55 protein-coding genes and 3 tRNA genes (1 of these 58 only partly in view) are annotated in these 55,791 nt (G+C 68.7%); 34 read left to right on the top strand and 24 right to left on the bottom strand.

Annotated elements, in window-relative coordinates:
- On the top strand, positions 1-630 hold the 3' portion of the coding sequence (locus E3T54_RS03455; RefSeq protein WP_134474582.1) for an aminodeoxychorismate lyase. Its footprint begins 258 nt before the window's first position; only the last 630 of its 888 coding nucleotides appear in the window; its start codon lies off the left edge, out of view; it ends in the stop codon at positions 628-630.
- A 9-nt stretch (positions 631-639) separates the two neighbouring features.
- Here the strand turns inward: E3T54_RS03455 and pstB are convergent, their stop codons facing one another.
- From pstB to E3T54_RS03415, 8 genes are all read right to left on the bottom strand, one after another.
- Entirely contained in the window at positions 640-1,419 is a 780-nt protein-coding gene (gene pstB, locus E3T54_RS03450; RefSeq protein WP_092322229.1) for a phosphate ABC transporter ATP-binding protein PstB, read from the bottom strand.
- Between the two features lie 20 nt (positions 1,420-1,439).
- On the bottom strand, positions 1,440-2,528 hold the full coding sequence (pstA, locus tag E3T54_RS03445) for a phosphate ABC transporter permease PstA (protein ID WP_092322227.1): 1,089 nt from the start codon (positions 2,526-2,528) through the stop codon (positions 1,440-1,442).
- Entirely contained in the window at positions 2,528-3,472 is a 945-nt protein-coding gene (pstC, locus tag E3T54_RS03440; protein WP_134474581.1) for a phosphate ABC transporter permease subunit PstC, read from the bottom strand. Before pstC ends, pstA begins: the two co-directional genes overlap by 1 nt.
- A 137-nt stretch (positions 3,473-3,609) precedes the next feature.
- Positions 3,610-4,695 carry a phosphate ABC transporter substrate-binding protein PstS gene (pstS, locus tag E3T54_RS03435; protein WP_134474580.1) on the bottom strand — a complete coding sequence of 362 codons (1,086 nt, stop codon included), beginning with the start codon at positions 4,693-4,695 and terminating at the stop codon, positions 3,610-3,612.
- Between the two features lie 152 nt (positions 4,696-4,847).
- Positions 4,848-5,786, bottom strand: coding sequence for an NUDIX domain-containing protein (locus E3T54_RS03430; protein ID WP_134474579.1), 939 nt, complete (start codon positions 5,784-5,786; stop codon positions 4,848-4,850).
- Entirely contained in the window at positions 5,783-7,957 is a 2,175-nt protein-coding gene (locus E3T54_RS03425) for an RNA degradosome polyphosphate kinase (protein WP_134474578.1), read from the bottom strand. Before E3T54_RS03425 ends, E3T54_RS03430 begins: the two co-directional genes overlap by 4 nt.
- A 57-nt stretch (positions 7,958-8,014) precedes the next feature.
- Positions 8,015-8,899, bottom strand: coding sequence for a mycothiol synthase (gene mshD / locus E3T54_RS03420; RefSeq protein WP_241977030.1), 885 nt, complete (start codon positions 8,897-8,899; stop codon positions 8,015-8,017).
- Positions 8,874-9,566 carry a response regulator transcription factor gene (locus tag E3T54_RS03415; RefSeq protein WP_174775319.1) on the bottom strand — a complete coding sequence of 231 codons (693 nt, stop codon included), beginning with the start codon at positions 9,564-9,566 and terminating at the stop codon, positions 8,874-8,876. Before E3T54_RS03415 ends, mshD begins: the two co-directional genes overlap by 26 nt.
- A 73-nt stretch (positions 9,567-9,639) precedes the next feature.
- Between E3T54_RS03415 and E3T54_RS03410 the strand changes: the two genes are divergently transcribed.
- From E3T54_RS03410 to E3T54_RS03395, 4 genes are all read left to right on the top strand, one after another.
- On the top strand, positions 9,640-9,903 hold the full coding sequence (locus tag E3T54_RS03410) for a hypothetical protein (RefSeq protein ID WP_134474576.1): 264 nt from the start codon (positions 9,640-9,642) through the stop codon (positions 9,901-9,903).
- A 153-nt stretch (positions 9,904-10,056) separates the two neighbouring features.
- Entirely contained in the window at positions 10,057-10,668 is a 612-nt protein-coding gene (locus tag E3T54_RS03405) for an FABP family protein (RefSeq protein ID WP_092322216.1), read from the top strand.
- A 4-nt stretch (positions 10,669-10,672) separates the two neighbouring features.
- Positions 10,673-11,836, top strand: a complete 1,164-nt coding sequence (locus tag E3T54_RS03400; protein ID WP_134474575.1) for a folate-binding protein YgfZ — start codon at positions 10,673-10,675, stop codon at positions 11,834-11,836.
- A gap of 126 nt (positions 11,837-11,962) precedes the next feature.
- Positions 11,963-12,712: a phosphoglyceromutase gene (locus E3T54_RS03395; protein WP_134474574.1), complete on the top strand. Its 750-nt coding sequence runs from the start codon at positions 11,963-11,965 to the stop codon at positions 12,710-12,712.
- A gap of 79 nt (positions 12,713-12,791) precedes the next feature.
- Here E3T54_RS03395 and phoU read toward each other — a convergent pair whose 3' ends face one another.
- On the bottom strand, positions 12,792-13,448 hold the full coding sequence (gene phoU / locus E3T54_RS03390; protein ID WP_092322210.1) for a phosphate signaling complex protein PhoU: 657 nt from the start codon (positions 13,446-13,448) through the stop codon (positions 12,792-12,794).
- 187 nt (positions 13,449-13,635) lie between these two features.
- Here phoU and E3T54_RS03385 point away from each other — a divergent pair, with 187 nt between their 5' ends.
- Positions 13,636-14,790: a cell wall metabolism sensor histidine kinase WalK gene (locus tag E3T54_RS03385; RefSeq protein ID WP_134474573.1), complete on the top strand. Its 1,155-nt coding sequence runs from the start codon at positions 13,636-13,638 to the stop codon at positions 14,788-14,790.
- Positions 14,787-15,476 (top strand): response regulator transcription factor, encoded by a 690-nt coding sequence (locus E3T54_RS03380; protein ID WP_134474572.1) that lies wholly within the window; start codon positions 14,787-14,789, stop codon positions 15,474-15,476. Before E3T54_RS03385 ends, E3T54_RS03380 begins: the two co-directional genes overlap by 4 nt.
- A gap of 53 nt (positions 15,477-15,529) precedes the next feature.
- Here E3T54_RS03380 and E3T54_RS03375 read toward each other — a convergent pair whose 3' ends face one another.
- Positions 15,530-16,012 (bottom strand): hypothetical protein, encoded by a 483-nt coding sequence (locus tag E3T54_RS03375; RefSeq protein ID WP_174844382.1) that lies wholly within the window; start codon positions 16,010-16,012, stop codon positions 15,530-15,532.
- A gap of 277 nt (positions 16,013-16,289) precedes the next feature.
- Between E3T54_RS03375 and E3T54_RS03370 the strand changes: the two genes are divergently transcribed.
- From E3T54_RS03370 to rlmB, 4 genes are all read left to right on the top strand, one after another.
- Positions 16,290-16,772: a CarD family transcriptional regulator gene (locus E3T54_RS03370; RefSeq protein WP_092322204.1), complete on the top strand. Its 483-nt coding sequence runs from the start codon at positions 16,290-16,292 to the stop codon at positions 16,770-16,772.
- Between the two features lie 113 nt (positions 16,773-16,885).
- Positions 16,886-18,100, top strand: a complete 1,215-nt coding sequence (ispD, locus tag E3T54_RS03365) for a 2-C-methyl-D-erythritol 4-phosphate cytidylyltransferase (protein WP_134474571.1) — start codon at positions 16,886-16,888, stop codon at positions 18,098-18,100.
- A complete protein-coding gene (gene cysS / locus E3T54_RS03360) occupies positions 18,097-19,512 on the top strand; it encodes a cysteine--tRNA ligase (RefSeq protein ID WP_092322201.1) in 1,416 nt (471 codons plus the stop codon). Before ispD ends, cysS begins: the two co-directional genes overlap by 4 nt.
- On the top strand, positions 19,512-20,597 hold the full coding sequence (gene rlmB, locus E3T54_RS03355; protein WP_134474570.1) for a 23S rRNA (guanosine(2251)-2'-O)-methyltransferase RlmB: 1,086 nt from the start codon (positions 19,512-19,514) through the stop codon (positions 20,595-20,597). Before cysS ends, rlmB begins: the two co-directional genes overlap by 1 nt.
- A 90-nt stretch (positions 20,598-20,687) precedes the next feature.
- Here rlmB and E3T54_RS03350 read toward each other — a convergent pair whose 3' ends face one another.
- Both E3T54_RS03350 and E3T54_RS03345 read right to left on the bottom strand, forming a co-directional pair.
- On the bottom strand, positions 20,688-21,980 hold the full coding sequence (locus E3T54_RS03350; protein ID WP_134474569.1) for a DUF4032 domain-containing protein: 1,293 nt from the start codon (positions 21,978-21,980) through the stop codon (positions 20,688-20,690).
- A 124-nt stretch (positions 21,981-22,104) separates the two neighbouring features.
- A complete protein-coding gene (locus E3T54_RS03345) occupies positions 22,105-23,202 on the bottom strand; it encodes an ABC transporter ATP-binding protein (protein WP_134474629.1) in 1,098 nt (365 codons plus the stop codon).
- 230 nt (positions 23,203-23,432) lie between these two features.
- Between E3T54_RS03345 and E3T54_RS03340 the strand changes: the two genes are divergently transcribed.
- The gene (locus tag E3T54_RS03340; protein ID WP_134474568.1) at positions 23,433-24,353 is read left to right on the top strand and encodes a thioredoxin domain-containing protein; all 921 of its coding nucleotides are present in this window, start codon (positions 23,433-23,435) and stop codon (positions 24,351-24,353) included.
- Between the two features lie 61 nt (positions 24,354-24,414).
- Positions 24,415-24,487 (top strand) — tRNA-Thr (locus E3T54_RS03335).
- Between the two features lie 45 nt (positions 24,488-24,532).
- Here E3T54_RS03335 and E3T54_RS03330 read toward each other — a convergent pair.
- A complete protein-coding gene (locus tag E3T54_RS03330; protein WP_134474567.1) occupies positions 24,533-25,081 on the bottom strand; it encodes a nitroreductase family protein in 549 nt (182 codons plus the stop codon).
- Between the two features lie 6 nt (positions 25,082-25,087).
- On the bottom strand, positions 25,088-25,489 hold the full coding sequence (gene msrB / locus E3T54_RS03325) for a peptide-methionine (R)-S-oxide reductase MsrB (protein ID WP_092322194.1): 402 nt from the start codon (positions 25,487-25,489) through the stop codon (positions 25,088-25,090).
- A gap of 228 nt (positions 25,490-25,717) precedes the next feature.
- On the opposite strand from msrB, the gene E3T54_RS03320 reads away from it, so the two are divergent.
- From E3T54_RS03320 to groL, 5 genes are all read left to right on the top strand, one after another.
- Positions 25,718-26,014 carry a DUF3263 domain-containing protein gene (locus E3T54_RS03320; protein WP_092322454.1) on the top strand — a complete coding sequence of 99 codons (297 nt, stop codon included), beginning with the start codon at positions 25,718-25,720 and terminating at the stop codon, positions 26,012-26,014.
- A 22-nt stretch (positions 26,015-26,036) separates the two neighbouring features.
- On the top strand, positions 26,037-26,624 hold the full coding sequence (locus tag E3T54_RS03315; protein WP_134474566.1) for a LytR C-terminal domain-containing protein: 588 nt from the start codon (positions 26,037-26,039) through the stop codon (positions 26,622-26,624).
- A gap of 242 nt (positions 26,625-26,866) precedes the next feature.
- Positions 26,867-27,070 (top strand): cold-shock protein, encoded by a 204-nt coding sequence (locus E3T54_RS03310; RefSeq protein ID WP_092322190.1) that lies wholly within the window; start codon positions 26,867-26,869, stop codon positions 27,068-27,070.
- 90 nt (positions 27,071-27,160) lie between these two features.
- On the top strand, positions 27,161-28,210 hold the full coding sequence (locus tag E3T54_RS03305; protein WP_134474565.1) for a DUF3048 domain-containing protein: 1,050 nt from the start codon (positions 27,161-27,163) through the stop codon (positions 28,208-28,210).
- 120 nt (positions 28,211-28,330) lie between these two features.
- The gene (gene groL / locus E3T54_RS03300) at positions 28,331-29,950 is read left to right on the top strand and encodes a chaperonin GroEL (RefSeq protein ID WP_092322187.1); all 1,620 of its coding nucleotides are present in this window, start codon (positions 28,331-28,333) and stop codon (positions 29,948-29,950) included.
- A 121-nt stretch (positions 29,951-30,071) separates the two neighbouring features.
- On the opposite strand, the gene E3T54_RS03295 is transcribed toward groL, so the two are convergent.
- Entirely contained in the window at positions 30,072-30,362 is a 291-nt protein-coding gene (locus E3T54_RS03295; RefSeq protein ID WP_134474564.1) for a WXG100 family type VII secretion target, read from the bottom strand.
- Between the two features lie 215 nt (positions 30,363-30,577).
- Here E3T54_RS03295 and E3T54_RS03290 point away from each other — a divergent pair, with 215 nt between their 5' ends.
- Positions 30,578-31,501, top strand: a complete 924-nt coding sequence (locus E3T54_RS03290) for a glycerophosphodiester phosphodiesterase family protein (protein WP_134474563.1) — start codon at positions 30,578-30,580, stop codon at positions 31,499-31,501.
- Here E3T54_RS03290 and E3T54_RS03285 read toward each other — a convergent pair.
- From E3T54_RS03285 to E3T54_RS03265, 5 genes are all read right to left on the bottom strand, one after another.
- The gene (locus E3T54_RS03285; protein WP_134474562.1) at positions 31,498-33,219 is read right to left on the bottom strand and encodes a cell wall metabolism sensor histidine kinase WalK; all 1,722 of its coding nucleotides are present in this window, start codon (positions 33,217-33,219) and stop codon (positions 31,498-31,500) included. The two genes, E3T54_RS03290 and E3T54_RS03285, sit on opposite strands and share 4 nt — an antisense overlap.
- Positions 33,220-33,251: 32 nt before the next feature.
- The gene (locus E3T54_RS03280; protein ID WP_092322181.1) at positions 33,252-33,944 is read right to left on the bottom strand and encodes a response regulator transcription factor; all 693 of its coding nucleotides are present in this window, start codon (positions 33,942-33,944) and stop codon (positions 33,252-33,254) included.
- A gap of 114 nt (positions 33,945-34,058) precedes the next feature.
- Positions 34,059-35,699: a DNA repair helicase XPB gene (locus E3T54_RS03275; protein ID WP_134474561.1), complete on the bottom strand. Its 1,641-nt coding sequence runs from the start codon at positions 35,697-35,699 to the stop codon at positions 34,059-34,061.
- Between the two features lie 45 nt (positions 35,700-35,744).
- Positions 35,745-37,625, bottom strand: a complete 1,881-nt coding sequence (locus E3T54_RS03270; RefSeq protein WP_134474560.1) for a helicase-associated domain-containing protein — start codon at positions 37,623-37,625, stop codon at positions 35,745-35,747.
- A 4-nt stretch (positions 37,626-37,629) separates the two neighbouring features.
- Positions 37,630-37,905 carry a multidrug ABC transporter ATPase gene (locus E3T54_RS03265; protein WP_134474559.1) on the bottom strand — a complete coding sequence of 92 codons (276 nt, stop codon included), beginning with the start codon at positions 37,903-37,905 and terminating at the stop codon, positions 37,630-37,632.
- 113 nt (positions 37,906-38,018) lie between these two features.
- Between E3T54_RS03265 and E3T54_RS03260 the strand changes: the two genes are divergently transcribed.
- Both E3T54_RS03260 and E3T54_RS03255 read left to right on the top strand, forming a co-directional pair.
- On the top strand, positions 38,019-38,399 hold the full coding sequence (locus tag E3T54_RS03260) for a cold-shock protein (protein ID WP_092322175.1): 381 nt from the start codon (positions 38,019-38,021) through the stop codon (positions 38,397-38,399).
- Complete coding sequence (locus E3T54_RS03255; protein WP_134474558.1) at positions 38,392-39,000, top strand: DUF3027 domain-containing protein; 609 nt, start codon at positions 38,392-38,394, stop codon at positions 38,998-39,000. Before E3T54_RS03260 ends, E3T54_RS03255 begins: the two co-directional genes overlap by 8 nt.
- 101 nt (positions 39,001-39,101) lie before the next feature.
- Here the strand turns inward: E3T54_RS03255 and serC are convergent, their stop codons facing one another.
- Positions 39,102-40,220: a phosphoserine transaminase gene (gene serC / locus E3T54_RS03245; RefSeq protein WP_134474556.1), complete on the bottom strand. Its 1,119-nt coding sequence runs from the start codon at positions 40,218-40,220 to the stop codon at positions 39,102-39,104.
- Between the two features lie 73 nt (positions 40,221-40,293).
- On the opposite strand from serC, the gene E3T54_RS03240 reads away from it, so the two are divergent.
- From E3T54_RS03240 to E3T54_RS03200, 9 genes are all read left to right on the top strand, one after another.
- Entirely contained in the window at positions 40,294-41,001 is a 708-nt protein-coding gene (locus tag E3T54_RS03240) for a metal-dependent transcriptional regulator (RefSeq protein WP_134474555.1), read from the top strand.
- A 391-nt stretch (positions 41,002-41,392) separates the two neighbouring features.
- Positions 41,393-42,082 (top strand): C40 family peptidase, encoded by a 690-nt coding sequence (locus tag E3T54_RS17040; RefSeq protein WP_198414426.1) that lies wholly within the window; start codon positions 41,393-41,395, stop codon positions 42,080-42,082.
- 337 nt (positions 42,083-42,419) lie between these two features.
- Positions 42,420-42,917, top strand: a complete 498-nt coding sequence (locus tag E3T54_RS03230; protein WP_134474554.1) for an HNH endonuclease — start codon at positions 42,420-42,422, stop codon at positions 42,915-42,917.
- 109 nt (positions 42,918-43,026) lie between these two features.
- Positions 43,027-43,974 carry a CHAP domain-containing protein gene (locus E3T54_RS03225; protein ID WP_134474553.1) on the top strand — a complete coding sequence of 316 codons (948 nt, stop codon included), beginning with the start codon at positions 43,027-43,029 and terminating at the stop codon, positions 43,972-43,974.
- Positions 43,975-44,020: 46 nt separating this feature from the next.
- Positions 44,021-44,092, top strand: a tRNA-Arg gene (locus E3T54_RS03220).
- 75 nt (positions 44,093-44,167) lie between these two features.
- Positions 44,168-45,958 carry an acyl-CoA dehydrogenase gene (locus E3T54_RS03215; protein WP_134474552.1) on the top strand — a complete coding sequence of 597 codons (1,791 nt, stop codon included), beginning with the start codon at positions 44,168-44,170 and terminating at the stop codon, positions 45,956-45,958.
- Between the two features lie 246 nt (positions 45,959-46,204).
- A complete protein-coding gene (locus E3T54_RS03210) occupies positions 46,205-47,221 on the top strand; it encodes a magnesium and cobalt transport protein CorA (RefSeq protein WP_134474551.1) in 1,017 nt (338 codons plus the stop codon).
- A 70-nt stretch (positions 47,222-47,291) separates the two neighbouring features.
- A complete protein-coding gene (locus E3T54_RS03205; protein WP_370254740.1) occupies positions 47,292-51,056 on the top strand; it encodes an AAA family ATPase in 3,765 nt (1,254 codons plus the stop codon).
- A 17-nt stretch (positions 51,057-51,073) separates the two neighbouring features.
- Positions 51,074-51,313 carry a hypothetical protein gene (locus E3T54_RS03200; RefSeq protein ID WP_092322161.1) on the top strand — a complete coding sequence of 80 codons (240 nt, stop codon included), beginning with the start codon at positions 51,074-51,076 and terminating at the stop codon, positions 51,311-51,313.
- Positions 51,314-51,335: 22 nt separating this feature from the next.
- On the opposite strand, the gene mscL is transcribed toward E3T54_RS03200, so the two are convergent.
- The 3 genes from mscL to E3T54_RS03185 are packed head-to-tail and all read right to left on the bottom strand — an operon-like array spanning position 51,336 to position 52,816.
- Complete coding sequence (mscL, locus tag E3T54_RS03195; RefSeq protein ID WP_134474549.1) at positions 51,336-51,788, bottom strand: large conductance mechanosensitive channel protein MscL; 453 nt, start codon at positions 51,786-51,788, stop codon at positions 51,336-51,338.
- Between the two features lie 26 nt (positions 51,789-51,814).
- Positions 51,815-52,189: an FmdB family zinc ribbon protein gene (locus E3T54_RS03190; protein WP_134474548.1), complete on the bottom strand. Its 375-nt coding sequence runs from the start codon at positions 52,187-52,189 to the stop codon at positions 51,815-51,817.
- Positions 52,190-52,237: 48 nt separating this feature from the next.
- A complete protein-coding gene (locus E3T54_RS03185; protein ID WP_134474547.1) occupies positions 52,238-52,816 on the bottom strand; it encodes a 5-formyltetrahydrofolate cyclo-ligase in 579 nt (192 codons plus the stop codon).
- Positions 52,817-52,849: 33 nt separating this feature from the next.
- Here E3T54_RS03185 and galU point away from each other — a divergent pair, with 33 nt between their 5' ends.
- From galU to E3T54_RS03165, 4 genes are all read left to right on the top strand, one after another.
- Positions 52,850-53,743, top strand: a complete 894-nt coding sequence (gene galU, locus E3T54_RS03180; protein ID WP_134474546.1) for a UTP--glucose-1-phosphate uridylyltransferase GalU — start codon at positions 52,850-52,852, stop codon at positions 53,741-53,743.
- Between the two features lie 61 nt (positions 53,744-53,804).
- The gene (locus E3T54_RS03175; RefSeq protein WP_134474545.1) at positions 53,805-54,464 is read left to right on the top strand and encodes a GNAT family N-acetyltransferase; all 660 of its coding nucleotides are present in this window, start codon (positions 53,805-53,807) and stop codon (positions 54,462-54,464) included.
- A 53-nt stretch (positions 54,465-54,517) separates the two neighbouring features.
- Complete coding sequence (locus E3T54_RS03170; protein ID WP_134474544.1) at positions 54,518-55,468, top strand: hypothetical protein; 951 nt, start codon at positions 54,518-54,520, stop codon at positions 55,466-55,468.
- A 72-nt stretch (positions 55,469-55,540) separates the two neighbouring features.
- Positions 55,541-55,613: transfer RNA gene (locus tag E3T54_RS03165), tRNA-Ala, on the top strand.
- Positions 55,614-55,791 lie beyond the last annotated feature (178 nt).

Genomic DNA, 55,791 nt, shown 5'->3' with positions numbered 1-55,791 from the left:
CGCGCGGCCATCGCCCACGCGGTGGACCGTCTTCCCCGCGACGGCGAACTCGCCCTCAAGTTCGTGCTGAGCCGCGGCGTCGAGTCGGGGCCGGCGCCGACGGCCTGGCTGCATGCGACCAGGGCGCCCGACTACCGCGCCGTTCGCGACCAGGGTGTGCGCGTGATCACGCTCGACCGCGGCTACCCGCGGGGGGTCGCCGAGGTCGCGCCCTGGCTGCTCATGGGCGCCAAGACGCTCAGCTACGCGATCAACATGGCCGCGCTGCGCGAGGCCAAACGCCGCGGCGCGGACGACACCATCTTCGTCACCCACGACGGCTACGTGATGGAGGGACCCACCTCGAGCGTGGTCATCCGCTCGGGCGGCAGGTACGTCACCCCGGCGCCGAGCGGCGCCATCCTGCACGGCACCACCCAGCAGAGCCTGTTCGAGTACCTGGAGGCGGCGGGGGAGAGCGTCGAATACCGCGACATCCCGGTCGACGAGCTGCGGGCAGCGGATGCCGCCTGGCTGGTCTCCAGCGTGCGCCTCGCCGTCGCCGTGACCGAGCTCGACGGCGCACCGTTCCCGGTCGACGCCGAGCGCACCAGCGCCTTCAACGCCTACCTGCTCGGCCGCACCGCCTGACGGGTGGGTTCAGCCGAAGCGGCCGGAGACGTAGTCCTCGGTGGACTGCACGCTCGGGTTGGAGAAGATCGTGGTCGTGTCGTCGTACTCGATCAGCTTGCCCGGCTTTCCGGTGCCGGCGATGTTGAAGAAGGCCGTGCGGTCGGAGACGCGGGATGCCTGCTGCATGTTGTGTGTCACGATCACGATCGTGTAGTCGGCCTTCATCTCCTCGATGAGGTCCTCGATCGCGAGCGTGGAGATGGGGTCGAGCGCCGAGCACGGCTCGTCCATCAGGATGACGTCGGGCTCGACCGCGATCGCGCGGGCGATGCAGAGGCGCTGCTGCTGGCCGCCGGAGAGGCCCGAACCCGGCCCGTTCAGGCGGTCCTTGACCTCGTTCCACAGGTTCGCGCCGCGGAGGGACTTCTCGGTGAGGTCATCCGCGTCGCCCTTGGACATCCGTCGGTTGTTGAGCTTCACGCCGGCCAGCACGTTGTCCTGGATCGACATGGTGGGGAACGGGTTCGGGCGCTGGAACACCATGCCCACCTGGCGGCGAACGAGCACCGGGTCCACGCCGGGACCGTACAGGTTGTTGCCGTCGATGAGCACCTCGCCCTCGACGTAGGCGCCCGGGATGACCTCGTGCATGCGGTTGAGGGTGCGCAGCAGGGTGGACTTGCCGCAGCCGCTGGGCCCGATGAAGGCCGTCACGCTGCGGGGCTCGATCGTCAGGGAGACCCCTTCGACGGCGAGGAACTTGCCGTAGAAGGCGTTGAGGTCGGTGACTTCGATGCGCTTGGACATGTAATCCTTCGAGTTGACGGCTAGCGGCCGAGCTTGGGGGAGAAGATCTTGGCGATGAGCCGGGCGAGGCCGTTGAGCACCATGACGATCAGGATGAGCGTCAGCGCGCCGGCCCAGGCCCGGTCGATGTAGGCCTGCGCGTCGGTGCCCTGGTTGGCGTACTGGTTGTACACGAACACCGGCAGCGTCATCATCCGCTCGCTGAACAGGTTGTAGTTCATGCTCGCCGTGAAGCCGGAGATGATCAGCAGCGGCGCGGTCTCGCCGATCACGCGGGAGATCGAGATCATGACGCCGGTGATGATTCCGGCGATGGATGTCGGCAGCACGACCTTGACGATCGTGAGCCACTTCGGAACCCCGAGCGCGTACGCGGCCTCACGCAGTTCGTTGGGCACGAGCTTGAGCATTTCCTCGCTCGAGCGCACGACCACCGGAATCATCAGCACGCACAACGCGATCGCCCCACCGAACCCGAAGCGGATCCCGGGGTCGTCGAACAGGAGCGAGAAGAGGGCGAAGGCGAACAGCCCGGCGACGATCGAGGGGATCCCGGTCATCACGTCGACGAAGAAAGTGATGCCGCGCGCGAGGCGGCCGCGCCCGTACTCGGTGAGGTAGATCGCGGCGAGCAGCCCGATCGGAACCGAAATGATCCCGGCCAGTCCGGTGATGAGCAGTGTGCCCACGACCGCGTGCAGGGCGCCGCCGCCGGCGCCGACCACGTTGCGCTGCGACGACGTGAAGAACGTCGGCGTGAGGAACGCGGGCAGGCCGTTGGTGACGGTCGTCACGACCAGTGACACGAGCGGCAGGAGCGCGACCACGAACGCTGCCGTCACGAGGGCGGTGACCAGGCGGTCCTTGGCCTTGCGCACTCCCTCGACGAAGTAGGAGAGCAGGTAGATGGCGATGCCGTAGAGCACGGTGCCGAAGACGAGCGTGCCGGCGATGTTGAAATCCTCGCTGGCTCCCGACAGCTGCAGCATCAGGAACACGGCACCGGCCACCAGCCAGCTCGCCGCCAGGACGGCCAGGGACGTGTGCTTGGGGAGTTTGCCGGCGGTGAGCGAGTTGGTGAGCGGCGCGCCGACGGTGGTGGTGCTCATCAGTTCGCTCCCGAGAATGCCTTGCGGCGGTTGATGATGTAGCGGGCGAGCATATTCACGGCGAGGGTGATGACGAACAGGATCAGCCCGGTCGCGAGCAGGATGTTCACGCCGACGCCGTGCGCCTCAGGGAAGTTCAGCGCGATGTTCGCCGCGATGGTGGTCGGGTTCTGCGAGGTCAGCAGCTGGAAGATGACCTGGGGGCTCGGGGAGAGCACCATGGCGACGGCCATGGTCTCGCCGAGGGCGCGGCCGAGGCCGAGCATGGCGGCCGAGATGATGCCCGCGCGTCCGAAGGGGAGCACGGCCATGGTGATCATTTCCCAGCGGGTGGCGCCGAGGGCAAGGGCGGCTTCCTCGTGCAGGACCGGCGTCTGCAGGAAGACCTCCCGCGAGATCGCGGTGATGATCGGCAGGACCATGACGGCGAGGACGATCGCGACGGTGAAAATCGTGCGGCCGGTACCGGAGACCGGCCCAGCGAAGAGCGGGAACCAGCCGAACCATTCGACCAGGGTGCTGTAGAACGGCTGAAGCATGGGCGCCAGCACGCCGATGCCCCACAGGCCGAAGACCACGGACGGCACCGCGGCGAGCAGGTCGATGATGTAGCCCAGGCCCTGCGACACCTTGCGCGGAGCGTAGTGCGAGATGAACAGCGCGATTCCGATGGCCACGGGGATGGCCATGATCAGCGCGAGCAAGGCCGACCAGAGGGTGCCGAACGCGAGCGGCCAGACGTAGGCCCAGAAGTTGGACACGCCCGGGTCGAAGTCCTCCGGGACGGCCAGGAATGCCGGGATGCTCTGCCCGAACAGGAAGATGGCGACGGCGGCGAGCACCGCGAGGATGAGACTGCCGGCCACGATCGTGGCGGTGAAAAAGACCCGGTCGCCGACCCGCTGGGTGGTCCGGAGTGCATCGCGGTCAACTGCGGTGGTCATTGCCGGTGTCTCCCTGGAGCGCTTGGGTGAAGTCGTTGTAACGGGGGAATGGAGCCGACGGCCACAAACCCCAGTCTGCCCGACCCGTCAGCCGCATGCAATGCGACGTTCCGGGCCGGGCAGGTTTGACTGGTGTGTTACTTGACGGTTTCCAGTACCGCCGCGACCTTGTCCTGCAGGTCGGTCGACATCGGGGCGGCGCCGGCGGACTTCTCAGCCTCGGCCTGGCCCTCGGCGCTGGCCATGTAACCGACGTACGCCTTGACGAGCTCGGCCTTGTCGGCGTCGGCGTACTCGGTGCAGACGACCGCGTAGCTCACCAGAACGAGCGGGTATTCCGCGGGGTTGGTGGTCTTGCGGTTGAGTTCGAAGGCCAGGTCGTTGGCTTCGCGGCCCTCGACGAGGGGCGAACCGGTCACAACCGCGGCAGCCGCCTCGGCCGAGTAGTCGACGAACTTGTCGCCGACCTTGAGCTTGGCGACACCGAGGTCACCGGCGCGCGAAGCGTCGGCGTAGCCGATGGTGCCCACGCCGTTCGTGACGGCGTCGACGACGCCCGACGTGCCCTGTGCGCCCTCACCGGTCTTGTACGGGAAGGGGTCTTCGGCCTTTTCGGTCCACACGTCGGGCGCGTTCTGGCCCAGGTAGTCGGCGAAGTTCTTCGTGGTGCCCGAGTCATCCGAGCGGTGCACTGCCGTGATGGCCGTGTCCGGGAGGGTCGTTCCCTCGTTCAGGGCGACGATGGCCGGGTCGTTCCACTTCGTGATGTCGCCCTTGAAGATCTTGGCGAGCGTCGTGGCGTCGACGTTGAGGTCGGTGACGCCCTCGATGTTGAAGATGACGGCGATCGGCGAGATGTACACGGGCAGGTCGACTGCCTTGGCGTCCGGGGCGCAGGTGGCGAACTCGCCGGCCAGCTCTTCGTCCTTCAGGAACGAGTCCGAGCCGGCGAAGTCGGAGCCGCCGGAGATGAAGGCTTCGCGGCCCGCTCCGGAGCCGGAGGGGTCGTAGTTGATCGTGACGTCGGGGTTCGTCGTCTGGAAGGCGGCGGTCCACGCTTCCTGTGCTGCCTGCTGCGAGGAGGCGCCGCCGGCGTTGATCGTGCCGGACAGGTCGCTCGCGGCCTTGTCGGGGGCTGCGCCCTCGTTGGCGGCGCAGGAGGAGAGTGCGAGGGCGGCTGCGATAGCGATGACCGCGGGTCGGCCATACTGCTTGAAATTCACGAGGATCCCTTTCGAGGGTTGAATGCAAGTGACTAACTGCTGGGCAGGGCCGGTGCTGGCCCGCGAGCTACGCTACCCGGGCGGGTTAACGGACCTCCCCCCGGTTGGTGAACGGGAGGTGAACGGCTGCGGGCAACCTGCCACCGACCGGGTCACACCCGGGGCGAATGAGTTTCTATTGTGATGATGCCCGAACTCGGGTTATCCGTCGACAGGTGAACGACCGAGAATCCGCCGGGTTCGAGGTCGGCGGCATCCGCAATGTACGCGCCGATCGTGGTTCCGGTGGCCAACGCGATTTCGCGCAGGATCTCCGGGAGCACCGGGCCGTGGCTGCAGAGCACGGCCGTCTTGCGGGCCCGAACCCGTTTGCCGATTGCCGCGCGCACATCGCCGGTGCCCTCCTCGAAGGCCTCCTGGCTGAGTCGCTCGGTGCGCTTGATCTTCATGCCGGTGGCTGCGGCCAGGGGAGCGACGGTCGTCACGCACCGCGTCGCGGTGCTCGTGAAGATCCGACGGGGCCGCCACGCGGTGATCGCCTCCACGATTCCGGCCGCCTGCTGCACGCCGTGTTCGGTGAGCGGTCTCGTGCTGTCCGGTCCGTCCCAGCTGCGCGGCGGCGCGGCCTTCGCATGGCGCAGGGCGATGAGGGCGAACGTGCTCGTGACCCCGTTGTCGACCAGCCGGGCGAACGACTCGAGAATTTCGACGTCGGCGCCGTAGCTCAGGTAGGTCCTGGCCTTCTTGATCGTGACCCACTCGATCGCGGCGACCTCACCGTTGGGCACGAACGTCGAACGCCGGATCGCCTCCGGGGTCACCTCGGCGGCCCAGTAGTGCACGATCTTCTCCCGCCCGCCCGGCAGGTCGTAGTGCGATACGCCCAGCGGCACGCCGAGTGCGACGGCCAGGCCGGTCTCCTCCTCGATTTCCCGCACGGCGGTGCGGGGGAGGGACTCGCCGGGGTCGACCTTCCCCTTGGGGATGGTCACGTCGCCGTGCACGGTCCGGTGGATCAGGAGCACGTGCGGCTTGCCCTCGACGAGTCGCCAGCACACGGCGCCCGCCGCGTATACCGCGGTCTCGGTCATCGGCGGCCCACCGGGCGCTTGCGGTGAATCGTCTGTTGCATGAGCCGGTTCTGCATGTCGTCGAGCGGGTGGCCGGCGTCGTCCTGGTGATGGCGCGTCCACTCCCCGGTCGCGTCGAGCCACCACGAGGACGTGCGGTCGTCCATTGCCCGGGTGAACAGCGCGTCGATCTCGGCGAGATGCTCGGAGTCGACCAGGCGCACCAGCGCCTCCACCCGACGGTCGAGGTTTCGGTGCATCATGTCGGCGCTGCCAATGTAAACCTGCGGGTCGCCTCCGGTGTGGAAGGAGAAAATCCGTGAATGCTCGAGGTAACGGCCCAGGATCGACCGCACCCGGATGTTCTCGCTCATCCCGGGCACGCCGGGTTTCAGGCTGCAGATGCCGCGCACCCAGACGTCGACCCGCACCCCGGCCTGGCTGGCCCGGTACAGGGCGTCGATGATTGCCTCGTCGACCATGGAGTTCACCTTGATCCGGATGCCCGACGGCTTGCCGGCGACGGCGCTGGCCGTTTCGTCCGCGATCCGCTTGAGCAGCGCCCTGCGGAGGTGCAGCGGGGCGACGAGGAGACGCTTGAACTTCTTCTCGATCGCGTAGCCGGAGAGCTCGTTGAAGAGTCGGGTGAGGTCCTTGCCGACCTGGGGGTCCGCGGTCAGGAGCCCGAGGTCTTCGTAGAGGCGGCTGGTCTTCGGGTTGTAGTTGCCCGTGCCGATGTGGCTGTAGTGGCGCAGCACGCCCTGCTCGTTGCGCACGACCAGGGCCAGCTTGCAGTGCGTCTTCAGGCCCACGAGCCCGTAGACGACATGCACCCCGGCCTTCTCCAGCTTCCGCGCCCAGGAGATGTTGGCCTGCTCGTCGAACCGGGCCTTGATCTCGACCAGCGCGAGCACCTGCTTGCCCGATTCCGCCGCGTCGATGAGCGCGGACACGATGGGGCTGTCGCCGGAGGTGCGGTACAGCGTCTGCTTGATGGCGAGCACGTTCGGGTCGGCGGCGGCCTGTTCGAGGAAGGCCTGCACGCTCGTCGCGAACGATTCGTAGGGGTGGTGCAGCAGGATGTCCTGGCGGCCGATGGCGCTGAAGATGTCCGGTTCGGCATTGGGCTCGGCCGGCATGAGTTGCACGGCCGTCGTGGGCACATGCCTCGGGAAGTGCAGGTCCGGCCGGTCGATCCGCAGGTCGAACAGGCCGCCGAGGTCGAGCGGCGCGGGCAGCCGGTAGACCTCGTGCTCGGTGACATCCAGCTCCCGCACCAGCAGGCCCAGGGTGACGTCGTCCATGCTCTCGGTGATTTCGAGCCGGATGGGCGGGCCGAACCGGCGGCGGAGCAGTTCCTTCTCCAGCGCCTTGATCAGGTTCTCGGTCTCGTCCTCGTCGATTTCGACGTCCTCGTTGCGGGTGACGCGGAAGACGTGGTGCTCGAGGATCTCCATCCCGGGGAAGAGGTCGCCGAGGTGGTTCGCGATGAGGTCTTCGAGGGTGATGAAGCGGAGGTTCTCGACGCCCTCGGCGGGGTCGACCCGCACGAAGCGGGGCAGCATGGTCGGAACCTTGAGCCGGGCGAACTCCTGCTTGCCGGTCTTCGGGTTGCGCACCCGCACGGCGAGGTTGAGGGAGAGTCCGGAGATGTAGGGGAACGGATGCACCGGGTCGACCGCGAGGGGCATCAGGACCGGGAAGACCTGGTTGCCGAAGTAGTTGCGCAGCGACGCGCGCTCGGCTTCGCCGAGGCTCGCCCAGTGGACGATGTGCACTCCGGCGTCGGCCAGGGCGGGGCGCACCAGCACCTCGAACGCCCTGGCGTGGCGATCCTGCAGCACGTGCGCGGCGCGGGAGATGTCGGAGAGGGCTTCCTGCGGCGCCCGGCCGATGTTCGTGGGCACGGCCAGCCCGGTCAGGATGCGGCGCTTGAGCCCGGCCACGCGCACCATGAAGAACTCGTCCAGGTTGCTCGCGAAGATGGCGAGGAAGTTCGCCCGCTCGAGCACGGGGAGGTCCGGGTCCTCGGCCAGCTCCAGCACGCGCTGGTTGAATGCGAGCCAGCTGAGCTCGCGGTCGAGATACCTGTCACTGGGCAGCGCGGGGTCGTTCTCGCTGACCAGCGGGTCGAAATCGTCATCAAAGTCGCTGCCGAGGCCGGAGTCCGCCTGGATGTTATCGCCGTCCATCTGTCCATCCTTACACCGCAGCCCGCGCGCAGGTGACGAAGGCTCGTCGACGGCCGCTTAACTCGGCAGCCGGCGGTACTGGACGTCGACCGTGTGATCGGTGAAGCCGAGCGAGCGATACAGGTTCACGGCCGGGGTATTGTGCGCCTCGACGTAGAGCGTCACCGACGTGCAGCCGCGGTCCCGGAGGCGCTCCATCCCGGCGAGCAGCAGCGCGCGGCCGAGGCCGCGGCCGGCGGCATCCGGGTGGACGCCGACCACATAGATCTCGCCGCTCGGCGACCCCGGCTCGATCTTGAGCCAGGTGTAGCCGATCAGCGCCCCGGTGGCTTCGTCGCGGGCGAGCAGGAAATCGCCAGGGTCGAACCACGGCTCCGTCTGCCGGGCCGCGAGGTCGGCCCGGGTGAGCGAGCCCTGTTCCGGGTGGCTCGCGAAGACGAGTGCGTTGAGGGCGACCCATTCCTCGTCGTCCACGCCGGGGCGGAACGCGCTGGTCCGGGCGCCGGAGTGTGCGGCCGGCGCGGCCTCGGCCGGGATCTCACGGGTCAGCGAGGCGCCCAGCTGGAGCAGGGTGCGAGCGGCGGCCAGGCGGTAACGATTGGCCAGGACGCGCGCGGCCGGATGGTCCCCGTGCGACCAGGCGGTGAGCTGGTCGGGTGCGTCGGCCAGGATCTGCCGGAGGGCTTCGCCGCCGTGGCCGTGGCCTCGATGGGCGGGCGCGATGACGAAGTCGAGTTCGCCCTGCCCGAGGATCGCGGCCCCGACAGGCTCGTCGCCCACGGAGATCAGCAGCGGGGTTCGGCGGCCCGACGCGAGGTCGAGCATCGCCTGTTCGTTGAACGGCGGGTGGCCGTCGACCGCGGTCGCAGCCGCGGCGACGGACTCGAAGCGCGCCCGGGTGGCGGCATCCGACAGGTCAGGAACCGTGAGTGTGAGGGACACGTTCGTCCTCCTCCTCGCTGACATTGAAGCGGTACCCGACGTTTCGCACGGTGCCGATGACCGACTCGTGGTCGCCCAGCTTCGCACGCAGGCGCCGGACGTGCACGTCGACCGTGCGCGTGCCGCCGAAGTAGTCGTAGCCCCAGACCTCGCTGAGCAGTTGTTCCCTGGTGAAGACGCGCGAGGGGTGGGCGGCCAGGAAGCGCAGGAGCTCGAATTCCTTGTAGGTCAGGTCGAGCGGCTTGCCGTGCACCTTGGCCGAGTAGCTGGCCTCGTCGATGACGATGCCGGCCGCCCGGATCATCGGCGACGTCGCGGTGACCTGCGCGCGTCCGACGGCCAGACGGATGCGCGCGTCGACCTCGGCCGGGCCCGCGGTGTCGAGGATCACATCGTCGACGCCCCAGTCCGGGCTGACCGCGGTGAGGCCGCCCTCGGTGATCACGACCAGGAGGGGGACCGAAATCCCGGTGGTCCGGAGGATCTGGCAGAGCGACCGGGAAGCCATCAGGTTGTCCCGCGCGTCGACCAGGATCAGGTCGGATTCGGGCGCCGAGATCAGGTGGTGCGGTTGCGCAGGGATGAGCCGCATGCCGTGCGACAGTAACTGCAGGGCGGGAAGAACCTCATTGTTGACCGCCGAGGTCAGGATCAACAACTGCGCCACGCGCATCCTCCAAGTTCGGTGCGCCCCATACTACCTGCCGCGGAACCGGCCCGCGGCAGGGCACAATGGGAGGGTGAGCTGGCAGTGGAAGAGCATCGGGGTCGTGTGGATCCTCGCCGTCGTGTGCGCGGTACTGACCGGGATCTTCTCCGCCCGGGGCCAGGAACTCGTCTGGATCGGCCTGTCCCTGGCCGGCTGCACGCTCGCCACGCTCTGCGTGCAGCTCGCGACCGGGCGCAAGGAAGGCTACGTGAACCGGGTCACCTCGAGCGTTGTCGGCGCGGTCGTCGTGCTCGCGTTGGCGACCGGATATTTCGCCGTCATCGGACTCGGTTAGAGTCCGGCCCCCTCTCGACGGGTAGACTCAAGCCATGTCGACGATCGCACTCGAACTCCTCTTTCTGGGCCTGCTGGCGCTGGCCAGCCTGGCGATCGCCGGGGTCTCCGTGATCGTGCTGCTCAGGCTGTTCCGGGGGCAGCGGTAACCACAATGTTCGAGCTTCCGGCCCACCTGCCGTCCGAACTGGTGCCACTGTCGTGGCTGATCGGGGTCTGGGAAGGCTCCGGAGTCCTGGACTACACGATCGGCGACGAGTCGGTCACCCGCGAGTTCGGCCAGAGGATCAGCTTCAGCCATGACGGCCTTCCGCACCTGAACTACAACTCGTACACCTGGCTTGAGCCGGCCCCCGGCACGACCGACGAGCCGACCCCGCTGGTCACCGAGACCGGATACTGGCGCCTGCATCGCAGCCAGGGCGAGGGAGATCCGGGACCCGGTCTCATCCCCGGCCTGGGCGACCGGCCCTATGCGAGCGCCGAAGAGGTTGAAACACTTCGAAACCCGGACGGCGGGTTCGACATCGAAGTGACGCTCGTTCATCCCGGCGGCGTCGCCGAGCTCTACCTCGGCCAGGTCAAGGGAGCGCGGATCGACCTGGTGACGGATGCCGTCCTGCACACGTCGGGCGCCAAGCCCTACACCGCCGCGACGCGTCTCTACGGCCTCGTCGAGAAGCACCTCCTCTGGGCGTGGGACATCGCGGCACTCGGCCAGGACCTGCGGACCCACGCATCCGGACGCCTGGCCAGGGCGGAGTAGCACCATGACCACACCAGACGGCTCCCCCCTGCTGCGCGTCGACGGCGCCGTGCAGGCCGACGGCCGGGGCGCCGGCGTGGCCGCTCACTACGGCAACCCGATGATTGAACAGCGCAGGCTGCTGGCCGGCGACGCCATCGTCGACCTCTCCCACTACGGGGTTCTCGGGGTCTCCGGACCGGACCGGCTGAGCTGGCTCAACTCGCTCTCCAGCCAGGAGCTGCGGAGCCTGGCCCCCGGCGTGTCCACCGAAACGCTCCTCCTCGATCCGACCGGCCGGCTCCAGTACGCGATGAGCGTCATCGACGACGGCGTCGAAACCTGCCTGCTCCTCGAGGCGGCCGAGCTTCCCGGGTTGCAGGCCTGGCTGGAGAAGATGCGGTTCATGCTCCGGGTGGAGATCACCGACCGGACGGAAGACTACGCGGTGATCGGCACCATGGCTCCCGAGCCGGCCGCGCTGGGTCTCGAACCGGCCGCTCCGAACGGGATGCCGCTCGTCTGGCGCGATCCGTGGTCCGGCGTGGCCGCGGGCGGTTACCAATACGCCGACGCCCCGGTTCACCCCGGTGCGACCTGGCTCTGGAGCGAAGTCCTCGTGCCCAGGGCCGCCCTGGCCGGACTGCGTGAGGCCGCCGCCCAAGGCAGCATCGCCGTCGCCGGGCTGCTGGCCTTCGAGGCGCTCCGCATCGCGGCGTGGCGTCCGCGGGCGGCCACCGAAGTCGACGAGAAGACCATCCCGCACGAACTCGACTGGCTGCGCACCGCCGTGCACCTGAACAAGGGCTGCTACCGGGGCCAGGAAACCGTGGCCAAGGTGCACAACCTCGGGCATCCGCCGCGCCGCCTCGTGCTGCTGCACCTGGACGGTTCCGACTCGGTGCTTCCCGTGCACGGCGACGAGGTGTGGGCGGACCGCAGGCTGCCGGGCGGAGAGCCGGAACGGGTTCCCGTCGGGCAGATCACCTCGAGTGCCCGGCACTACGAACTGGGGCCGATCGCGCTGGCCGTGGTCAAGCGCGCCATTCCGGCGACGAGCACCCTCTTCGTGCAGTCGGAGGGGATCTCGATTGCGGCCGCCCAGGAAGTGATCGTGCCGCAGTCCGCCGGCTCCGTCGCCGACATCCCGCGGCTCCCGCGCCTCGGCATCCGCACTCCCCACCGCTAACCCCCTTCCCCCGCCCCATCCCCATNCCCATCCCGCGAAACCGCAGTTGTGCGCGCTAAAACCGCATTATTACGCGCACAACTGCGGTTTCGCGGAGGGTGTGCCCGCTCTCGGTAGAGTTGAGACATGCCAGCCCCCTACACACTCATCCTTCTCCGCCACGGCCAGAGCCTGTGGAACCAGCAGAACCTCTTCACCGGGTGGGTGGATGTGAGGCTCAGCGAACAGGGCATCATCGAGGCCCGCCGTGCCGGCGAGCTCATCGCCGAATCCGGCCTGCTCCCCGACGTCGTGCACACCTCAGTGCTGACCCGCGCGATCCAGACCGCCGATCTCGCGCTCGAGCAGGCCAACCGGTCCTGGATCGACGTCAAGCGCTCCTGGCGCCTGAACGAACGCCACTACGGCGCATTGCAGGGCCTGGACAAGGCGGAGACGCTCGACAAGTTCGGCCCGGAGCAGTTCCAGCTGTGGCGCCGCTCGTACGACGTTCCGCCGCCCGTGCTCGCCGACGACTCCCGGTGGTCCCAGGTGAACGACCCTCGTTACGCGGGCCTCGGCGACGCCGTCCCGCGCACCGAGTGCCTGAAAGACGTGGTCGAGCGGATGCTGCCCTACTGGGAGTCCGACATCGCGGCGGACCTGCGCAGCGGCAAGACCGTGCTCGTCACCGCCCACGGCAACTCGCTGCGGGCGCTGGTCAAGCACCTCGACGGCATCTCCGACGCCGACATCGCCGAGTTGAACATCCCCACCGGCATCCCGCTCGTCTACAAGCTCGGCGAAGACCTCATGCCGCTCGGCCCGGGCGAGTACCTCGACCCGGAGGCCGCCGCTGCCGGCGCCGCCGCGGTGGCCGCCCAAGGCAAAAAATAACCCGCGAAACAGCAGTTGTGCGCGCTAAACGTCGTTCATAACGCGCACAACTGCAGTCTCGCGGGGAGGGAAGAAGGGGTCAGGAGCCGCTGAGCTGGTGCCAGTCGCCGGTGCCGAGGTACTGCACCTTCTTCGCGATCGAGACCGCATGGTCGGCGAAACGCTCGTGGTACCGGCTGGCGAGCGTGGCGTCGACCGTGTCGGCGGCCTGGCCCTTCCAGGTCTCGCCGAGCACGGCGTCGAACACGCTCAGGTGCAGGGCGTCGATCTTGTCGTCCTCGTTGCGAATGGTCTCGGCCAGCACCATGTCTTCGTTGGTCAGCAGCTCGGTGAGCATGTTGGCGATCTTCACGTCGAGGGCGCCCATCTCCGCGAAGGTGGGGCGCAGGCTCTTCGGGATGACCTTGTCCGGGAAGCGGTACCGCGCCAGCTGGGAGATGTGGGTCGACATGTCGCCCATCCGCTCGAGGGAGGCGCTGATCCGCAGGGCGCTGACGACGATGCGCAGATCCCGGGCAACGGGCTGCTGGCGGGCGAGGATGGTGATGGCGAGCTCGTCGAGTTCGACGGTGAGAGCGTCGATCTTGTCATCATCCGCGATGACCTCCTCGGCGAGGCTCACGTCGGACTCGTTGAAGGCGCGCGTTGCCTTTTCGATCGAGACGGCGACGAGTCGAGAGATCTCGACGAGGCGCTCCTGCACCTCGGCGAGTTCCTGTTGGAATACTTCGCGCATGGCTGTGTGGTCCTTCCTGGCCGCTGGGATCCTGCACCAGCTGGCGCGTGAGACCCGCCTGGGTCCCGGCTGATCATGCCGGATAAAGGTGAACGGCAGGTGCCGCGGGTTTGAACACTTCCTAACGTACCGTCCCTCCGGCCCGTCCGGCGCGGTCGGCGCGGGAGAAAGTCACTAATCTGGGGGAATGGAATCGACGTGGCTCGTGCTGCTGTCGCTGGCACTCGGGCTGGCCGTTGGCGCCGGTTTCGTGACTCTGCTGCACGTTGCGGAGCGACATGGGCGCCGCGCGGCCGAGGTTGTGAACCCCGCCGTCCCCGATGGGATCGACCAGGTCCTCGACGCGCTCGAGTCCGCGGGCATCGTTCTGGACCCGTCCAACAACGTGATCAAGACCTCCCCGGGGGCGCTGGCCATGGGGCTGGTGTTCAATCAGCAACTCGTGCACCCGGAGTTGCTCGACCTCGCCCGCCGGGTGCGCCGCTCCGGCGACCCGATCTCCGACGACATCCTGCTGGCGCGCGGCCCCTTCGGCGACGCGAGCATGCACGTGCGGGTGCGGCTGGCCCGGCTGGGTACGCGCTACGTGCTGCTGCTGGCCGAGGACCGTACGGAAGCGTTCCGGCTCGACGAGGTGCGCCGCGACTTCGTCGCCAACGTCAGCCACGAACTGAAGACGCCGATCGCTTCGGTGGGCCTGCTGGCCGAGGCGCTCGTCCATGCGGCGGATGAGCCGGAGCAGGTTCGCCGCTTCGCCAACCGCCTGACCACCGAGTCGGCCCGCCTCGGCCGCCTCACCCAGGAGATCATCGAGCTGTCCCGGCTGCAGTCGCAGGAGGCCGTCGCGCAGCCGGAGCTGGTGAAGGTCGACGCGGTCGTCGCCGCGGCCGTCGACCAGGCCCGGATCGTCGCGGACGCGAACCACATCACGATCGCGGTGGGGAAGAAATCGCGCTCCGAGGTCTACGGCGACGAACGGCTGCTCGTGGTCGCCGTGCACAACCTCATCGCCAACGCCGTGAACTACTCACCGGACGGGTCGCGCGTGGGGGTTGGCGTGCGCCGGAACGAGGGCGCAGTCGAGATCACCGTCACCGACCAGGGCGTCGGAATTCCCGAAGCCGACCTGGACCGGATCTTCGAGCGCTTCTTCCGCGTCGACCAGGCACGCTCCCGGCACACCGGGGGGACGGGCCTCGGCCTCGCGATCGTCAAGCACGTCGTGCAGAACCACGGCGGCGACATCCGGGTCTGGTCCCAGCCCGGCAAGGGCTCCACCTTCACCATCCGCCTCCCCGAGGCGCCCCACCCCGCTCCGGCGGCGACAGGAGACACCCCGTGACCCGCATCCTTTTGGTCGAAGATGAGCGCTCGCTCAGTGAGCCGTTGAGCTTCATCCTGGAACGCGAAGGGTACGAGGTGAGCGTGGCCGAGGACGGGCCGAGCGCGATCCGCGAATTCGACCGGGCCGGCGCCGACGTCATCCTGCTCGACCTCATGCTCCCCGGTATCCCGGGCACCGAGGTGTGCCGGGAGATCCGCACCCGGTCAGCCGTGCCGATCATCATGCTGACCGCCAAGGACTCCGAGGTGGACATCGTCGTGGGCCTCGAGCTGGGCGCCGACGACTATATGACCAAGCCGTACTCCACCCGGGAACTGCTGGCGCGCATCCGTGCCGTGTTGAGGCGTCACTCCGACCTCGTCGACGAGCGGGACAAGGCGCCGGATGTCCTCTCCGCCGGCACCGTGGAGATGGACCTCGAGCGCCACGCCGTCATGGTCTCCGGGGAACTCGTGAACATGCCGCTCAAGGAATTCGAGCTCCTGGAATTCCTGCTGCGAAACGCCGGGCGCGTTCTCACGCGCGGCCAGCTGATCGACCGGGTCTGGGGGACCGACTACTTCGGAGACACGAAGACGCTCGACGTGCACATCAAACGGATTCGCTCGCGCATCGAAGCGGTCCCCTCACAACCGGTCATGCTGGTGACCGTCCGGGGTCTCGGCTACCGCTTCGAGGCCTGACCGGCGCCTGCTGTACGGTGCCGGAGCGGCGTCGTGCAGCAGGCACAGCGCCGTTACGGCGCGGCGGTCGGAGTCGGAGTCGGCTCCAGCGTCTCGGTCGGGGCCTGCGGGAGGGGTAAGTCCACCGGCGTGGGCTCCGGCGTGGGCACCAGGGTCGAGTACGGCTCCAGGGTGTCGTCGAGCACCGGAACCAGCAGTCGGGCGCCGGTCTCGTTGCCGTACTGCACGAAGACCGGGAAAAGCGATCCGGGCTGGGCGTCGATGCCGCGCAGGGCCAGGGCCGGCTCGTCCTCGCTGCCGAGGGCGAGCGTCGAGTTGGCCTCGACGGTCAACTCCTCCGTCACCTTCTCGCCGTCCGATTCGTACTGCACGCCCACGATGTGGGCCGAGTCGCCCTGGTTCACGAGCGTGACGATCAGGTTGGCCGAGTCGGCCCCGTCCGAGACGAGGATGGCGTTGCGCACGGCGATGTCGCCGACGTCGCCGCTCACCCCGTCGCTCGCGTCGTAGCGGATGGTCGTTGCCTGGGGCGCCATCAGGCCGCAGCCCGCAGTCCCAGACAGGATGGCAGTCGCCAGAATGGCGGATGCGACGATACGCGCCCTCACAAGACCTCCAGGTCATTTCGGGCCCCGGCCGAGTGGTCGGGACGCCGCAAATTTTCGCTTTGAGTTTAGCCTACCCGCGGCTCGCGGCGGCGGCCGGAGACTCACGGAAAGGCGGCGGTGGAGGGGCGCGTGGCCGGGCGCTGCTCGGCGAACCCTACCACCGCTGGCTGTGGTATCCTAGACGTTGCTGAAGGGATATGAATACATGCTTTTTGAGGTTGGCGAAACTGTCGTTTATCCCCACCACGGAGCCGCAACGATCACTGAGGTGAAGACGCGGACGATCAAGGGTGTAGAGAAACTGTACCTGAAGCTCAATGTCACTCAGGGTGATCTCACCATCGAAGTCCCGGCCGAGAACGTCGACCTGGTCGGCGTTCGCGACGTCATCGGGCGGGAGGGGCTCGACAAGGTGTTCGAGGTGCTTCGCGCGCCGTTCACCGAAGAGCCCACCAACTGGTCACGCCGCTACAAGGCCAACCTGGAGAAGCTCGCCTCCGGTGACGTCATCAAGGTGTCCGAGGTCGTTCGCGACCTGTGGCGCCGCGACCAGGACCGCGGCCTGTCGGCCGGGGAGAAGCGCATGCTTGCCAAGGCACGCCAGATCCTGATCTCCGAGCTGGCCCTGGCCGAGAAGACCGACGAAGAGAAGGCATCCAGCGTTCTCGACGAGGTCCTTGCGTCCTAGCCCCACGTTTCGGTGAAAGGCGGCGCCGAAAGGTGCCGCCTTTCTCGTTGCCCCCGCGCGCGCACCCGGGCGCGGTCCTTCACTCGCACGACCTCACCAGATAGCCTCCAGACATGACTGATTCACCTGCGCCCCTGGTCGCGGTCATCGTCGTCGCCGCGGGCAGCGGAACCCGGCTCGGACACGAACTGCCCAAGGCTTTCGTGCCGCTCTCCGGGCGCACCCTGCTCGAGCGATCCCTCGACTCCGTCTTCGGCATGCGCGAAGCGTCCCAGGTCATCGTCGTGGCCCCGGAAGACCGGCTGGACGAGGCACGTGCCATCGCGACCGAACGCGCCGGCGCGGCCGGCGGCTACCTGGACGTCGTCCCCGGCGGAAACAGCAGGCAGGCATCCGTAGAACGGGGGCTCGCCGTGCTCCGGCCGGATGTGGACACCGTGCTCGTGCACGATGCGGCGCGCGCGCTGACGCCGTCGACGCTCTGCGACGCGGTCGTGGCCGCCGTGCGTGCCTCGGGCGCGGGCGTCGTGCCCGGCCTCGATCTGGTCGACAGCATCAAGCGCGTCGACCCGCGGGGCACGGTCCTCGCCGGCGTCGACCGCCGGGAGCTCTCCGCCGTGCAGACGCCGCAGGGCTTCCCGCGCCGGATGCTGGTCGCGGCCTTCGCCGCGGCGACCGAGGAGCTGACGGATGACGCAGCGCTCGTCACGGCCGCGGGCTTCGCGGTCAGCATCATCCCGGGCGACCCCCTCGCCTTCAAGATCACCACCCCCTGGGACCTGCGCCGGGCCGAACTGCTGCTGGCCACCCCGGCGGACCCCGCCGCCTCTTCGCGCGTCGGCACAGGCCTGGACGTGCACGCCTTCGACGACACGTCCGAGCTGTGGCTGGCAGGCTTGCACTGGCCGGGGGAGCGCGGGCTGGCCGGGCACAGCGACGGAGATGCGGCCGTGCACGCCATCTGCGACGCCCTGCTGGCGGCGGCCGGCCTCGGCGACGTCGGGGGCGTCTTCGGCACCGCCGACGCGGCCCTGGCGGATGCCCACGGCGAGGTCTTCCTGCGCGAAACCCTGCGCCGCGTCGGCGACGCCGGCTTCCGCGTGGGCAACGTCTCGGTGCAGATCATCGGCAACCGGCCCCGGCTCGCACCGCGCCGGGCCGAGTCGGAGGCTCGCCTCAGCTCGATCCTGGGCGCGCCGGTCAGCGTCTCGGCGACGACGACCGACGGCCTCGGTTTCACCGGCCGGGGTGAGGGCATCGCGGCAATCGCCACCGCGCTCCTGGTCCCTGCCGAGGCACAGGGCCCTGTCCTAAGCTGGGAGGCGTGACCATGCGACTGTACGACTCGAAGGCCCAGGCGCTTCGCGACTTCATTCCCCTCGTCCCGGACAAGGTCGGGATCTACGTCTGCGGCCCCACGGTGCAGTCCTCGCCGCACATCGGCCACCTCCGCAGCGCCCTCGTCTACGACCAGCTGCGCCGCTGGCTCAGCTACCGCGGCAATGACGTCACCTTCATCCGCAATGTCACCGACATCGACGACAAGATCCTCGTCAGTTCCACCGGCACCACCGAGCAGTGGTGGGCGCTGGCGTACCGCTACGAGCTGGAGTTCACGGCCGGCTACCAGCGGCTGGGCATCCTCGCTCCCAGCTACGAACCCCGCGCGACCGCCAGCATCCAGAACATGCTCGACCTGATCGGGAGGCTGATCGAGGCCGGGCACGCCTACCCGGCCGCCGACGATACCGGCGACGTCTACTTCGACACCAGGAGCTGGCCCGCCTACGGCGAGCTCACCCGGCAGAAGCTCGACAACATGGAAGCGGCCACGGATGCTGACCCGCGCGGCAAGCGAGATCCCCGCGACTTCGCGCTCTGGAAGGGCCACAAGACCGACGAGCCCGCCTCGGCAGCCTGGCCGTCGCCCTGGGGCGACGGTCGCCCGGGCTGGCACATCGAGTGCTCCGCCATGGCCACCCGTTACCTCGGCGCCCAGTTCGACATTCACGGCGGAGGTCTCGACCTGCGCTTCCCGCACCACGAAAACGAACTCGCCCAGTCCACCGCGGCCGGCGACGCCTTCGCCAACTACTGGATGCACAACGGCCTCGTGCACGTCAACGGCCAGAAGATGTCGAAGTCGATCGGCAACTCGATCTACGCGGCGGAGCTGCTCGAGCAGGCGCGTGCCATCGTCGTGCGCTACTACCTCGGCGCGGCCCACTACCGTTCGACCATCGACTTCCACGAAGGTTCGCTCGCCGAGGCCGAGGCCGCGCTCGAGCGCATCGAGAGCTTCCTCGACCGGGCCGACCGGCGCCTGGCCGACACCCGGTTCGCCGGATCGGGCGTCGAAATCGTGCCGGAGGAGTTCGCTGAGGCCATGGACGACGACCTCGCCGTACCCCAGGCCCTTGGCGTGCTGCATGAAACCGTGCGCGCCGGCAACGCCGCGCTCGATGCCGAAGACCTGCACGCGGCGGCATCCGCCCGCGGCCAGGTGCTCGCGATGAGCGAGGTCCTCGGCATCAACCCCCTCTCGCCCGGTTGGTCCGTTGCCACGGACGAACCGGCCATGATCGCGCTCACCGCGCTCGTCGAGCGCCTGCTCGACGACCGCGAAATTGCCCGGCAGAGCCGCGACTACGCGGCCGCAGACCGAATCCGGGACGAGCTCGTCGCCGCCGGAATCACCATCGAAGACACCCCGTCGGGTGCACATTGGAGTTTTGACTGATGAAGAACACAGACCGCAAGGCTCGCACCGGGGCCGTGCGCAAGGGCAGCCGTGGCCCGCAGGTCGGCTCGGGCGGCCAGGGCCGCCAGGCGCTCGAGGGCAAGAAGCCCACGCCCAAGGCCGAGGACCGGCCGTACCACCCCGCCGGCAAGCGCAAGCTCGCCGAGGACCGCTACACCGCCGCCAGCGGCGGGCGCGCCCGCCCGGCCGCGGCCAAGGGTGCCTCGCGCGGGGCCTCCCGTGGAACCGCGGGCAGCGGCGGCGGCGGAACGTCCACGCGCAAGGCGAAGCAGGTCGACGAGCACGAGATCGTCACCGGCCGTAACTCCGTGCTCGAGGCGCTTCGGGCGAAGATCCCCGCGTCGACGCTCTACATCGCGACCCGCATCGAGATGGATGACCGGGTCAAGGAGATCCTCACCCTCGCCAACCAGCGCAACATCCCGATCCTCGAAGTGATGCGCCCGGAGCTCGACCGCCTCGCCGGCCGTGACTCGGTGCACCAGGGCCTCGCCCTCAAGGTCCCCGCCTACGAGTACGCGCACCCGATGGAGCTGCTCGAGCTCACCATCAGCCGGGGCCACAAGCCGCTGTTCGTGGCCCTCGACGGCATCACCGACCCGCGCAACCTCGGCGCGATCATCCGCTCGACGGCGGCCTTCGGCGGGCACGGCGTGATCGTGCCGCAGCGCCGCTCGGTCGGTGTCACGGCCTCGGCCTGGAAGACCTCGGCCGGCGCGGCCGCCCGCACCCCGGTCGCGATGGCCCCGAACCTCACCCAGACGCTCAAGGCGCTCAAGGAGCAGGGCGTTCTCGTCATCGGCCTCGACGGCGGCGGCGACGTCATGCTGCCCGAGCTCGGCCTCGGCTACGCCGAACGTCCGATCGTCGTCGTCGTCGGCAGCGAGGGCAAGGGCCTGTCCCGCCTCGTCACCGAGACCTGCGATGCCATCGTGTCGATCCCGATCCAGGCGGCGACCGAGTCGCTGAACGCCGGGATCGCCGCCGGAGTGACCCTCTACGAAATCTCCCGCCTCCGCGCCGCAGCCAAGGCCGCGAAGGCCGCCGCCAAGCTGGCGAAGTAACCCGCCCCACCCCCGCGAAACCGCAGTCGTGCGCGTTATGAGTGCCTCATAACGCGCACGACTGCGGTTTCGCGGGGGGTGTAGACGGGGTTAGACCTTCAGGCGCCAGTCGGGCTCGGCGTCGGCGTCGGTAGGCAGTGAGATCGGCAGCGTGATCGACCCCGTCGGCGGCTCGATCACGGTCGCCTCGTCCCGGCGGTGGCGCAGCACGTCCTGCACGTACGAGGTCACCGCTTCGGCCAGCGGGATCTCCCGCGACTGGTTCTGGGCCATGAACCAGCGGTGGTCGAGCAGTTGGTGGAAGACCTCGGCCGGTTCGAGTTTGCCCTTGAGCTCGCGGGGGATCGCGCGCACGACCGGCTCGAAGACGCGCACGAGCCACTCGTGGGCCATCATCTCCTCGTCGGAGTCCGGCTGGGCGTACGCGGCCCGGTAGGAGTCGAGGTCGTTGAGCAGGCGCCTGGCCTGGTTCTCCTCCGCGTCGAGCCCGGTCAGGCGCAGCAACCTGCGCTGGTGGTGCCCGGCGTCGACGACCTTCGGCTGGATGCGCACCGTCGTGCCCGTGTTATCCGTCTTGATGGCGAGCTCGTCGATGTCGAAGCCGAGGTTGTTGAGACGTTCGACGCGTTCGCGGATGCGCCACCGCTCGGAGCTCGCGAACGACTCGGAGCCGGTCAGCTCCTTCCAGAGCAGCCGGTACGCCGCGACGATGCCGTTGCTGACCCGGATCGGGTCGAGCTCGTCCGCGACCCGGCCGCCGGCCTCGAGGTCCATCAGCTCGCCGGCGATGTTCACCCGGGCGATTTCCAGGTCGTTTTCGCGCTGCCCGTTGGAGAGCCCGCCGGAGTAGAGCTGTCCCGTCTCCGCGTCGACGAGGTAGGCGGCGAACGCCCCGGCGTCGCGGCGGAACAGGGTGTTGGAGAGGGAGACGTCGCCCCAGAACAGTCCGACCATGTGCACGCGCACGAGGAGCACCGCGAGGGCGTCAACGAGGCGGGTGGCGGTGTCGGGCCGCAGGGTCTGGGAATACAGGGCGCGGTAGGGCAGCGAGAACTTCAGGTGCCGGGTCACGAGCACCGAGTTCAACGGCTCGCCGTCCTCATCCGACCGGTTCGTGATCACGGCGACGGGCTCGACGCAGGGGATCTCCAGCGTCTGGAGGGTGCGCAGCATGTCGTACTCCCGCTTGGCCATCTCGCTCGTGGTCTCCTTGATCGCCACGACGCGACCGCTCAGGTGGGCGAAGCGCACCAGGTGGCGCGAGATCCCCTTGGGCAGTGCCGCGATGTTCTCGTTCGGCCAGGCGTCAAGCGGGAGCTGCCACGGCAGGTCGAGCAGCGCGGGGTCGGCGGTGGCCGACGTGATGTTGAGGGAACCGCTCATGAAGTGAGCCTCACTGTGCAGGAATGAATCTGTGCAGGAATGAATCTGTTGGGGAACGAATCAGCGCCGCAATGACAAGGCCGGACGGAGCAATGCCCCGTCCGGCCGTTGTCACTTCGTGAACCTAGTCCGCAACCGCCCCGCCGAGGCGCAGGCCGGATTCCGCGTCGAAGACGTGGAGGTGGTTGGGCGTCGGGGTCAGGTAGACCGTGTCCCCGGCGTTCGGGTGCGAGCGTCCGTCGACACGGGCGACGATGTCGGTGCGCTTGCCCTCGACCGTGGAGTGACCGTACAGGTAGCCGTCGGCGCCGAGCTCCTCGACCAGGTCGACCTCAACCTGGAGTCCTTCGCCCTGCGCGGTCGCCAGGTGGATGTCCTCCGGGCGGACCCCGATGGTCACCTTGTCGCCGCTCGCCCCAGCGAGGGTGTCGCGCTGCACGGGGACGGTCGCGGTGCCGAACTTGACGCCTCCGTCGACCCGGTCGGCCAGGAACAGGTTCATGGCCGGGCTGCCGATGAAACCGGCAACGAACACGTTGTTCGGCTTCGCGTACAGGTCTCGGGGCGTGCCGACCTGCTGGAGGACGCCGTCCTTGAGCACCGCGATGCGGTCGCCCATGGTCAGCGCCTCGGTCTGGTCGTGGGTCACGTAGACCGTGGTGACGCCGAGGCGACGCTGGAGGGACGCGATCTGGGTGCGGGTCTGCACGCGCAGCTTCGCGTCGAGGTTGGACAGCGGCTCGTCCATGAGGAACACCTGCGGCTGGCGCACGATCGCGCGGCCCATGGCGACGCGCTGGCGCTGACCGCCGGAGAGTGCCTTGGGCTTGCGGCTGAGGTACGGCTCCAGGTCGAGCAGCTTGGCGGCCTCGAGCACGCGGGCGGCGCGCTCGTCCTTGTTGATGCCGGCGATCTTGAGCGCGAAGCCCATGTTCTCGGCGACGGTCATGTGCGGGTACAGGGCGTAGTTCTGGAAGACCATGGCGATGTCGCGGTCTTTCGGTGGGACATCCGTGACGTTGCGCTCGCCGATGAAGATGTTGCCGTCGTTGACCTCTTCGAGGCCGGCCAGCATGCGCAGCGAGGTGGACTTGCCGCAGCCGGAGGGGCCGACGAGGACGAGGAACTCGCCGTCAGCGACCTGCAGGTCGAGGTGATCGACAGCGGGGCGGGTGGAACCCGGGTAGAGGCGGGTTGCCTTGTCAAAAGTGACCGAAGCCATGGTTTTCTTCTCCTTCACCGGCAGGAACGTGCCGGACGATCCGTTGTGAGTGGGATGTGACACCTGTCCCGCCAGGCGGGCCGGGTATCCTGACCAGTATTGCATGGCAGCCGCCCTCGCCCCGCGGCGGGCGTACAGCCGCCGTTTGGGGTTTTCCCAGACACGCGTTCTACTCTGTGGAGGGCTATGCACACACAGTGCGGGCATCCACACGTTCGGAGCAACTATTCATGACTAACGGCGGACCAGGCGACAGCCGTCCTTCCAAGAATCAGCGACGCGACGCGGCCCGCAAAAAGGCCACGCTGCTGCGCGAGGAACAGAAGAAGAAGGATCGTCGCAACCGGGTCTTCCTGCAGGGTGGAATCGCCGTGGCGGCCATCGCCATCGTCGGCATCATCGCCCTGATCATCGTCAACTCCATCCGGCCGGTCGGGCCGGGCCCGGCCAACATGGCCAGCGACGGCGTGCTCATCGGCGAGGGGCTGACCACGGTCAAGACCCCCGCCCTCCAGCCCGACGCGAAGCCCGTCGCTTCGGTGCCCGACGCGACCGGCACCGTGGCCGACATCCGGGTCTACGTCGACTACCTCTGCCCGTACTGCGGCGAGTTCGAACTGAACAACAGCGACCAGATCGCCCAGTGGGTTGAGGCCGGGGCCGCGACGGTCGAGGTCCACCCCATTTCGATCCTGACCAGCAAGTCCGCCGGTACCCAGTACTCCCTGCGCGCGGCCAATGCCGCTGCCTGCGTGGCGAACTCCTCGCCCAACGACTTCTACGCGTTCAACGCCGCCCTGTTCGCGGACCAGCCCGAGGAGGGCACGGCGGGCCTCACCGACAAGCAAATCAAGCAGGTCGTGCGGAGTTCGGGCGTCACGTCCTCGTTGTCGAAGATCGACACGTGCATCGACGACGTGACGTACAAGTCCTGGGTTCTCGACGCCACCGACCGGGCCCTGACCGGCCCGATCCCCAACGCCTCGATTCCCAAGGTCACCGGCACGCCGACCGTGCTCGTCAACGGCAAGCAGTACCTCGGGTCGTTGAAGGACCCCAAGGAATTCGCGGCGTTCGTGCTGCAGTCGGCGGGCGCCACGTACTCCACGTCCACCCCGACGCCCACTCCGACGCCGACCCCGGCCGGGTAGAACGCGCCCGCCCTTTCGGTTCTGTGATTTAGGATGGGTGTTCGAGGCCCTCGGGCCTCATGCCGGCCTGGCGCAATTGGTAGCGCACCACTCTTGTAAAGTGGGGGTTACGGGTTCAAGTCCCGTGGCCGGCCCTGGACAGTCCCGGTCCGGCCCGCCCCGGCCCAGGGGATTCGGCGCTAGAGAACGGTCAGGAACTCGGCCGGATCGATGGGCAGGCGCACCCCCGGTTTGGCGTCCGGCGGAACGCCGCCCACGTAGAGCCAGCCGAGAAGCTCCTCGTTGTCGGCAAGTTCGTGCATGCGGCGAACCGGCGCGGATCGCGTGTGGGGCCCGGTGCGCCACATCACGCCCCAGCCTGCGTCAGCCAGCAGCAGGCTCAGTGCGTGGGCGACCCCGGCCGCCGCGGCATCCTGCTCCCAGTCCGCGACCTTCTCGCTCTCGCGGCGGCTGATCACGAGGGCAATCAGGAGTTCGGCGCGCAGCGGTTTGGCAGCGGTCCTGGCCGCCTCGGCGGCCGTGTGGCCGGATGCCGCGACCAGGGCATCGCCCAATCGCCGCCGTGCGTCTCCGCGCAACTCGATCAGGCGCCACGGCCTCAGCGCGCCGTGGTCGGCGACACGTGCCACGGCGGCTACCAAAGGCAGCAGTTCGTCGTGGCTGGGGGCATCCGGGGTCACCCTGGAGTACGACCGGCGCGCCGCGAGCGCGTCGGCAACGGCCGACACCGCCGGCTACTCGACGGGCGTGAAGTTGAGCGCGATGGAATTCATGCAGTACCGGTCTCCGGTGGGCGTGCCGAAGCCGTCGTCGAAGACGTGCCCCAGGTGCGAGCCGCAGTTGGCGCAACGCACCTCTGTGCGCACGGTGCCCAGGGTCCGGTCCTCGATCAACTCGACCGCCTCGGGGCGCACGGACTCGTAGAAACTCGGCCAGCCGCAGCCGGAATCGAATTTGGTGCCGCTCTTGAACAACTCAGCGTTGCAGGCGCCACAGGTATACACGCCCGAGCGCGCCTCATCGAGCAGTTCTCCCGTCCAGGCGCGCTCCGTCGCGGCCCCGCGGAGCACCGCATAGCGCTCGGGCCCCAATTCCTCGCGCCACTCGGCTTCAGACTTCTTGACTTCGTGGTCCATGTGCGTCCCTTCGTTCCCGGGCGCCGCCCGGTTCTCACTCCATCAGCCTAAACTCGCGCGGCCGCCCCGGCATTCCTTTCACGGGCAGCGTCCAGCGAACTCCCACAGACTCGAACCGGCGTACGGTTGGCGGACATGCACCGGGCGCACCCAAATAGGATGACCGTAGCCGGCGTCGGTGAAAGCGGGCGGCACGTGCCCGGTGAGATGACCAGGGAGAGGTGGCCGATGGAGAAATCACACGAACCGGCCGCCGACGGCAGCCCGGAGTCGGCCTCACTGTCCGCGCGGGACGTGGCGATCCTCGACTTCGAACGACAGTGGCGCAATCACGCCGGCGCCAAGGAGCAGGCCATTCGGGCCGAATTCGGTCTCTCGGCTGCACGGTACTATCAGTTGTTGGGTGCCCTCATCGACTCACCGCTGGCCCTCGCCCGCGACCCCATGCTGGTTAAGCGACTGCATCGGATGCGCGAAGCCAGGGCACAGGCGCGAGCGCGCCGCGCCGCACTCCCCACCGACTGATCGAGACCGAACCAGACTGACAATGCCCCAGCCCTATCCGAAAGACCGCTTCGACGCCCACCCGCCTGCTCTCGACCGGGTGGGCGCACACCGGGCCCCGGGCAAGAAGGGTCGCGGCTGGCTGGCATTCTGGTGGGCGCTGGCCGCCACGGTGGTGCTGATCGCGATCGGAGCGCTGGGTCTGCTGTTCCTGAACAACCGCCTCGCGCCGGACACATCCGGACTCGCGCCCACTGCGGCGCCCCCGGCCACGTCGACCCCGACCGCGACGCCGAAGCCGGAGCCGTCGGCGACGCCCACGCTGAAGCCGACCGTTGACCCGAACCTGTCCGTCACCGTGCTCAACGGCACCCTGACGATGGGTCTGGCCGGATCCGTCGGAGACGTCCTCGGCTCCGAGGGGTGGACCGTCGGGACGCTCGGCGACGCCGCCACCTCCGACGTTGCCGAGACGATCGTCTACTACGCCGACCCCGCCCTGGAGGGCGCGGCACGGGGGGTCGCAGAGTCCCTGCCGGGGGCCGAAATAATGCTCGCGAACGACTTCGCGGAGTCCGATGCCGAGCTCACTGTTGTCGTCGGCAACGACTACTCTCCGCCGGCCGGATAGGGCGCCCGGCAGCCCTGCTTTTCAGCCATCGACCGGCAATTTGTCAACCCCCTGTTATTCCAGAGCCTCTTCGCTACGCTCGGCCATGGTCGCTCATTTTGTCCGTGCAGCTCGCCTCTGTGGAGGTGGACCCGTTGCACGGCCATGGTGGACGCAGGCACTGCACCGAAGCAGTTTCCGCGGAAGGCCCGGCGCGGCCAGTGGGCCCGTGCCGACGCAATCACAGCACTGGGGAGTAACACATGGCGCACGGAACCGTAAAGTGGTTCAACGCTGAGAAGGGCTTCGGCTTTATCACCATTGACGGCGGGGGGCAGGACGTCTTCGTCCACTATTCCGCCATTGACATGAGCGGATACAAAGTCCTCGAAGAAGGCCAGGCGGTCGTCTTCGAGGTTGGCAGCGGAGCGAAGGGCCCTCAGGCCGAGTCGGTTCGACCGGCCTGAGCTGCACCAGTTTCGAGGCTTGCACGCCCAACGCCGCGCGGGAGCACCGCGCGGCGTTAGGGTGAAACGGTGAATCAGAACAGTGAAGCGATGAAACGCAGCCGACGCGTGACCGTGAGGATAGTTGCCGCGGTCATTCCGGTCCTGCTTCTGGCCGCCTGCACTGCCGAAGCACCGCGGCCGACCGCGAGCATCAAGCCGACCTCGACGGCGAAGGCCTGGGTGTCCACCTACACGGCCCCGGCCGCGACCGTGCTCGCACCGCTGCGCGGAACACCCGTGCCTCCGGGGAGCGCGGCGCATCCGTCGCTGGCGGTGAAGATCGACAACCACGAGGCGGCGAGGCCGCAGATCGGCCTCGAGAGCGCCGACATCGTCTTCGAGGAACTCGTCGAAGGCGGGATCACCCGCTACGTCGGGGTCTGGCACTCGGACATCCCGAAGCTGATCGGGCCGGTGCGCTCGATCCGGCCGATGGATCCGGACATCATTACGCCCTTCGGCGGAATCGTCGCCTACTCCGGCGGCCAGCCGCAGTTCGTCAAGGCGATGGAGGCGACCCCGGTCGTGAACGCCGTCTTCGACTACGACCGCAGCGGACTGTTCTACCGGATCGACACGAAGTCGTCCCCGCACAATGTCGTGGTGAAGGCCAGGACGCTCGTCGGCCGGTACCCCAAGCTGGCCCCGCCGAGGCAGCACTTCGCCTACGCGGCCACCGCCGCGGCGTCGTCAGCGGTGGTGGACGGCAAGGCCATCCGCACGATCCAGACGCGCTTCTCCACCGCACGCTGGCCATCGTGGGCCTGGAACGCCAAGGCGAATTACTACCTGCGTTCCCAGGAGGGCGCGCCGGACCGCAACAGCAAGGGCGCGCAGCTCAAGGCGACCAACGTCGTCGTCATGCGTGTCGGCATCGACCGGCGCTACGGCGACGTCCCCAAGACCACCATGATCGGTTCGGGAGAGGCCTGGGTCTCGACCGGCGGGCGGAGCCTGCGCGCCACCTGGGTCAAGCGATACCCGTCGTCGCCGATCAGTCTCGTCGACGGTAACGGCGTGACGATCCGGCTTGCCGCCGGCAACACCTGGATCGAGCTGGTCCCGACGAAGCAGGGTTCCGTCCAGCTGGTGCCGTAGCGCCCCGCCCGTTCACTTGCACTCTCGGCACCAGAGTGCCAGAATCGTCTTTGGCACTCTCTACTTATGAGTGCTAACCCCATCACGTTTTTGAACGTCCGGGAGGGACGAGAAACACTTATGGCAAAGATCATTGCTTTCAACGAAGAGGCCCGTCGCGGCCTTGAGCGCGGCCTGAACATCCTCGCCGACACGGTCAAGGTCACCCTCGGCCCGCGCGGACGCAACGTCGTTCTGGAGAAGAAGTGGGGCGCACCCACGATCACCAACGACGGCGTGTCCATCGCCAAGGAGATCGAACTCGACGACCCGTACGAGAAGATCGGTGCGGAACTCGTCAAAGAGGTCGCCAAGAAGACGGATGACGTCGCCGGCGACGGCACCACCACCGCCACCGTCCTCGCTCAGGCGCTGGTTCGCGAAGGCCTGCGCAACGTCGCAGCCGGCGCCGACCCGATCAGCCTCAAGCGCGGCATCGAGAAGGCCACTGCTGCCGTCATCGAAGAGCTCATCGCGAACGCCAAAGAGGTCGAGACCAAGGAAGAGATCGCGGCCACGGCTTCCATCTCTGCCGGTGACGCTGAAATCGGCGCCATCATCGCCGAGGCGATCGACAAGGTCGGCAAGGAAGGCGTCGTCACCGTCGAAGAGTCCAACACTCTCGGCACCGAACTCGAGCTCACCGAGGGCATGCGCTTCGACAAGGGCTTCCTGTCGGCGTACTTCGTGACCGACCCCGACCGTCAGGAAGCGGTCTTCGAAGACCCGTACATCCTGATCGTCAACTCCAAGGTCTCGAACATCAAGGACCTGCTGCCGATCGTTGACAAGGTCATCCAGACCGGCAAGCAGCTCCTCATCATCGCCGAGGACGTCGACGGCGAGGCCCTGGCCACGCTCGTTGTGAACAAGATCCGCGGCATCTTCAAGTCCGTCGCCGTCAAGGCTCCGGGCTTCGGTGACCGCCGCAAGGCCCAGCTGCAGGACATCGCGATCCTGACCGGTGGACAGGTCATCGCCGAGGAGGTCGGACTCAAGCTTGAGAACGTGACCCTCGACCTGCTCGGCACCGCCCGCAAGATCGTCATCACCAAGGACGAGACCACGATCGTCGAGGGTGGCGGAGACGTCGAGGCGATCGCCGGCCGCGTGCAGCAGATCCGCAGCGAGATCGAGAACACCGACAGCGACTACGACCGCGAGAAGCTCCAGGAGCGCCTGGCGAAGCTCGCCGGTGGCGTTGCAGTCATCAAGGCCGGCGCCGCGACGGAGGTTGAGCTCAAGGAGCGCAAGCACCGCATCGAGGATGCCGTCCGCAACGCGAAGGCTGCCGTTGAAGAGGGCATCGTCGCCGGTGGTGGCGTTGCGCTGATCCAGGCCGGCAAGACCGCTTTCGAGAAGCTCTCCCTCACGGGTGACGAGGCAACGGGTGCGAACATCGTGCGCGTGGCCATCGACGCGCCGCTCAAGCAGATCGCCCTCAACGCCGGCCTCGAGCCGGGCGTCGTCGCTGACAAGGTGCGCAACCTGCCCGTCGGCTGGGGCCTCAACGCCGCGACCGGTGAGTACGTCGACATGCTCCTCGCCGGCATCAATGACCCGGTGAAGGTCACCCGCTCCGCGCTGCTCAACGCCGCGTCGATTGCCGGACTGTTCCTCACCACCGAGGCCGTTGTCGCCGACAAGCCCGAGAAGCACCCGGCCCCGGCCGGCGACCAGGGCGGCGGAATGGACTTCTAAGTCCCAACCCGTTCCACAGCACCGCAGTTCCAGATGATGGGCGCCTCCTTCGGGAGGCGCCCATTGTTGTGTCTCGTGTGCGCCTGCGCCGCCTCTGGCGCCCGCTCAGATGCCCGTGACGTCAGCGTGAGAACAGGCGCGCGTTTGCCTGTTCGACATCGGCATACTGCCGGCCGGCCTGCGACAGGGCCAGGTTGAGTCCCTCCGCACTCTCCTCGACGTGTCGCTGGGTCGCTCGCCAATCGGCCACGGCGCCCTGGAAGGCCGCTGCGGCCTGCCCCGTCCACGACCCTTCGAGGCCGGTCAACTGCGCCAGCAGGCCGGCGACCTCGGCCTGGATTCGGGCGATTGACGCCCGCGCGGTGGCCGTCGTACTCAGCACGGCCTCGCTGTCCACCTGGTAGCTCGTCATGTCCGTCGTCCTTCCGCTCGCACGCGACCGTAGTGCCGCCGACTGCCGCCCCGATCGAGGGAGCCCGGACTGTGGACGGCGCCCCGGGGGCCCGCCGGTGGGGAGGGCGCCCCCCGAGGGTCGCTCTGCGGCCACGACCCGGCCATCCTCGGGCCATCTGCGCGTCGTGCGGCCCCGACAACCTGAGGGCGTAACGCCAACCCCAAGGAGACCGCATGAGACTTCTCACCCCCACCCGCCAGATCCGTCCGAGTGGACGCCGGTCCGCGAGGGCAGCGAGTGTGTTCGTCGGTATCGCCCTCGCCGCCGGCGCGACCGTGCCCGTGACCGCTGTCGCGCACGCGAGCGAGGCCCCGGCGTCCGTCACGGTTGTCAACGCGGCTCACCGAGGTGCCAGCGCCTACTTCCCCGAGAACACGCTTCTCTCCTTCCGGGAGGGAATCGCCCTCGGCGGGGACCTCACCGAGCTCGACGTGCAGCGCTCCAGGGACGGTGAACTCGTGGTCATCCACGACACCAACCTGGCTCGGACGACGAACGTGGAGCAGCTCTTCCCCGACCGCGCTCCCTGGAAAGTCAGCGAATTCACCTATGCCGAGATGCTCAGCCTCGACGCCGGCTCCTGGAAGGACCCGAAGTTCGCCGGTGAGAAGATCCCGACCCTTTCCGAGTCGATCCAGACCATCCGCACCGGCAGCGGCGGCATGCTCCTGGAGATCAAGGCGCCGGATCTCTACCCCGGCATCGAGGCCGAGGTGGCCGCTGAGATGAACACGTTCCCCGGCTATGTCCAGTCGGCCGTCGCCGCGGGGCGACTCGTCGTGCAGTCATTCAGTTTCGGCTCGATGAAAGCCTTCAAGTCGCTCGAGCCCACCATCCCCGTCGGGCTGCTCGGCACGCCGACGATCGCCCAACTGCCCGAGCTGGCGACCTGGGCCGACCAGATCAACCCGTATCACTACTCCATTGACGCCGCGTACGTGGCCGAGGTGCACCGCCTCGGGATGGAGTGCCTGACCTGGACGGTCGACAGCGACGCTGACATCAGGCGTGCGATCGACCTGGGCGTCGACGGCGTGATCACCAATCGGCCGGACGCACTGAAGCGCATCCTCGCCGACGGGGTCGCCCGAGGCTAATCCGACCGCGCCTCGGGGGCACTCGGCGGGGTGATCCCCTGGGGCGCATTCGGCGAGCCGGCCAGGGGGAGCCAGACCCGGAAAGTTGCCCCGCCGCCCGGGGTGTCCAGGACCTCGACCGTGCCGTTGTGGCTGGCCACGATCGACGCGACAATGGCGAGGCCGAGGCCGCTGCCCCCGGTTTCCCGGGCGCGAGAGGTGTCGGCGCGCCAGAAGCGCTGGAAGATCTTGTCCCTAATCTGCGGGGGGATGCCCTCGCCGTGGTCGACCACCGCGATCGACGCCCGCTGGTTGCGCCGATCGACGGACACCTCGAGCTCGACCGGACTGTCCGGCTGGCTGAAGCGCAGGGCGTTGCCCATCAGGTTGGTGATCACCTGGCGGATCTTGTTCTCCTCGGCCATCACGACGGCCGGGACCGCGCCCGACGGCGCCGCGGGCTCGGTCTGCGTGGCCGAGGGGTCGGTTCGGCGCGGCTTGCGCGTGCGCAGCCGGGCGAGCGTCGCGCCGGCGAAGGAGATGGGACCGGTGAGGGCAGCCCCGTTGGCCGGCTGCGCTCCGGCCGCGTTGACGGGCCGAGCGGTGTCGGCCGGGTCGGCGTCGACGGCGGGGATGTCCGCGGTGTCGGGGAGCTCATCCTCCGGCGGCCGCGACACGACGGTCACCCGCCGGCCCGGGGAGGACGCCATGGCGTCGAGCGCGGCGTCGCGGGCCAGGGGCATGAGGTCGACCTCGGCCAGGTCCAGGGGCTTCGTCTCGTCCAGCCGGGCCAGCTCGAGGAGGTCCTCGACCAGTCCGCCCATCCGGATCGCTTCCTTCTCGATGCGTTCCATCGCCTGCGCGACGTCCTCGGGCGTCTGCAGCGCGCCCATCCGGTACAGCTCCGCGTAGCCGCGAACGGAGACGAGCGGGGTGCGCAGCTCATGGCTGGCGTCACCGACGAACCGGCGCATCTGGTCGATGGTGCGCGCGCGGTCCTTGAAGGCCCGGTCGATGCGGTTGAGCATGGTGTTGAGCGAGCGGTTCAGGCGGCCGACTTCCGTGTTCGGGGTGGCGCCGCCGAGGCGCTGGCTGAAATCGCCGTCGGCGATCGCAGCCGCAGTGCGCTCGACCTCGCGCAACGGCGCGAAGGTGGTCGTCACGAGCAGCCGGGTCAGCAGCGCGCCAACGAGCACGACGCCCACGCCGAAGCCGAGGAAGATGGTGAGATAGGTGGCCATCGTATTCTCGGTCGGCTTCAGCGACACGGCCATCAGCAGGGTTCCGTAGGTGCCCTGGGGACTGATCACGAACGGCACCGCGACGGCGTGGAACTCGGTGTCGTGGTTCGCGCTGTGGAACGTCAGAATCTCGCCGTCGAGTCGGGTCACGGTCTGGAGATCGAGCGGCATGTCGACCACGGGCAGGTCCCGGCGGGGCCGGTCCCGCCAGGTGCGGTCCCGGAGCGTGCCGCTCTCGTCGTACAGGGCGACGAAGTAGTCGGACGGCACGCCCTCCGCGCTGCCCGCGGTCAGGGAAGCCGCCGAGTTGCCGTTGAGCGCGGTCTGCGCCTCGGTCTGGAGGCGCGCGTCGACCTGCTGGATGACGTACTGCCGCAGCATCGCCATCGTGCCGATGCCGGAGACGAGGAGCCCGAGGGTCAGCATCAGCACGGTCACGCCGGTGATCTTGGAGCGAAGGGAGGTACGGCTCCAGCGCTCCGTCAGTGACTCATGCATGTGGCCCTCAGTTTACGGGCGCAGCCTGTGAGCTACGCCTTGGCCGCCTTGAGCATGTAGCCGAAGCCGCGCTTGGTCTGGATCAGCGGCTCGCTCGAATGCGTGTCGACCTTGCGCCGCAGGTAGGAGATGTAGGACTCGACGATTCCGGCGTCCCCGTTGAAGTCGTACTCCCACACGTGGTCGAGGATCTGCGCCTTGGACAGCACCCGGTTCGGGTTGAGCATCAGGTAGCGCAGGAGCTTGAACTCGGTCGGGCTGAGCTCGATCGGCTGGTCGCCGACGAGCACCTCGTGGGTGTCCTGGTCCATGGTGAGTTCGCCGGCGCGGATGACGGCATCCTCGTCGGCGTGCATGGTGCGGCGCAGGATCGCCTTGATCCGCGCGACGATCTCGTCGAGGCTGAACGGCTTGGTGACGTAGTCGTCGCCGCCGACCGTGAGCCCGGTGATCTTGTCTTCCGTGTCATCCTTCGCGGTGAGGAAGAGGATCGGGGCTGTGTAGCCGGCCGTGCGCAGGCGCTTGGTCACGCCGAAACCGTTGATGTCGGGGAGCATGACGTCGAGGATGATCAGGTCGGGCTCCTCCTCGAGTACGGCGGAGATCGCCTGGGCGCCGTTACCCACGGCGCGCACGGCGAAGCCGGCGAAGCGCAGGCTGGTGGTGAGAAGATCCCGGATGTTGGGTTCGTCGTCGACAATGAGAATGCGGGGGCCATCGGTCATGCCACCAGTATCTGCGCGTTAGCTGGGATGTTCCTGAGAGCTACCCTTCCCCGCGAAACCGCAGTCGTGCGCGTTAAAACGCGTTCATAACGCGCACAAGTGCGGTTTCGCGGGTCAGGCGGCGAGGTTGTGGGAGTCCAGGATCGTGTAGCTGTAACCCTGCTCGGCGAGGAAACGCTGGCGGTTCTGGGCGAAGTCCTGGTCGACGGTGTCGCGCGCGACGAGGGTGTAGAAGTTCGCCGACAGGCCGGACTCCTTCGGCCGGAGCAGACGGCCGAGGCGCTGGGCCTCCTCCTGCCGGGAGCCGAAGGACCCGGAGACCTGGATCGCGACCGTGGCCTCCGGCAGGTCGACCGAGAAGTTCGCGACCTTCGAGACGACGAGCACGTTCTCCTCGCCGACCCGGAAGGCCTGGTAGAGCCGCTCGCGTTCGTCGATGGGGGTCGCGCCGGTGAGCTTCGGGGCGCCGAGCGCCTCGGCCAGTTCGTCGATCTGGTCGAGGTACTGGCCGATCACGAGGATGCGTTCACCCGGGTGCTTCGCCACCAGCTGCTTGACGACATCCAGCTTCGCCGGCGCGGTCGCGGCCATGCGGTAGCGCTCGTCGTCCGCGGCCGCCGCGTAGCTGAGCCGCTCGGACTGGGGCAGGTCGATCCGCACCTCGTAGCAGGATGCGGGGGAGATGAAGCCCTGGGCCTCGATCTCCTTCCACGGCGCATCGAAGCGCTTGGGACCGATCAGGCTGAACACGTCGCCCTCGCGGCCGTCCTCGCGCACCAGGGTGGCCGTGAGGCCGAGCCGGCGGCGCGCCTGCAGTTCCGCGGTGAGCTTGAACACGGGCGCGGGCAGCAGGTGCACCTCGTCGTAGATCACCAGGCCCCAGTCCATGGCGTCGAGGAGCTCGAGGTGGGCGTACTCGCCCTTCCGCTTGGCGGTGAGGATCTGGTAGGTCGCGATCGTGACCGGCTTGACCTCCTTCACCTGGCCGGAGTACTCGCCGATCTCGTCGGCGGTGAGGGTCGTGCGCTTGAGCAGTTCGTCGCGCCACTGCCGGGCGGAGATCGTGTTGGTGACCAGGATGAGCGTGTTGGTCTGCGCGGTGGCCATGGCCCCGGCCCCCACGAGCGTCTTGCCGGCGCCGCAGGGGAGCACGACCACGCCGGAGCCCCCCTCGAAGAAGTTCGCCACCGCCTTGTTCTGGTAGTCGCGCAGCGCCCAGCCGCTCTCGAGCAGCGCGATCGGATGCGGCGTGCCGGGTGTGTACCCGGCGAGGTCCTCGGCCGGCCAGCCGAGCTTGACGAGCTCCTGCTTGAGCTGCCCACGGGCCCACGGCTCGACCAGGAACGAATCCGGCGTCGGATGCCCGACCAGCAGGGGCGAAATCCGCTTGGCGCCCGAGATCTCCATCAGCACGGCCCGGTCGTTGCTGCGCAGGATGAGCGCTCCGGCGTCGTCGCGCTCGATCACGAGCCGGCCGTAGCGGCCGACCGTCTCGGTGATGTCGACGCTCACGGTCTGCGGAATGGCGAACTTCGAGTATTTCTCCAGCGTGGCCAGCATGTCGGAGGCGTCGTGCCCCGCCGCCCGCGCGTTCCACAACCCGAGCCGGGTGATCCGGTAGGTGTGGATGTGCTCGGGGGCGCGCTCGAGCTCGGCGAACACGGCCAGGTCGTGACGCGCATCCTCCGCGAGGGGATGGGCGACCTCGAGCAAAACCGTGCGGTCGCTTTGGACGATCAGGGGTCCGTCAGACATAACCGGTAATCCTACGCCAGCCCGACGGGAAAGCCGGGAGCCGACCTACCCGACCGGCGTGATGCTGATGATGCTCGAGAGCGGAAGCGTGCGTTCGATGTCGGCGCGGCGGTCCCGGGCGCGGAAGCGTCCGCCGCCCACGCTCGCCGGCTCGAGCAGGTAATCGACGACGACCCCGCCGGGCATGGCGATGCTCACCGTGACGGTTTGCTTGCCCTTGATGGCCGTGTCCAGCTGGCGGGCGAGCCACGCGTCCCCGGCCATGACCTCCCCGCCGTCACCGGCGCGCAGCTTCTCGACCAGCGCGGCAGCCGGGTCGGTCACGACGACCGGTTGCACGCTGGCGAGCTGGTGGCGGCGCAGGTGCACGATCTCGCCGTCGCTGTCTTCCGCGGCGACCGGGTAGCGCGCGTCGGTGAGCGCCCAGAACACGGTTTCGACGGGGATGCGGCTGGTCAGGCGATTCTCGGTGTCTCGCACGAGCGCGAGCGGCGCGAAGGTCTGATCGACCGCGATGGTGCCCAGCAGCGCGGCGTCGTCCGAGCGGACGTAACTCTGCGTCGGGGACCCGGGGGTGTGGGCGCTGCCCACCCGGACGCGGCCGTACCGGTCCGCCGATTCCCGGATGAGGTACTCCACCGGCTGCGGGATGCCGCTGAGCGAAACGGCGCGCAGGAAGTCGAGCAGCGAGTCGGCGGTTTCGCCGGCCGCCAGGGCGCGGCTCACCGAGGCCGCCGTAATGCGGTAGCTGGAGGCGAGCTCGCGGCTCTCAACATCGGCCAGGCCGCGGAGCCGGGCGTCGATCGAGGGGGCGAGGGGGCCGGGGGCAACGATCGACAGGTCGTGCTGGAGGTACACCGCGCCGACCTCGGCCGGCAGCGACCTGCCCATGAGTGCGGCGGCTGCGTCGAGGTCGCCGGCCAGGAGGGCCACTCCGGCCGGGCTGGTCATGTGGTGCGCCATGACCCCGATGAGTTCGGCATCGCGCGTGAATTCCCGCACGCGTGCGTCGATCGCGTCGCCGCCGGCCGGGTAGAGCCAGCTGACGAAGGCGTGCAGGCCCGCGCCCCAGGAGAACGAGGGGCGGCGGGCCAGGAGGGTGCGAACATCGGCCGGCAGGGCATCGTGCCAGGCGCGGGCGAGCGCCGCCCAGCGACGGGTGGTGCCCTCGAGCATCCAGGCCTCCCCGGCCTCGGTGCCCAGCCAGTGCCCGTTGGACTGAGCGATGAGTCCGGCTCGGGCGGCGGTCGCGACCAGGGGGGCGACGATCTCGAGGTCCACCGCCATGACCAGGGCGAGCCGTTTGCTGTCCGGCAGCCCCAGCCCGCCGCGGCTGAGTTCACGTGCGGGCTCGCGCGCGAGCTCCGTGGCCAGTTCGGCGATCGCGGACACGGCGGTGAAGGCGCGCTCGGTGGCCAGCCGGTCGGCGAATCGGATGTCGTTCTCCGACGCCGGGGGGAGAGGCGCGGGCTGCGGGGCGGCCGCCAGCTCGGTGGCGCTCGGCAGTCCCTCGGCGGGCCAGCGGCGGAGCTGGGCGCTGACGGCGTCGTACGGGGCCAGCCGCCCATCCGAGACGCAGGCGAGCATGAGGCGGTGGAGCTCCGCGGCGCGCGCGGCAACGTCGGCTTCCGCGACGGGTGCCCCCGCGAGCACAGTCAACCGGTCAGTGAGCTCCGCGATCGTCGGCCCCGGGGTGGCCGGGTCCGCGGCGGCCAGGCCGACAGCAAGCTCTCCGGCTACGGCCAGGGCGGCGAGGGTGGCCCGGTCCAGGTGGGCCAGCGCGGCCTGGGCGGAGGCCGGGTCGAGCAGGCTCTCGGCCAGGTCGAAAAAGTCCCGGATGCCGGTGGCCGGCACGGAGCGGGCCACGATCGCCAGGCGCAGGGATTCGTCGTCGAGGGACCGGAGACGCGTTGCCAGCGAGAGCATGCCGCTACCGCCTGCTCTGGCGTGCCTCGCGACTGCGGCGAACGCCCGTCAACACCATGAGGGCGACGATGGCCAGGAAGCCGGCGGGCAGGCCGTAGTACGGCAGCGTGAAAACGACCGGCCAGATTCCGGAGCTGAAACCGTCGTTGGTTCCGGCTCCGGCCATCGTGCCGAAGATGATGCCCAGAAAGGCGAGGATCGACAGACCCACAACACCCGCGACCATAAATGCCAGGATGCGCTCGATCCGGCTGAAGCTGTGTGCGGTTTGAATGGTCACACCCCAAGGATAGTGGTCGGACCCGACAAAGACGGGGCGGGGACCCGCCGAAGCGAATAGGCTTGGCTCGGATGACGCGCACTTCCGCGCGCCCGGTACCCAGCGAGGTCTAGATGCCTACCGGCAAGGTCAAGTTTTACGACGAAGAGAAGGGTTTTGGCTTCATCAGTTCCGATGACGGCCAGGAGGTCTTCCTGCACGCTTCCGCCCTGCCCTCCGGCGTGACGGTCAAGGCCGGGACGAAGCTCGAATTCGGGATCGCAGACGGCAAACGGGGCGCCCAGGCGCTGTCCGTGCGGGTGCTCGAGTCACCGCCGAGCCTCGCAAAGCTCAGCCGCAAGTCGGCCGACGACATGGCGATCATCGTCGAGGACCTGGTCAAGCTGCTCGACGGGATGGGCGCCAACCTGCGCCGGGGACGCTACCCGGAAAGCTCCCACAGCAAGAAGATCGCGGCGATGCTGCGCAAGGTTGCCGAGGAGCTCGATGCCTGAGCTGGCGGACGAAACCCTGCTCCAGGCCGTTGAGGTGGCGCGCGCCGCCCTGGTCGAGATCACCCCCGCCGACACCATCGGCGAACCGGTCGGCCACATCGTTGAGGGCGAACACGTCGTGTCGCTCCTCTTCGACTGCCTGATGACCGGTTACCCCGGCTGGCACTGGACCGTCAGCCTGTCTCGCATCGATGGCGATTCCCAGCCCTCCGTGCTCGAGACCGAGCTCATGCCCGGCGGCGAAGCCCTGCTCGCCCCCGAGTGGGTTCCGTGGTCCGACCGGCTGGCCGACCACCGCACCGCACAGGAACTCGCCGAGGCCGAGGCCGCCGCCGAAGCGCTGGACGCCCTCGACGAGTTCGACGTGGAGACGGACGAAGCCGACGCCCTCGATGAGGACGACGACTTCGAAGACGAGGATGGCGGCGACGACGAACTCGACGGCATCGATTTCGGGGAAGCGCTAGCGGCGTCTCCCCTGAACCCAGGCGAGGCCGCCCAGGCCGAGGCCCAGGCCGATGACGGCACACCAGACCCACCATTCGAAGCCGCGAGCGGCGAGTTCGACGCGGAAGACGACCGCGACGACGAGGACGACTAGCCACACCACCGAACCCGCGAAGAAGGCCGTGCGCGCATCCGTGCGCGCGGGCAGCGGGTCGGGGCGCCGTTCGCTGTCTTTCAGCCAGAGCCGCATCTCGTCTACCGGCCGATGTGTGCGACGACGTACTCGATCGCCCCGACGAGGCTGCGCACGTCGTCCGGCGCGATCGCCGTGAACGTCGCGAGGCGCAACTGGTTGCGACCCAGCTTGCGGTACGGGTCGGTGTCGACGACTCCGTTGGCACGGAGCGTCCGCGCCACGGCGGCGGCGTCCACCGATTCGTCGAAGTCGATGGTGACGACGACCTGCGAACGGTGATCGGGGTTGCTGACGAACGGCGTCGCGTAGTCGACGCGCTCGGCCCAGTCGTAGAGAACGGATGACGATTCCCGCGTGCGTGCGGACGCCCAGGCCAGTCCACCGTTGCCGTTGATCCACTCGAGCTGGTTCTCGAGCAGCAGGAGGGTGGCCAGCGCGGGGGTGTTCAGCGTCTGGTTGAGCCGCGAGTTGTCGATCGCGTTCTTGAGGCTGAGGAACTCGGGAATGTACCGGCCGCTCGCGGTGATGCGTTCGACCCGTTCGACGGCGGCGGGGGAGAAGAGGGCCAGCCACAGGCCGCCGTCGGAGGCGAGGTTCTTCTGCGGGGCGAAGTAGTAGACATCCGACGCTGCGGCGTCGAAGTCGATGCCGGCGGCGGCGCTCGTGGCGTCGATGACGGTGAGCGCACCGGGGTCGCCGTGCACCCGGGTGACCGGCGCCATGACGCCCGTCGACGTCTCGTTCTGCGGCCAGGCGTACACGTCGACGCCCTCGGTGACCACGAATTCGCTGCGCGAACCGGGGGCCGCTGAGATCACGTCGGGTGCATCGAGGAAGGGGGCGGCCGCGGCAGCGGCGAACTTGCCGCCGAATTCGCCGAAGACGAGGTTCTGGCTGCGCTTGTCGATCAGGGAGAAAGCGGCCGCGTCCCAGAAGGCGGTCGATCCGCCGTTGCCGAGCACGACCTCGTAGCCGTCCGGCGCGCGCAGCAGTTCGCCGAGGCCCGAACGGACGCGACCGACGAGGTCCTTGACCGGCGGCTGGCGATGGGACGTGCCGAGCACCGCCGCTCCCGCGGTGAGCAGGTGCTCGAGTTGTTCCGGCCGGATTTTCGATGGGCCGCAGCCGAATCGACCGTCACTGGGCAGGAGTTCGGAGGGAATTTTCAGATCCGGCATAGGGCGATTCTAGTTGGCCGGGAGGCGACAGGTAGGGTTGTGACGTTGCTGGAGGGCGAGCGGAGGGCTGCGGATGACTGATCTGATCGACACCACCGAGATGTACCTTCGCACGATCCTCGACCTCGAGGAGGAGCAGATCGTGCCGCTCCGGGCCCGCATCTCCGAGCGGCTCAGCCACTCCGGCCCGACGGTATCGCAGACGATCGCCCGGATGGAGCGCGACGGCCTGGTCATCGTGTCGGGCGACCGCCATCTGGAACTCACGACCGAGGGGCGCAGCAAGGCGGTCCACGTGATGCGCAAGCATCGCCTCGCCGAGCGGCTGCTCAGCGACGTCATCGGGCTCGAGTGGGAGTTCGTGCATGACGAAGCCTGCCGCTGGGAGCATGTGATGAGCGAGCAGGTCGAGCGCAAGATCCTCGAGATCCTCGGCCATCCGACCGAATCCCCCTACGGCAACCCGATCCCCGGCCTCGACGAGCTGGGTGACTCGCCCGCCGTCGCGTTCATGGCCGGTGTGACCAGCCTGGTCGATGTGGTCGCGGCGTCCCGCGAGCCCGTGACGGCCGTCATCCGGCGACTGGGCGAACCCGTGCAGTTCGACCCGGAGCTGCTGCGCCAGCTCAAGCAGGCCGGCGTGCTGCCCGGCCGGACCGGCACATTCCGGGCGGCCGGACCGTACGTTTCCGTGCGGGTCGAGGGGTTCGCCGAGGGGCTGGAACTGCCCCACGAGCTGGCCGTCCACATCTTCGTCGCCACCCCGCCGGCCCCGGCCTGAACCGTGGGGGAGCCACTCCCTCACAGCCGGTTTGTCGTTACCAATTCGTTAAAAATGTGTCGATGAAAGTGACAAACGAGGGATCGTCACGTAGCGTCGGACCTGTCCCGCAGGCCGGAAGTCGGTCGAAGGGCCCGGGTTAAGACGCCTTTCCCTCCCGTCTCTTGACTCGGTACATCACACGCCATGAGCGCAGTGGACGGGACAACTCCCTAGTGTTGTCGAGGCGCCGGAGGTAAAAACTTTGGCTGGTTACGGCATCACACGGTTCCGTCGCGGAACAAATCCGAAACTCAACACGCAGAACCCGCGGGAGGTCTCCCCGCCCGCTCCCGTCCCCCGGCAACCCAGGCCCTCGATCCGGCGGGGGAGCCTCGGCAACATCGTTGTCATGACCCTCGCCGGCGGGCTCGTCGCCACCCTGGCGCTTCCCGCCTATGCGTTCACGCCGGGCAAGGGCGAGATCCGCTACGGGGCGACCGCGGCCACCGAGCTCGCCCGGTCCGGCGCGCAGGCCGTGGAGGTGTCCACGCTGGCGGCAACGACCAGCGTCTCCCGGGACGGCTTCACGGCGACGACGGTGGAGGAGCTGGCGGCCCGCGCCCGGGCCAGGGCCGCGGCAACGGCGGCCAGGGCCGCTGAGGCGCGCCGCAAGGAAGTGGCCAGGCAGATGACCTCGTATGCGGCGTCGTACACCGGCCCGTCGGCCAAGCAGTATCTGGCCGCCCCGGCGCATCCGAACGTCAGCCTGTCCTCGGTCTACAACGTCGCCGCGCAGTACCAGGGCGTCCCCTATGTATACGGAGGATCGACGCCGGCCGGCTTCGACTGCTCCGGGCTTGTGATGTACGTCTACGCGCAGTTCGGTGTGAGCCTGCCGCACTCGTCGGCCGGCCAGGCCGCCGCCGGAACCCGCGTCGCGACCTCCTCCGCCCGGCCCGGCGACCTCGTCGTGATGCCCGGCCACATCGGCTTCTACGCCGGGAACGGCAACATCCTGCACGCCCCGTACTCGGGCACGAGGGTGCGGGTCCAGCCCATCTGGACGAGCAACTACTACATCGTCCGCATCGGAACCTGATCCGCGGCCGGCCGCCCCGCCGGCCCGCCCCTTAGCACATCTGGCGTGCCACATTTTCGTGGAACGCCAGTTGTGCGTTAACCTGAGGGCCTGATGTTCTGCGATTTCCTTTCGGGAGAGCCAATGCGCGAGCTTCGCACAGTCCATGCCATGGATGTGCGCGGACACTCGGTGCTGCGGCACGGCAGTCAAACATGTCCGGGCCACGCCGTGGCTCGTCGGGCGTTGTCCTCGTGACAGCGCTCTTTCTTGTTTGCCTGCACTCTCCTGTTTCGCTGGGCGCCGGAACGTAGTTCGAATGGCTGGAAGCCGTCCAGCCTCCTTCGAAAGGGAGCGCATGCGCACACTGGTCCTCAACGCGGGGTACGAGCCCCTCGCCGTGGTGTCCTTCAAACGGGCACTCGTGCTGGTCATGAATCACAAAGCAACGATCGTCGAGAGCGACCAGGAGCACCCGGTCGTGGCCGCCTCCGGGTTCTGGGAGCGCCCGAGCGTCATCCTGCTCACCCGGTACGTGCGCATCCCACGGTCGGTGGCCGTGCCGGTCAGCCGGCGGGGAGTGTTGCGCCGGGACGAGCATCGCTGCGGCTACTGCGGCAAATCGGCCAGCACGATCGACCATGTGCTGCCGCGGTCCCGTGGCGGCCGGGACACCTGGGACAACCTCGTGGCCTGCTGCCTGCGCTGCAACAACGTCAAGGGCGACCACACGCCGGCGGAAATGAACTGGGACCTGCTCTTCGATCCGCGCATGCCGCAGGGGGCCACCTGGGTGGTCAGGGGCGTCGAGCGCCCCCTGCCCCAGTGGGGCGAGTACCTCGCCCCGGCGGCCTGAGGACGACGCGAAAGTCACGGCAATGTAACGCCCGAGGTGACATTCGGCGCTCGTTCCCATAGTGTGGGGGAGCCAGACGACCCGAACCCGCACTCCGGAGGACCCCCTTTTGCCCCAGCCCGGCCAGACCGGTTCTCCCGAGAACTCCACTGCGACTCCCACGCGCCGCGAACTTCGCGCGCAGCGGGAGGCAGGAGAAACCCCGGAAGTTTCCGCCGAGCCGGCCGAGCAGAAGGCCGCCCCGGCCGTCAGCGTGGCTCCGGATGCCGCCCGCGCAGCCGCGCGGCCCATGGCCGCGCAGCCCGTGACCGCAACGCCGGGGGCCCCTCGCCCGCCGCGCTCCAAGCGCAACAGCCCCCTGACGGTCGCGGTCACCCTGCTCGCGATTCCCGGACTCTTCCTCACCGCGGCGCTCCCGGCCTACGCGTTCACGCCGGGCGAGGGCCTCGTCGGCGCCCGCACGGCGCACCAGCGAGCGTCGGCGGAGGCGCAGGACGTGACCGTGGCAGCCGGGTCGGCGAGCATCTCGGTCGCCCGCGACGGTTTCAGCGCGACCACCACAGCGCAACTGGCCGAGCGTGAGCGCGCTGCCGCCGCGGAGCAGGCAGCCGACGCGGCCGCAGCGACGACCGCCGCCTACGCCGTCTACGGCATCCGTGCCGACGGTGACGACTACCCCTGGGCGGGCAAGACAAGCGGGCTCTCTCCGCTCGGCTACGTCTACGGGCAGTGCGTCGACTTCGTCGCCTGGCGCCTCAACCGCGACGCCGGCGTGACCGGCGGCAACTGGCGCTGGACCTGGAGCAACCTCACCCCCAGCGGCGGAGACGCCTCCCAATGGGCCAACGCCTGGTCCGGTCACGGCTGGGCCACCGGCAACAAGCCCGTCGTCGGAGCGGTCGCCTGGTTCAACTACAACCACGTTGCCTACGTGCAGTCGGTCTCGGCCGGCGGTTCCGTCGTGCTCGAGGAGTACAACTGGATGGGCAGCAGCGCGTACCACACGCGCACCGTCCCGGCCAGCGAGGTGCCGCTCTTCCTGTACCCCCCGACATAGTCGGCGCACACCGGGTTTGGCGCACACCGCTAAACTTGACCGGTCAGCCTCTGTAGCTCAACGGAAGAGCAGTTCCGTCCTAAGGAAACGGTTGGGGGTTCGAATCCCTCCAGGGGCACTTCACCGCCAACGAATTGGATATTTCCTACAACGCCTTACGGCGGATGTTGGAGGCTGGGCTACGCTGACGATCGTGAGCACCTACAGACCTCCCCTGACCGATCTCGCCTTCGTCCTCGAGCATGTCGTGGGTTACCCGGGCGTCGCCCGGTTGCCCGGCTACGAGCATGCCGACCTCGACACCGTGGTCGACCTCCTCGAGCAGTGCGGCGATTTCATGGCCAAGGTCGTGGCGCCGACCAACCAGTCGGGCGACGTCGAAGGCGCGCGCCGCCAGCCCGACGGTTCCGTCGTCACGCCGGCCCCGTTCAAGGCGGCCTACCGCCAGTACGTCGACGCCGGATGGGGCTCGGTCCCGTTCCCGGAGGAGTTCGGCGGCGGCGCATTCCCCTGGTCGGTGAACCTTGCGATCCAGGAGATGACGGCATCCGCCAACATGGCCTTCGCCCTCTGCCCGCTGCTCACCCAGGGCGCCATCGACGCGATCCTGCACTACGGCGACGATGCCCAGAAGCAGCGCTACCTGCCCAACATGATCAGCGGCGAGTGGACCGGAACGATGAACCTCACCGAGCCGCAGGCCGGTTCGGATGTCGGGGCGCTCGCCACGCGTGCCGCGCCGAACGGTGACGGGACCTTCGCCATCACCGGGCAGAAGATCTTCATCACCTACGGCGAGCACGACCTGGCCGAGCAGATCGTGCACCTCGTGCTGGCCCGCACGCCCGGCGCACCCGCCGGCACCAGGGGCATCTCCTGCTTCATCGTGCCCAAGTTCCTGGTGAACGAGGACGGCTCGCTCGGCGAGCACAATCCGGTCACCTGCCTCTCGATCGAGCACAAGCTCGGCATCCACGGCTCGCCGACCTGCGTGCTCTCCTACGAGGGCGCGACGGGCTACCTCATCGGCGAGGAGAACCTCGGCATGCGGATCATGTTCGTGATGATGAACAGCGCCCGGCTCTCCGTCGGCACCCAGGGCCTCGCCATCGGCGAGCGCGCCTACCAGCAGGCGCTCGACTTCGCCCAGGACCGCAGGCAGGGCCTGGCGATCGGGGCGGACGGGAAGGACTCGGCGATCATCGAGCATCCCGACGTGCGCCGCCTGCTGATGACCCAGCGGGCCTACCTCGCAGCGCTCCGCCGGATGATGCTCTTCAACGCCGTGCAGATGGACCACGCCAGCCACGATCAGGACGGGCGGGCCGCTGCGCGGGCCGGCGAGGTCGTCGGCCTGCTCACCCCGATCTGCAAGTCGTTCGGCACCGACCTCGGCACCGAGATCACCTCCCTCGCGCTCCAGGTCTACGGCGGCATGGGCTTCATCGAGGAGACCGGAGCCGCGCAGCATTACCGCGACGTGAGGATCACCCCGATCTACGAGGGAACCAACGGCATCCAGGCCGCGGACCTCGTCGGCCGCAAGCTCGGCGTGCGCGGCGGCGGCTCGGCGATGGAGTTCATCGCGACCATGCGCGAGGTCGAGGCGGAGCTGGCGAGCGCCGGCGATGACTTCGACTTGATCCGGATGGAGCTCGGCCGGCAGTTCGACGCCCTCGAAACGGCCACCGCGTGGATGCTTTCCACCGGAAGCACCGACCCGGACTCCGCGCTGTCGGGCTCGACGCCCTACCTGCGCATGTGGGGGCTCTGCGTCGGGGGATGGCTGTTGGCCCGCTCGGCCCTGGCCGGGCCGGCCACGGGCGACGCCGAGATGGCGGAGACCCAGCTCGTGCTCGCCCGCTTCTACGCGGAGCAGCTCCTGCCGCAGTGCGCCGGCCTGCTCGGGGCAGCCACCGCCGGATCCCGAGACCTGTTCGCGCTCGATGCCGGCCGGCTGGCGGGCGCGGTGCGCCGCGGCTGACGCGCGACCGCCGGTCCCCCAAAGAGCTGACTACCGGAGGCGTCGGCGCTGCCGCAGACTATGGAACACGATGCACGCTCCTGGAGCTGCATCGCCGGTTCAGGAGACATTCGGGTTGTCGCCCTGGCCAGGAATTGCGAGGGGGGCCAATTCGGGTTTGGCCCCCTTTCGCATGCCCGGCCCGCCCGGCTTGCACCACAGTTCGCCCCGCCCCTGCGACACTGGTACGCGAGCGAAGGAGAACCGATGGCGCTGATCGACAATGCGATCTACGTGGACGGCCGACGGGCGGCGACGCCGGCCTCGCTCGATGAGACCTACGAAGTCCTCAAGGCGAACGCGGGGTTCGCCTGGATCGGCATGTACCGGCCGACCGAGCAGGAAGTGCGCTCCGTCGCCGAGGAGTTCAATCTGCACCACCTGCCGGTCGAGGATGCCTTGAAGGGCCACCAGCGGTCCAAGCTCGAACGCTTCGACGACATCGCCTTCCTCGTGCTGCGTCCGGCGCGGTACATCGACGCGGAGGAGCGGGTCGAGTTCGGCGAAGTGCACCTCTTCGTCGGGCCGGATTTCGTGCTGACCATCCGTCACGCCGAGGCCCCCAACCTCGCGACCGTGCGCCGCCGCATGGAGGAGAACCCGGCGCTCCTGGCCCTCGGGCCCGAGGCCGTGCTCTACGCGATCCTCGACCAGATCGTCGACGAATACGGGCCCGTCGTCGCGGGCCTCGAGAACGACATCGATGAGATCGAGGACCAGCTCTTCACCGGCGACCCCGAGGTGTCCCGCCGCATTTACGCGCTCTCCCGCGAGGTGATCGAGTTCCAGCGGGCGACCCAGCCGCTGGTGGGCATGATGGAGTCCCTGCAGCGCGGGTTCGAGACCCGCAACGTCGACGTGGAAATCCGCCACCACCTGCGCGACGTGCTCGACCACACCATCCGCGTGGTGGAACGGGGAGACTCGTTCCGGGAGCTCCTGTCCAACGCGCTCACCGTGCACAGCACCCTGGTGAACCAGCGGCAGAACGATGAAACCCGCAGCCTCTCCGAGACGAGCCTGGCGCAGAGCGAAGAGGTCAAGAAGATCTCCGGCTGGGCGGCCATCCTGTTCGCGCCCACGCTCATCGGCACGATCTACGGCATGAACTTCCGGCACATGCCCGAACTTCTCTGGGAGTGGGGCTATCCGTTCGCCGTCACCCTGATGGTCGGGATGGGCGTGGGCCTCTACGTCATCTTCAAGAAGCGCAACTGGCTCTGACCATCAGTGATCGAGCGAAACCCGGGGGCGCCTACCCGCAAACCGTGCCAGTCCGAAATAGGGTATCCCTGTGTGGCGCCTCGATAAGAAACAAGATGACGACGGCATCCTGTCGGAGTACACGGATGCGTCCGGCCCCGACGCGCCGAATTCGACCTCCCCGCACTCCGTGAGCCTCGGCGATCCGTCCCTGGTTGCCGGCAACATCGCCGAGCCGACCTGGCAGCGCTGGCGCGACGAACTCGCCGCGGTCGGCGGCCGGTCCCCGCTGCTGCACTTCAACGACGGCACGCGCACGCGCATCGAGCTCAGCGCCACGCACCCCGGCGGCCTGCCGCAGTTCATCACCGGCAAGACCACCCTGCTCTCCAACCTGATCCGCGACGAGCTCGCGCTGCGCAACGCCCGCCTGGCCGCCAACGAGATCACCCAGAAGGGCATCGAGCTGCGCTCCATGCGCGGGATCGAGTCGGTCAACCTGGCGATCGGCCTGGCCCAGTGGAAAAACGGCGAGACCGAGTTCAGCGCGCCCATCCTGCTGCGTCCGCTGGCGATCCGGCGCTACGGGCGCGACTTCGAACTCAAGCTCAAGGGCCAGCCGTTCCTCAACCCGGAACTGGCGCGCGCCCTGCACGACCAGTTCCAGATCACCCTCGACGCGGACGCCTTCGTGGCGCTCGCGGTCACCAACGGCGCGTTCAAGCCCCAGCCGGTGATCGACCGGCTCCGCGGCCTCACCTCGCACCTGCCCTGGTTCAACGTCGTGCCGCGACTGGTGGTCTCCTCCTTCGCCGACGTCGGGCGAGCCCTCGCCGCCGACATCGCCCGGCTGGACCACCCGCTGCTCGACGCGGTCGCCGGAAACCCCTCCGCCCGCCGCGCCGTCGAGACCGCGTACAACCCGGTCGTCCCGATCGGCCAGGACGTGCGCCCGCCGGCCACCGACATCCTGTTGCTCGACGCCGACCCGGAGCAGGAAAACGTCATCGCGCAGATCGCCGCCGGCAACTCGCTCGTCGTGAAGACGCTGCCGGGCACGGGCGGCACGCAGACGATCGTCAATGCCATCGGCGCGCTGATCTCCCAGCACAAGCGCGTGCTCGTGGTCAGCGCCCGCCGGTCCAGCCTCGACGGCATCGCCCACCGGCTCGTGCAGGTCGGCCTCCCCGGAGCAGCCGTCACGCCGCGCAACCTGCGCCGCGACCTCGTGCAGTCGATCACGCGCAACGAGAAGGCCACCCAGCCCCGCGTGGGCGACGTCGACGACGCGCTCGTGCGCCTGCGCAAGGTTCTGCTCGACTACCGATCGGCCCTGTCCCGGCGCGACGCGGCGCTCGGCGTGTCCGTGCTCGACGCGCTCGGCGAACTGGCCCGGCTCGCCCAGCTGCCGTCCCCGCCCTCGACGATCGCGCGGCTGGACCGCGGCGCACTCGAACGGCTCGCGCACAACCGCGGGGCCGCCGCGGCGACCCTGATCAAGGCGGCGGCGCTCGGCGAGTTCCGCTACGGCCCGGGCGACTCGCCCTGGTACGGCGCGACGTTCACCTCGACCGCCGAGGCGTCGTCGGCGCACCAGCTGGCCAAACGGGTCAACCAGATCGAACTGCCGCGCCTGCTCGAACGTGCGTCGGGGCTGGTCGGCCAGACCCGGCTGCGTCCCTTCGAGACCATCGCGGAACTGGGTATCTACCTGCGGCTGCTGCTCGACATCCGCGAAACGCTCGACCGGTTCCAGCCGGCCGTGTACGACCGGCCGCTCACCGAGCTGATCGCCGCCACCTCGGCGCGGCGCGACTCGCCCGACATGCCCTCCAGCAGCCGTCGCCGGCTGCGCAAGCTCGCGGACGAGTACCTGCGGCCAGGCGTGCACGTCAGCGACATGAACGAGAGCCTCCGCCGCATCCAGCAGCAGCGCACCCTCTGGCAGCGGTACGTCGTCGCGGGTTCCACCCCCGAGGTCCCCGTCGGCATCAACGACGTGCACGTGGCCTACCAGCGCGTCGCCGAAGACCTGGGCCTGCTCGACGTTCCCCTTGGCGCCGCGGGGACCACCCGGATGCTGGCCAACCGTCCGATCAAGGCGCTCATCTACACCGTCGCCGGGCTGGCCGCGGAAAGCGAAGTGCTCGCGAACCTGCACGAGCGCACCGCGCTGCTCTCCACCCTGCGCGAGCACAACCTCGACCCGCTGATGACCGACCTGGCACAGCGTCACGTGTCGGAGAAGGATGTCGCCGACGAACTCGAGCTCGCCTGGTGGCAGTCCGTGCTCGAGGCGATGCTCAGCGACAACAAGGCCCTCCTGAACGCGAACACGCAGGTGCTCGACCGCCTCGAAGCCGACTTCCGGCTCGTCGACGAGGCGCACGCATCCGCCACCGGCCAGTTGGTGGCCTGGCTGCTCGCCGAGACGTGGAAGATCGGAGTCGTCGACTGGCCGGAGGAGGCCGACCACCTGCGCCGGCTGCTGCGCTCCGGCCGCGCCACGCCGACCAGGCTGCACGATGCCGCCCCCCACCTCGGCCGGGTGCTGGCGCCCGTGTGGCTTGCCTCCCCGTATGAGGTCGCCGACCTGGACGACCGGCTCAGCTTCGACACCGTGCTGCTCGTCGACGCCGGTGCGACCACCTTCGCCGAGAACGTCGGGGCGATTCGCCGCGGCAAGCAGGTGGTGGCCTTCGGCGACCCGGTCACCCAGACTCCCTCACCGTTCGAGACCGGCATCGGCGAATCCGGGGACGCCGAACCGCACAACGTGGACGCCCTGCACGCCGACTCGGCGCTGGCGCGCCTCGGCGAACTGCTGCCGACCCTCACCCTCACCCGCAGCTACCGCGCCGGGGGAGAAGACCTCGCCGAGATCGTCAACCACCGCTTCTACGGCGGCCGCATCGACTCCCTGCCCTGGGCCGGGAGCTTCCTCGGCCACGGGAGCCTCAGCCTCAGCTACGTCGCCGGCGGCCGCGGCATGCCGGATGCGGAGAGCGGCGCCATCGAGAGTGTCGACGCCGAGGTCGCCAAGGTCGTCGAACTGGTCCTCGACCACGCGGTCAAGCGCCCCCGTGAGTCGCTCATGGTCATCACCGCGAGCGCCCGCCATTCCGTGCGGGTGCACCAGGCGGTCCTGGCCGCGTTCTCCAAGCGCACCGACCTCTCCGACTTCATCCTCAAGGACCGCGCCGAGCCGTTCACCGTGCTCACCCTCGAGCAGGCCGTCGCGCAGAGCCGCGACCGGGTCATCTTCTCGATCGGCTACGGGCGCACCCCGCACGGCCGGCTGCTCTCCAACTTCGGGTCCCTCGGCGAGCCGGGCGGCGAACGGTTGCTCGCCATCGGTATGACCCGCGCCAGGCGTGCGATGGACATCGTCTCCTGCTTCCGGCCCGAGGACATCGACGCGGACCGCCAGCGCCACGGCATCCTGGCCCTCTCCCAGGTGCTCAGCGAAACCGAGGCGCGCGCCAGGGAGAACCAGGCGCCCGACCCGAGTGAGTCGATGCTGGTCGACCTGGCCGGCCGGCTCGAACGGCTGGGCCTGACCGTCTCCCTCGGCCACCGCGGCAAGCTCGCGCTCGCGGCCTCGCACGCCGGCCGTGCGGTCGTCGTTGAAACGGACGCCGTCGTCGGGCGGGCGAGCCTGCGCGAGTCGCTCCGGCTGCGCCCCGAGGTGCTGCGCCGGCTGGGCTGGCACTACCTGAGGGTGCACAGCTTCGAACTCTTCAGCAACCCGGATGCCGTCGCCCAGCGGGTGGCGACTCTCGCCGGGGTCAAGCGGGGTGGCCCCGCTGCCGAGCTGGCGACGGCTCCGATCGCGGTCGTGCCTGCCCGCGACTGACGGGCTAGCCTTGTCCCATGAGCGCTGAAGACGACACCAGTGGCGCGGACGAGCGCGCCGGCACGACCGGCGCACCCCGGCAGCCGATCGTGCGCCAGCGCGGCGCGAGACGCGCCAAACTGCTGCCCGCGCCGAATACGGACCCGAGCCCGGACGTGCCGATCGAGCGCGAGGAGGGCGGCGTTGCCCCCACGGCGTCGGGGTCCCGTGGCGCGAACGACGACCGACTCCGGCGGGACCGCCCGCCGCACTGGTAGCCGGTCGGGCCGGGCCCGTTGGTTAGAGCGTGTGCTTGGGGCCTTCGCTCGGGGCCTGGCTCGGGGCCTCGCTCGCGCTCGACGCGAGGAGGTCGCGGATCTCGGCGAGCAGGTCGAGCTCGGTCGCAGGGACGGCTTCCGCGGCGGCAGGGACGCCGGCGGCTCGGCGGCGCTCCTGGGCTTCCTTCATCTTGTTGAGCGGGAGCACGAAGACGAAATACACCACGGCCGCAATCAGCAGGAAGGTGATGATCGCGGCGAGCACGAGCCCGAAGGACATCTTCGCCCCGCCCGGCAGCTCCACGATCATGGACTCGGCCAGGCTTTCGGCGTTGAAGAGCGTCGCGATCAGGGGGTTGAAGATCCCCGTCACGATCGCATTCACGACCGCCGTGAACGCCGCGCCAATGACAACGGCGACCGCGAGGTCGATCACATTGCCGCGCATGATGAAGTCCCTGAAGCCCTTGATCATGATCGAACCTCTCTCAAAGCGTTCCACTACGGTTTTTTCGGGGCAGAGGAGCCCGTGCTCGACGTGGTCGGCGAGACACTGGCGGACGGCTTGCTCTGCGTGGCGGCGGGCGCGGCTGACGACTTCTCGCCGGCAGCCTTCGCCGGCTTCTCGGCCGCCTTCTCCGGAGCCTTGTCGGCCGCCTTCTTCGCGCCTGACCTCGTGTCCCGGGACGCAGTGGCTTCCGCCCTGGCGTCATTGCGGTAGAAGCCGGAACCGGTGAAGCTCACCCCGATCGCGGAATACACCTTGCGCAGCTTGCCCTGGCAGGTGGGGCACACGGTCAGTGAGCTGTCGCTGAAGGACTGTTGGATGTCGAAGGCGGTGTCGCACTCCGTGCAACGGTACGAGTAAGTGGGCACGTCAATCTCCAGCTGATGGAACGGCGAGCGAAATGCTGGCCAGGGGTCTTAGAACGAGATGATTCTCGTGGGGGTGACCAGTCCGTTGACCGGCTGGTCGTGCACCTCGCGGGGCACCTCGTCGACGAACTCGTTGTCAAACACGACGGCGTACACCGGGGGGCACTTGTCCATGGAGCCGAGGGTCTTGTCATAATAACCGCGACCCCAGCCCATCCGCATGCCGGTGCTGTCGACGGCCGCCGCCGGAACGATGATCAGGTCGACGTCGTTGATGGCGATCGGGCCGAGGAGCGTGCCGGCGGCCTCCGGAACCCCGGCGATGCCCTCCGTCTCGCCATTGTCTTCGCCGACGGTCCAGTCGAGCAGCCCGTCTTCGCGCGACACCGGGAACAGGACACGGATGCCGTCGGCCTCCGCCCAGTTCACGAAGGGGCGGGTATTGGGTTCGGTGCGGGAGGAGAGGTAACACGAAATCGACCGGGCCGACAGGTCGATGGCGAGGCTCTGCAGGTTCTCGGTGAGACCCGCAGTCGCGGCCTCTCGCTCGACCGAAGTCATGTTCTGACGGCGCTCCCGCAACTCGGCGCGGAGCGCCCGCTTTCGGTGAGGGATGTCGGAGTCCATAAAGTCATCCTAGATGCCGATACCCTTGACCCCATGGGCACCCCTATAACCAAGGCCGTCATTCCTGCAGCAGGACTCGGCACACGATTCCTGCCGGCAACCAAAGCGATGCCGAAGGAGATGCTGCCCGTTGTCGACAAGCCGGCCATCCAGTACGTCGTCGAAGAGGCGGTCGCGGCGGGGCTGCACGACGTCCTGATGATCACCGGACGCAACAAGAACTCCCTCGAGAACCACTTCGACCGGATGACCGAGCTGGAAGACCTGCTCGCACGCAAGGGTGACCTGACCAAACTGGCCAAGGTCAACGAATCCACCGATCTGGCCGACATGCACTACGTGCGCCAGGGCGACCCCCTGGGCCTCGGCCACGCCATCCTGCGCGCGAAGATGCACGTCGGCCGGGCACCCTTCGCCGTTCTCCTCGGCGACGACATCATCGACGCCCGCGACCCGCTGCTGGGCAAGATGCTGCACGAACAGGACAAGCGCAACGCCAGCATTGTCGCCTTGATGGAGGTAGACCCGTCGCAGATCCACATGTATGGTGCCGCCGCGATCGAAGAGACCGACGATCCCGACGTCGTGCGCGTGACCGGCCTGGTCGAGAAGCCCAGCGCCGCCGACGCCCCTTCGAACCTCGCCATCATCGGGCGCTACGTGCTCCGGCCGGAGGTGTTCGACGTGCTCGAGCACACCAAGCCGGGCAAGGGAAACGAAATCCAGCTCACCGACGCGCTGCAGGAAATGGCTATCACCCCGGAGGAGACCGGGGGAGTGTACGGCGTGATTTTCCGCGGCCGACGCTACGACACGGGCGACCGGCTCGACTACATCAAGGCCATCATCCAGCTCGCCGTGGATCGCGACGACCTGGGCCCGGACCTTCGCCCCTGGCTGCGCGATTTCGCCGGCCGCATGGGCTAGGCCAGACGACTACAGTGGGCGCAAACCACCGGGCCGCGGCCCACGACTAGACAGGCAAGCAGTGCCACTCGCGATCCCGACGCTCCACGAGGGCCCCGTCGCCCTGCGCCCGATCCGGGTGCGTGATGCCAGGGCCCTCGAGCGCGTTCTCCTGGAGAACCGGGCGTGGCTGCGCGCCTGGGAAGCGACCAACCCGTACGCGCCGATGTCCTTCGACACCCGCGCGAGCATCCGGAACCTGCTGCTCAACGCCCGGGCCGGGCACGGCCTGCCGTTCATCGTCGAGTACGACGGGCAGATCGCCGGGCAGCTGAACGTGTCGTCGATCACCTGGGGCTCGCTGTCGTCGGCCACGATCGGGTACTGGGTGGGCAAGGAATTCGCCGGCAAATCGATCACGCCGGCGGCGGTCGCCCTGGCCACCGACTACTGTTTCACCGAACTGGGCCTGCACCGGATGGAAATCTGCATCCGACCGGAGAACGCTCCGTCGCTGCGCGTGGTCGAGAAGCTCGGATTCCGGTACGAGGGGCTCCGGCGCCGCTTCATCCACATCAACGGGGACTGGCGCGACCATTTCTGCTTCGGCCTCGTCGCCGAGGAACTGCCGGAGGGTGTGTTGCGCCGTTGGCGCGCCGGGCTCGTGCCCGAGGATGCGGCCATGGTGTCGTCGGCGGATCTCGCGGCCGCTGCGCAGCCCTTGCCCATCATTGGGCGGTGACACACCCTTGGTAATCATGCCCGGAGGTGCTCCGCGCTCATACCGTAGTGACCATGAGTAGCGAGGCGCTGGGCGGTGGAGTGATGGTGGCGGTCGCCGCCACCCTCTGGGTGACCTATCTCATGCCGACCTGGTCCCGTCGCCGCCAGTACCTCGCCGTCGAGCGCAACGCCGTTCGGCTGCAGCAGACGCTGCGAATCATGGCCGAAACCGCCGAAGTTCCCCAGCAGGTTCGGCTCGAGGCGAACGCGCGCACGGTCTCCGCCCAGCAGAAACTCCTCGCCCGGGCCGAAGACGATGCCCGTGCGGAGTCGAAGCAGGCGGTGGATGCCGCCGCTGCGGCGCGGCGCGCGGCCGGCCTCGCCCGGTCGGCATCCGCTTCCGCTTCGGCGGCGTCGCCCGCGCTCGCCCTCCGGCGGCTGCGCAGGTGGCGCGCGCTCAGTTCCCTCGTGCTCCTGTCCGGACTCGTCTCGCTGGTGGTCGGCGCGGTCACCGCCCTGGTGGCCGGTTCGTGGACCGTGCTCGGCTTCGGCGCTATCGCCGTCGCCCTGGCGTTCGGCTCGTTGTCCCGGCTGGCCCGAATCGCCCGTGCGGCCCGGGTGGTCGCCCGGGCGCCGATCGCGACATCCCTCACGGCACAACGCTTCGAACCCGTGCACTTCGACGAGGCCCCCGTGGCCAACCCCACCTGGACTCCGCAGCCCCTTCCGCGCCCACTGCACCTGTCGCGGGGCTCGATCGCGCAGACCGCAATGGCGTCGGTGGATGCCGCGGCCGAGCTGCGCAAGGCGGCCGCCGAATCCGAACTCGCCCTGCGGGCCGCCCGGATCGCCGCCGCCGTCACCCCGATCTCCCGCCCCGCCGCCGCGCGCCCCGCCGCCCAGCCGGCTGCCGCCGGCACCTCGGCGCCGAACCGATTCGCCTCGATGGGCGTCGTCGGCGAGACCGAACCCGGCATGACCGACCTCGACGCCGTGTTGCGTCGCCGTCGGGCCGTCGGATAGCCGACCCAGCCGACCCGACCCGACCGCGGCACACACCACCCGCGCGTGCATGATATTCTTCAGTAGCAGTCGGGGGCTATGGCGCAGCTGGTAGCGCGCCTCGTTCGCATCGAGGAGGTCAGGAGTTCGAATCTCCTTAGCTCCACCGCTGTTTGAGGAAGGGCCCGCCGCAAGGCGGGCCCTTCCCGGTTTAAGCCCTGGCTGAGATGCGGAAAAAGTACCTTCGTCCCTCTGCGTCAGGCTGATTGTGAGTCAGTTCACGATCAGAAGGAGGCAGGGGAATGTCGATAAGCCCAGGATTCACCACGGCGGAGATCCGCGAG

It is taken from the genome of Cryobacterium sp. Sr8, from assembly GCF_004403225.1.
GTDB classification, from domain to species: domain Bacteria; phylum Actinomycetota; class Actinomycetes; order Actinomycetales; family Microbacteriaceae; genus Cryobacterium; species Cryobacterium psychrotolerans.
This window is presented reverse-complemented; position numbering and strand designations above follow the sequence as displayed.

What these genes read in the sequence shown, in the direction of transcription:
- E3T54_RS03400 (WP_134474575.1), top strand. Translation starts at nt 10,673, where the DNA reads ATGACCACACCAGACGGCTCCCCCCTGCTGCGCGTCGACGGCGCCGTG.
- E3T54_RS03210 (WP_134474551.1), top strand. Translation starts at nt 46,205, where the DNA reads ATGGCGCTGATCGACAATGCGATCTACGTGGACGGCCGACGGGCGGCG.
- E3T54_RS17040 (WP_198414426.1), top strand. Translation starts at nt 41,393, where the DNA reads ATGACCCTCGCCGGCGGGCTCGTCGCCACCCTGGCGCTTCCCGCCTAT.
- E3T54_RS03305 (WP_134474565.1), top strand. Translation starts at nt 27,161, where the DNA reads ATGAAACGCAGCCGACGCGTGACCGTGAGGATAGTTGCCGCGGTCATT.
- E3T54_RS03240 (WP_134474555.1), top strand. Translation starts at nt 40,294, where the DNA reads ATGACTGATCTGATCGACACCACCGAGATGTACCTTCGCACGATCCTC.
- E3T54_RS03350 (WP_134474569.1), bottom strand. Translation starts at nt 21,980, where the DNA reads ATGAGCGGTTCCCTCAACATCACGTCGGCCACCGCCGACCCCGCGCTG.
- E3T54_RS03185 (WP_134474547.1), bottom strand. Translation starts at nt 52,816, where the DNA reads ATGGACTCCGACATCCCTCACCGAAAGCGGGCGCTCCGCGCCGAGTTG.
- E3T54_RS03270 (WP_134474560.1), bottom strand. Translation starts at nt 37,625, where the DNA reads ATGCTCTCGCTGGCAACGCGTCTCCGGTCCCTCGACGACGAATCCCTG.
- E3T54_RS03170 (WP_134474544.1), top strand. Translation starts at nt 54,518, where the DNA reads ATGAGTAGCGAGGCGCTGGGCGGTGGAGTGATGGTGGCGGTCGCCGCC.
- E3T54_RS03260 (WP_092322175.1), top strand. Translation starts at nt 38,019, where the DNA reads ATGCCTACCGGCAAGGTCAAGTTTTACGACGAAGAGAAGGGTTTTGGC.
- E3T54_RS03340 (WP_134474568.1), top strand. Translation starts at nt 23,433, where the DNA reads ATGACTAACGGCGGACCAGGCGACAGCCGTCCTTCCAAGAATCAGCGA.
- msrB (WP_092322194.1), bottom strand. Translation starts at nt 25,489, where the DNA reads ATGGACCACGAAGTCAAGAAGTCTGAAGCCGAGTGGCGCGAGGAATTG.
- groL (WP_092322187.1), top strand. Translation starts at nt 28,331, where the DNA reads ATGGCAAAGATCATTGCTTTCAACGAAGAGGCCCGTCGCGGCCTTGAG.
- serC (WP_134474556.1), bottom strand. Translation starts at nt 40,220, where the DNA reads ATGCCGGATCTGAAAATTCCCTCCGAACTCCTGCCCAGTGACGGTCGA.
- pstC (WP_134474581.1), bottom strand. Translation starts at nt 3,472, where the DNA reads ATGACCACCGCAGTTGACCGCGATGCACTCCGGACCACCCAGCGGGTC.
- E3T54_RS03310 (WP_092322190.1), top strand. Translation starts at nt 26,867, where the DNA reads ATGGCGCACGGAACCGTAAAGTGGTTCAACGCTGAGAAGGGCTTCGGC.
- E3T54_RS03200 (WP_092322161.1), top strand. Translation starts at nt 51,074, where the DNA reads ATGAGCGCTGAAGACGACACCAGTGGCGCGGACGAGCGCGCCGGCACG.
- E3T54_RS03425 (WP_134474578.1), bottom strand. Translation starts at nt 7,957, where the DNA reads ATGGACGGCGATAACATCCAGGCGGACTCCGGCCTCGGCAGCGACTTT.
- E3T54_RS03285 (WP_134474562.1), bottom strand. Translation starts at nt 33,219, where the DNA reads ATGCATGAGTCACTGACGGAGCGCTGGAGCCGTACCTCCCTTCGCTCC.
- E3T54_RS03295 (WP_134474564.1), bottom strand. Translation starts at nt 30,362, where the DNA reads ATGACGAGCTACCAGGTGGACAGCGAGGCCGTGCTGAGTACGACGGCC.
- E3T54_RS03385 (WP_134474573.1), top strand. Translation starts at nt 13,636, where the DNA reads ATGGAATCGACGTGGCTCGTGCTGCTGTCGCTGGCACTCGGGCTGGCC.
- rlmB (WP_134474570.1), top strand. Translation starts at nt 19,512, where the DNA reads ATGAAGAACACAGACCGCAAGGCTCGCACCGGGGCCGTGCGCAAGGGC.
- ispD (WP_134474571.1), top strand. Translation starts at nt 16,886, where the DNA reads ATGACTGATTCACCTGCGCCCCTGGTCGCGGTCATCGTCGTCGCCGCG.
- E3T54_RS03430 (WP_134474579.1), bottom strand. Translation starts at nt 5,786, where the DNA reads ATGACCGAGACCGCGGTATACGCGGCGGGCGCCGTGTGCTGGCGACTC.
- E3T54_RS03320 (WP_092322454.1), top strand. Translation starts at nt 25,718, where the DNA reads ATGGAGAAATCACACGAACCGGCCGCCGACGGCAGCCCGGAGTCGGCC.
- E3T54_RS03290 (WP_134474563.1), top strand. Translation starts at nt 30,578, where the DNA reads ATGAGACTTCTCACCCCCACCCGCCAGATCCGTCCGAGTGGACGCCGG.
- E3T54_RS03255 (WP_134474558.1), top strand. Translation starts at nt 38,392, where the DNA reads ATGCCTGAGCTGGCGGACGAAACCCTGCTCCAGGCCGTTGAGGTGGCG.
- E3T54_RS03405 (WP_092322216.1), top strand. Translation starts at nt 10,057, where the DNA reads ATGTTCGAGCTTCCGGCCCACCTGCCGTCCGAACTGGTGCCACTGTCG.
- pstB (WP_092322229.1), bottom strand. Translation starts at nt 1,419, where the DNA reads ATGTCCAAGCGCATCGAAGTCACCGACCTCAACGCCTTCTACGGCAAG.
- phoU (WP_092322210.1), bottom strand. Translation starts at nt 13,448, where the DNA reads ATGCGCGAAGTATTCCAACAGGAACTCGCCGAGGTGCAGGAGCGCCTC.
- E3T54_RS03375 (WP_174844382.1), bottom strand. Translation starts at nt 16,012, where the DNA reads ATGGCGCCCCAGGCAACGACCATCCGCTACGACGCGAGCGACGGGGTG.
- pstA (WP_092322227.1), bottom strand. Translation starts at nt 2,528, where the DNA reads ATGAGCACCACCACCGTCGGCGCGCCGCTCACCAACTCGCTCACCGCC.
- E3T54_RS03280 (WP_092322181.1), bottom strand. Translation starts at nt 33,944, where the DNA reads ATGACCGATGGCCCCCGCATTCTCATTGTCGACGACGAACCCAACATC.
- galU (WP_134474546.1), top strand. Translation starts at nt 52,850, where the DNA reads ATGGGCACCCCTATAACCAAGGCCGTCATTCCTGCAGCAGGACTCGGC.
- E3T54_RS03275 (WP_134474561.1), bottom strand. Translation starts at nt 35,699, where the DNA reads ATGTCTGACGGACCCCTGATCGTCCAAAGCGACCGCACGGTTTTGCTC.
- E3T54_RS03345 (WP_134474629.1), bottom strand. Translation starts at nt 23,202, where the DNA reads ATGGCTTCGGTCACTTTTGACAAGGCAACCCGCCTCTACCCGGGTTCC.
- mscL (WP_134474549.1), bottom strand. Translation starts at nt 51,788, where the DNA reads ATGATCAAGGGCTTCAGGGACTTCATCATGCGCGGCAATGTGATCGAC.
- E3T54_RS03315 (WP_134474566.1), top strand. Translation starts at nt 26,037, where the DNA reads ATGCCCCAGCCCTATCCGAAAGACCGCTTCGACGCCCACCCGCCTGCT.
- E3T54_RS03370 (WP_092322204.1), top strand. Translation starts at nt 16,290, where the DNA reads ATGCTTTTTGAGGTTGGCGAAACTGTCGTTTATCCCCACCACGGAGCC.
- E3T54_RS03230 (WP_134474554.1), top strand. Translation starts at nt 42,420, where the DNA reads ATGCGCACACTGGTCCTCAACGCGGGGTACGAGCCCCTCGCCGTGGTG.
- E3T54_RS03395 (WP_134474574.1), top strand. Translation starts at nt 11,963, where the DNA reads ATGCCAGCCCCCTACACACTCATCCTTCTCCGCCACGGCCAGAGCCTG.